General features: G+C 65.2%; 53 protein-coding genes, 3 tRNA genes and 1 pseudogene (1 of these 57 cut by a window edge). 23 read left to right on the top strand and 34 right to left on the bottom strand.

The window, feature by feature from the left end:
• A protein-coding gene (locus tag ACSLGO_RS03460) for an alpha/beta hydrolase family protein (protein WP_436399928.1) crosses the window boundary here: on the bottom strand, positions 1–227 show its start. It extends 520 nt beyond the left edge of the window; 227 of the gene's 747 nt are visible here — the first part of the coding sequence; the start codon lies at positions 225–227; the stop codon falls past the left edge of the window.
• A 142-nt stretch (positions 228–369) separates the two neighbouring features.
• Between ACSLGO_RS03460 and ACSLGO_RS03455 the strand changes: the two genes are divergently transcribed.
• Complete coding sequence (locus ACSLGO_RS03455; protein ID WP_436400014.1) at positions 370–1476, top strand: GTP pyrophosphokinase; 1107 nt, start codon at positions 370–372, stop codon at positions 1474–1476.
• A 110-nt stretch (positions 1477–1586) separates the two neighbouring features.
• On the opposite strand, the gene ACSLGO_RS03450 is transcribed toward ACSLGO_RS03455, so the two are convergent.
• Positions 1587–2615: a LacI family DNA-binding transcriptional regulator gene (locus ACSLGO_RS03450; protein WP_436399927.1), complete on the bottom strand. Its 1029-nt coding sequence runs from the start codon at positions 2613–2615 to the stop codon at positions 1587–1589.
• A 108-nt stretch (positions 2616–2723) separates the two neighbouring features.
• Between ACSLGO_RS03450 and ACSLGO_RS03445 the strand changes: the two genes are divergently transcribed.
• Positions 2724–3725: an SDR family NAD(P)-dependent oxidoreductase gene (locus ACSLGO_RS03445; protein WP_436399925.1), complete on the top strand. Its 1002-nt coding sequence runs from the start codon at positions 2724–2726 to the stop codon at positions 3723–3725.
• 131 nt (positions 3726–3856) lie between these two features.
• On the opposite strand, the gene ACSLGO_RS03440 is transcribed toward ACSLGO_RS03445, so the two are convergent.
• The 3 genes from ACSLGO_RS03440 to ACSLGO_RS03430 are packed head-to-tail and all read right to left on the bottom strand — an operon-like array spanning position 3857 to position 9493.
• Positions 3857–4324, bottom strand: coding sequence for an SRPBCC family protein (locus tag ACSLGO_RS03440; protein WP_152274110.1), 468 nt, complete (start codon positions 4322–4324; stop codon positions 3857–3859).
• A gap of 59 nt (positions 4325–4383) precedes the next feature.
• On the bottom strand, positions 4384–6861 hold the full coding sequence (locus ACSLGO_RS03435; protein ID WP_436399924.1) for a phosphoketolase family protein: 2478 nt from the start codon (positions 6859–6861) through the stop codon (positions 4384–4386).
• A gap of 43 nt (positions 6862–6904) precedes the next feature.
• A complete protein-coding gene (locus ACSLGO_RS03430) occupies positions 6905–9493 on the bottom strand; it encodes an ATP-dependent DNA ligase (RefSeq protein WP_436399922.1) in 2589 nt (862 codons plus the stop codon).
• Between the two features lie 132 nt (positions 9494–9625).
• Here ACSLGO_RS03430 and ACSLGO_RS03425 point away from each other — a divergent pair, with 132 nt between their 5' ends.
• From ACSLGO_RS03425 to ACSLGO_RS03415, 3 genes are all read left to right on the top strand, one after another.
• Entirely contained in the window at positions 9626–11113 is a 1488-nt protein-coding gene (locus tag ACSLGO_RS03425) for an SDR family oxidoreductase (protein ID WP_176697490.1), read from the top strand.
• A 128-nt stretch (positions 11114–11241) separates the two neighbouring features.
• Positions 11242–13482 carry an acyltransferase family protein gene (locus ACSLGO_RS03420; RefSeq protein ID WP_436399920.1) on the top strand — a complete coding sequence of 747 codons (2241 nt, stop codon included), beginning with the start codon at positions 11242–11244 and terminating at the stop codon, positions 13480–13482.
• A 43-nt stretch (positions 13483–13525) separates the two neighbouring features.
• A complete protein-coding gene (locus ACSLGO_RS03415; protein ID WP_436399918.1) occupies positions 13526–14761 on the top strand; it encodes an Ig-like domain-containing protein in 1236 nt (411 codons plus the stop codon).
• 15 nt (positions 14762–14776) lie between these two features.
• Here ACSLGO_RS03415 and ACSLGO_RS03410 read toward each other — a convergent pair whose 3' ends face one another.
• The 3 genes from ACSLGO_RS03410 to ACSLGO_RS03400 form a co-directional block, all read right to left on the bottom strand.
• A complete protein-coding gene (locus ACSLGO_RS03410; RefSeq protein WP_091600835.1) occupies positions 14777–14998 on the bottom strand; it encodes a PLD nuclease N-terminal domain-containing protein in 222 nt (73 codons plus the stop codon).
• A 35-nt stretch (positions 14999–15033) separates the two neighbouring features.
• Entirely contained in the window at positions 15034–15471 is a 438-nt protein-coding gene (locus ACSLGO_RS03405; RefSeq protein WP_091600836.1) for a hypothetical protein, read from the bottom strand.
• Positions 15472–15578: 107 nt separating this feature from the next.
• The gene (locus ACSLGO_RS03400) at positions 15579–16454 is read right to left on the bottom strand and encodes an alpha/beta fold hydrolase (protein ID WP_152274105.1); all 876 of its coding nucleotides are present in this window, start codon (positions 16452–16454) and stop codon (positions 15579–15581) included.
• 94 nt (positions 16455–16548) lie between these two features.
• Here ACSLGO_RS03400 and ACSLGO_RS03395 point away from each other — a divergent pair, with 94 nt between their 5' ends.
• On the top strand, positions 16549–17124 hold the full coding sequence (locus ACSLGO_RS03395; RefSeq protein ID WP_436399917.1) for a TetR/AcrR family transcriptional regulator: 576 nt from the start codon (positions 16549–16551) through the stop codon (positions 17122–17124).
• Here the strand turns inward: ACSLGO_RS03395 and ACSLGO_RS03390 are convergent.
• Both ACSLGO_RS03390 and ACSLGO_RS03385 read right to left on the bottom strand, forming a co-directional pair.
• The gene (locus ACSLGO_RS03390; protein WP_436399915.1) at positions 17121–17708 is read right to left on the bottom strand and encodes a sugar O-acetyltransferase; all 588 of its coding nucleotides are present in this window, start codon (positions 17706–17708) and stop codon (positions 17121–17123) included. The genes ACSLGO_RS03395 and ACSLGO_RS03390 overlap by 4 nt on opposite strands.
• 50 nt (positions 17709–17758) lie before the next feature.
• Positions 17759–18376: a LysE/ArgO family amino acid transporter gene (locus ACSLGO_RS03385; RefSeq protein ID WP_436399913.1), complete on the bottom strand. Its 618-nt coding sequence runs from the start codon at positions 18374–18376 to the stop codon at positions 17759–17761.
• 71 nt (positions 18377–18447) lie between these two features.
• Here ACSLGO_RS03385 and ACSLGO_RS03380 point away from each other — a divergent pair, with 71 nt between their 5' ends.
• Positions 18448–19329 carry a LysR family transcriptional regulator ArgP gene (locus ACSLGO_RS03380; RefSeq protein ID WP_436399912.1) on the top strand — a complete coding sequence of 294 codons (882 nt, stop codon included), beginning with the start codon at positions 18448–18450 and terminating at the stop codon, positions 19327–19329.
• Here ACSLGO_RS03380 and ACSLGO_RS03375 read toward each other — a convergent pair.
• Genes ACSLGO_RS03375 through ACSLGO_RS03365 form a run of 3 tightly spaced genes read right to left on the bottom strand, consistent with a single transcriptional unit; the run spans position 19323 to position 21771 of the window.
• A complete protein-coding gene (locus ACSLGO_RS03375) occupies positions 19323–19844 on the bottom strand; it encodes a flavin reductase family protein (protein WP_152274101.1) in 522 nt (173 codons plus the stop codon). The genes ACSLGO_RS03380 and ACSLGO_RS03375 overlap by 7 nt on opposite strands.
• A gap of 38 nt (positions 19845–19882) precedes the next feature.
• The gene (soxR, locus tag ACSLGO_RS03370) at positions 19883–20341 is read right to left on the bottom strand and encodes a redox-sensitive transcriptional activator SoxR (RefSeq protein WP_091600843.1); all 459 of its coding nucleotides are present in this window, start codon (positions 20339–20341) and stop codon (positions 19883–19885) included.
• A gap of 38 nt (positions 20342–20379) precedes the next feature.
• Positions 20380–21771 carry an FAD-binding oxidoreductase gene (locus ACSLGO_RS03365; RefSeq protein WP_436399910.1) on the bottom strand — a complete coding sequence of 464 codons (1392 nt, stop codon included), beginning with the start codon at positions 21769–21771 and terminating at the stop codon, positions 20380–20382.
• Between the two features lie 176 nt (positions 21772–21947).
• On the opposite strand from ACSLGO_RS03365, the gene ACSLGO_RS03360 reads away from it, so the two are divergent.
• Positions 21948–22868 carry a Ku protein gene (locus ACSLGO_RS03360; RefSeq protein WP_263127933.1) on the top strand — a complete coding sequence of 307 codons (921 nt, stop codon included), beginning with the start codon at positions 21948–21950 and terminating at the stop codon, positions 22866–22868.
• A gap of 3 nt (positions 22869–22871) precedes the next feature.
• Positions 22872–23126 (top strand): hypothetical protein, encoded by a 255-nt coding sequence (locus tag ACSLGO_RS03355; protein ID WP_263127932.1) that lies wholly within the window; start codon positions 22872–22874, stop codon positions 23124–23126.
• A gap of 12 nt (positions 23127–23138) precedes the next feature.
• Here ACSLGO_RS03355 and ACSLGO_RS03350 read toward each other — a convergent pair whose 3' ends face one another.
• From ACSLGO_RS03350 to ACSLGO_RS03330, 5 genes are all read right to left on the bottom strand, one after another.
• Complete coding sequence (locus tag ACSLGO_RS03350) at positions 23139–23378, bottom strand: DUF2630 family protein (RefSeq protein ID WP_091600847.1); 240 nt, start codon at positions 23376–23378, stop codon at positions 23139–23141.
• Between the two features lie 45 nt (positions 23379–23423).
• Positions 23424–24107: a glycosyltransferase gene (locus tag ACSLGO_RS03345; RefSeq protein WP_193313204.1), complete on the bottom strand. Its 684-nt coding sequence runs from the start codon at positions 24105–24107 to the stop codon at positions 23424–23426.
• Entirely contained in the window at positions 24104–25450 is a 1347-nt protein-coding gene (locus ACSLGO_RS03340) for a PIG-L family deacetylase (RefSeq protein WP_436399907.1), read from the bottom strand. The genes ACSLGO_RS03345 and ACSLGO_RS03340 overlap by 4 nt, the downstream gene beginning before the upstream one ends.
• Entirely contained in the window at positions 25447–26514 is a 1068-nt protein-coding gene (locus ACSLGO_RS03335) for an acyl-CoA dehydrogenase (RefSeq protein WP_433122615.1), read from the bottom strand. Before ACSLGO_RS03335 ends, ACSLGO_RS03340 begins: the two co-directional genes overlap by 4 nt.
• 209 nt (positions 26515–26723) lie before the next feature.
• The gene (locus ACSLGO_RS03330; protein ID WP_091600851.1) at positions 26724–27227 is read right to left on the bottom strand and encodes a DUF4383 domain-containing protein; all 504 of its coding nucleotides are present in this window, start codon (positions 27225–27227) and stop codon (positions 26724–26726) included.
• A 204-nt stretch (positions 27228–27431) separates the two neighbouring features.
• Here ACSLGO_RS03330 and ACSLGO_RS03325 point away from each other — a divergent pair, with 204 nt between their 5' ends.
• The gene (locus tag ACSLGO_RS03325; RefSeq protein ID WP_436399906.1) at positions 27432–28910 is read left to right on the top strand and encodes an FAD-dependent oxidoreductase; all 1479 of its coding nucleotides are present in this window, start codon (positions 27432–27434) and stop codon (positions 28908–28910) included.
• A gap of 176 nt (positions 28911–29086) precedes the next feature.
• Here ACSLGO_RS03325 and ACSLGO_RS03320 read toward each other — a convergent pair.
• A pseudogene (locus ACSLGO_RS03320) lies at positions 29087–29536 on the bottom strand (SRPBCC family protein); the annotation flags it as partial.
• A gap of 198 nt (positions 29537–29734) precedes the next feature.
• Here ACSLGO_RS03320 and ACSLGO_RS03315 point away from each other — a divergent pair.
• Positions 29735–30232, top strand: a complete 498-nt coding sequence (locus ACSLGO_RS03315; RefSeq protein ID WP_091600854.1) for a Dps family protein — start codon at positions 29735–29737, stop codon at positions 30230–30232.
• On the opposite strand, the gene ACSLGO_RS03310 is transcribed toward ACSLGO_RS03315, so the two are convergent.
• On the bottom strand, positions 30229–30966 hold the full coding sequence (locus ACSLGO_RS03310; RefSeq protein WP_226802358.1) for a FadR/GntR family transcriptional regulator: 738 nt from the start codon (positions 30964–30966) through the stop codon (positions 30229–30231). The genes ACSLGO_RS03315 and ACSLGO_RS03310 overlap by 4 nt on opposite strands.
• Positions 30967–31104: 138 nt before the next feature.
• Here ACSLGO_RS03310 and ACSLGO_RS03305 point away from each other — a divergent pair, with 138 nt between their 5' ends.
• Positions 31105–31623, top strand: a complete 519-nt coding sequence (locus ACSLGO_RS03305) for a gluconokinase (RefSeq protein WP_226802357.1) — start codon at positions 31105–31107, stop codon at positions 31621–31623.
• A gap of 101 nt (positions 31624–31724) precedes the next feature.
• Positions 31725–32495, top strand: a complete 771-nt coding sequence (locus tag ACSLGO_RS03300) for a metal-dependent hydrolase (RefSeq protein WP_436399903.1) — start codon at positions 31725–31727, stop codon at positions 32493–32495.
• Positions 32496–32511: 16 nt separating this feature from the next.
• Here ACSLGO_RS03300 and ACSLGO_RS03295 read toward each other — a convergent pair whose 3' ends face one another.
• Entirely contained in the window at positions 32512–33258 is a 747-nt protein-coding gene (locus tag ACSLGO_RS03295) for a LysR family transcriptional regulator substrate-binding protein (RefSeq protein ID WP_091600857.1), read from the bottom strand.
• A 53-nt stretch (positions 33259–33311) separates the two neighbouring features.
• Here ACSLGO_RS03295 and ACSLGO_RS03290 point away from each other — a divergent pair, with 53 nt between their 5' ends.
• Positions 33312–33698: a DUF5997 family protein gene (locus ACSLGO_RS03290; protein WP_436399902.1), complete on the top strand. Its 387-nt coding sequence runs from the start codon at positions 33312–33314 to the stop codon at positions 33696–33698.
• A gap of 130 nt (positions 33699–33828) precedes the next feature.
• On the opposite strand, the gene ACSLGO_RS03285 is transcribed toward ACSLGO_RS03290, so the two are convergent.
• Positions 33829–33911, bottom strand: a tRNA-Leu gene (locus ACSLGO_RS03285).
• A gap of 427 nt (positions 33912–34338) precedes the next feature.
• Here ACSLGO_RS03285 and ACSLGO_RS03280 point away from each other — a divergent pair.
• From ACSLGO_RS03280 to pknB, 7 genes are read left to right on the top strand one after another with little or no spacing between them, the layout of a single operon-like run.
• Complete coding sequence (locus tag ACSLGO_RS03280) at positions 34339–35067, top strand: FhaA domain-containing protein (RefSeq protein ID WP_091600859.1); 729 nt, start codon at positions 34339–34341, stop codon at positions 35065–35067.
• On the top strand, positions 35067–35552 hold the full coding sequence (locus tag ACSLGO_RS03275) for an FHA domain-containing protein FhaB/FipA (protein ID WP_091600860.1): 486 nt from the start codon (positions 35067–35069) through the stop codon (positions 35550–35552). Before ACSLGO_RS03280 ends, ACSLGO_RS03275 begins: the two co-directional genes overlap by 1 nt.
• A gap of 44 nt (positions 35553–35596) precedes the next feature.
• Complete coding sequence (locus ACSLGO_RS03270) at positions 35597–37072, top strand: PP2C family protein-serine/threonine phosphatase (RefSeq protein WP_436400012.1); 1476 nt, start codon at positions 35597–35599, stop codon at positions 37070–37072.
• Entirely contained in the window at positions 37072–38490 is a 1419-nt protein-coding gene (locus ACSLGO_RS03265; protein WP_091600861.1) for an FtsW/RodA/SpoVE family cell cycle protein, read from the top strand. The genes ACSLGO_RS03270 and ACSLGO_RS03265 overlap by 1 nt, the downstream gene beginning before the upstream one ends.
• Positions 38487–39929 carry a peptidoglycan D,D-transpeptidase FtsI family protein gene (locus ACSLGO_RS03260; protein ID WP_436399900.1) on the top strand — a complete coding sequence of 481 codons (1443 nt, stop codon included), beginning with the start codon at positions 38487–38489 and terminating at the stop codon, positions 39927–39929. The genes ACSLGO_RS03265 and ACSLGO_RS03260 overlap by 4 nt, the downstream gene beginning before the upstream one ends.
• Positions 39926–41686, top strand: a complete 1761-nt coding sequence (locus ACSLGO_RS03255) for a protein kinase domain-containing protein (RefSeq protein WP_091600863.1) — start codon at positions 39926–39928, stop codon at positions 41684–41686. The genes ACSLGO_RS03260 and ACSLGO_RS03255 overlap by 4 nt, the downstream gene beginning before the upstream one ends.
• A gap of 5 nt (positions 41687–41691) precedes the next feature.
• Positions 41692–43575, top strand: a complete 1884-nt coding sequence (gene pknB, locus ACSLGO_RS03250; RefSeq protein ID WP_436399899.1) for a Stk1 family PASTA domain-containing Ser/Thr kinase — start codon at positions 41692–41694, stop codon at positions 43573–43575.
• An 18-nt stretch (positions 43576–43593) separates the two neighbouring features.
• On the opposite strand, the gene ACSLGO_RS03245 is transcribed toward pknB, so the two are convergent.
• The 3 genes from ACSLGO_RS03245 to ACSLGO_RS03235 are packed head-to-tail and all read right to left on the bottom strand — an operon-like array spanning position 43594 to position 45175.
• Positions 43594–44238 carry an aminodeoxychorismate/anthranilate synthase component II gene (locus tag ACSLGO_RS03245; protein WP_436399897.1) on the bottom strand — a complete coding sequence of 215 codons (645 nt, stop codon included), beginning with the start codon at positions 44236–44238 and terminating at the stop codon, positions 43594–43596.
• Positions 44235–44414, bottom strand: a complete 180-nt coding sequence (locus ACSLGO_RS03240; RefSeq protein ID WP_091600866.1) for a hypothetical protein — start codon at positions 44412–44414, stop codon at positions 44235–44237. Before ACSLGO_RS03240 ends, ACSLGO_RS03245 begins: the two co-directional genes overlap by 4 nt.
• A 14-nt stretch (positions 44415–44428) precedes the next feature.
• Positions 44429–45175 carry a class E sortase gene (locus ACSLGO_RS03235; RefSeq protein WP_226802387.1) on the bottom strand — a complete coding sequence of 249 codons (747 nt, stop codon included), beginning with the start codon at positions 45173–45175 and terminating at the stop codon, positions 44429–44431.
• A gap of 262 nt (positions 45176–45437) precedes the next feature.
• Here ACSLGO_RS03235 and ACSLGO_RS03230 point away from each other — a divergent pair, with 262 nt between their 5' ends.
• Positions 45438–45695: a cell division protein CrgA gene (locus ACSLGO_RS03230; RefSeq protein ID WP_091600868.1), complete on the top strand. Its 258-nt coding sequence runs from the start codon at positions 45438–45440 to the stop codon at positions 45693–45695.
• 699 nt (positions 45696–46394) lie between these two features.
• Here the strand turns inward: ACSLGO_RS03230 and ACSLGO_RS03225 are convergent.
• Both ACSLGO_RS03225 and ACSLGO_RS03220 read right to left on the bottom strand, forming a co-directional pair.
• Entirely contained in the window at positions 46395–47006 is a 612-nt protein-coding gene (locus ACSLGO_RS03225) for a rhomboid family intramembrane serine protease (protein WP_436399896.1), read from the bottom strand.
• 303 nt (positions 47007–47309) lie between these two features.
• A complete protein-coding gene (locus ACSLGO_RS03220) occupies positions 47310–47852 on the bottom strand; it encodes a peptidylprolyl isomerase (RefSeq protein ID WP_436399895.1) in 543 nt (180 codons plus the stop codon).
• 152 nt (positions 47853–48004) lie between these two features.
• On the opposite strand from ACSLGO_RS03220, the gene ACSLGO_RS03215 reads away from it, so the two are divergent.
• Positions 48005–48955: a hypothetical protein gene (locus ACSLGO_RS03215; protein ID WP_436399893.1), complete on the top strand. Its 951-nt coding sequence runs from the start codon at positions 48005–48007 to the stop codon at positions 48953–48955.
• Positions 48956–49031: 76 nt separating this feature from the next.
• Here the strand turns inward: ACSLGO_RS03215 and ACSLGO_RS03210 are convergent, their stop codons facing one another.
• The 7 genes from ACSLGO_RS03210 to gyrB form a co-directional block, all read right to left on the bottom strand.
• The gene (locus ACSLGO_RS03210) at positions 49032–49964 is read right to left on the bottom strand and encodes a DMT family transporter (protein ID WP_091600871.1); all 933 of its coding nucleotides are present in this window, start codon (positions 49962–49964) and stop codon (positions 49032–49034) included.
• A 160-nt stretch (positions 49965–50124) separates the two neighbouring features.
• Positions 50125–50197, bottom strand: a tRNA-Ala gene (locus tag ACSLGO_RS03205).
• A gap of 66 nt (positions 50198–50263) precedes the next feature.
• Positions 50264–50383: a DLW-39 family protein gene (locus ACSLGO_RS03200; protein ID WP_218054900.1), complete on the bottom strand. Its 120-nt coding sequence runs from the start codon at positions 50381–50383 to the stop codon at positions 50264–50266.
• A 45-nt stretch (positions 50384–50428) separates the two neighbouring features.
• Positions 50429–50502 (bottom strand) — tRNA-Ile (locus tag ACSLGO_RS03195).
• A 110-nt stretch (positions 50503–50612) separates the two neighbouring features.
• Complete coding sequence (locus ACSLGO_RS03190) at positions 50613–51119, bottom strand: DUF3566 domain-containing protein (protein WP_091600872.1); 507 nt, start codon at positions 51117–51119, stop codon at positions 50613–50615.
• The gene (gyrA, locus tag ACSLGO_RS03185; protein ID WP_325786176.1) at positions 51116–53749 is read right to left on the bottom strand and encodes a DNA gyrase subunit A; all 2634 of its coding nucleotides are present in this window, start codon (positions 53747–53749) and stop codon (positions 51116–51118) included. Before gyrA ends, ACSLGO_RS03190 begins: the two co-directional genes overlap by 4 nt.
• A gap of 48 nt (positions 53750–53797) precedes the next feature.
• Positions 53798–55864, bottom strand: coding sequence for a DNA topoisomerase (ATP-hydrolyzing) subunit B (gene gyrB / locus ACSLGO_RS03180; protein ID WP_091600874.1), 2067 nt, complete (start codon positions 55862–55864; stop codon positions 53798–53800).
• Between the last annotated feature and the right edge of the window lie 43 nt (positions 55865–55907).

Here is a 55907-nt window from a genome sequence, read left to right as displayed (position 1 = left end):
GGCCAGCCGCCTCCGTTTCCGGCCCGGCGGTATTCGAGGTTCACGGCAGCCCATCCCCGTGCCGCTAGGTCCGCGGCGAGCGGGCGCCCGAGTTCGAGCGAGTATTTGGACCGCCAGTAGCCGCCGTGGATGATGACCACGGTGCCGCGTTCCGGCTGCTGACTGTGCGGGAGCGTCAGCTCCCCAAACTGTTCGGCGTGGCCGCCGTAGCTGAACCGCTGTGGCATGGGAGCTCCTCCGTTTGGGGCAGATGCGTGCCGCGGGCCGCGCCGGGCGGGCAGCCGCCCTAATCTGGAACTGAGCCTAGCGGCCGCCTGCGGGCGAGTTGTCAGCGGCGTGCCCTAGGCTGGCAGAAACTGCGAAAGGACTATCGTGAGCGCGTGGGACACCCTGGATGACCGGCTTCGCCCGGTGGTCCAGGCCAGCACGGACGAGTACGGCCGGGTACGACCGGCCCTGGAGGCCGTGACGGCGGAAATGGAAGCCAGCCTGCGGGCCGTCTTCGACGAAAGCACGGTCAAGCCGCTGTTCATCGCTTCACGCACTAAATCCGTTGAGTCCTTCCGGGACAAGGCATCCCGCACGCTGCCCCCGGAGAATCCGGACGAGGTACCTACCCTGCTGTTCCCGGATCCGCTGCGGAACCTGACGGACCTGGTGGGCGTCCGGGTCATCATGACCCTCCCGCACGAGGTTGATGAGGCAGCCAACCTCATCAAGCGGCAGCGGGCCGAGTTCGACTGCCGCGGAGACCGGGAAAAGGACATCGGCTCCATCGAATCCGGAACCTACGGCTACTCAAGCCGGCACCTGATCCTCCGGACCATCCAGAATGACACGGTGCGGGAGTATCACCGGCTGCTGGAGCCGTCCCAGAAACCGAACGGCAGCTACCTGTTCGAGGTGCAGATCCGCACGGTGCTGGCCCACGCCTGGTCCGAGATTGAACACGACATCCGGTTCAAGGCCGGCGATCCGCGTGCCTGGAGCCCCTACTTCGACCGGCAGTTCACCGCCACGGCCGCCATGCTTGAAACGGTGGAGAACGAGTTCGCCGAGCTGCACGAGCGCTATGAGACGGTCACCGGGTTCTGGGATGAGGAGGGTGAAGGGTCGGCGCCGCTGACACCCAACCGGATCCGGCACGTCTGGATGACGCTGCTGCCCCACGTGAACCGCAAAGCCGGGGATGACTGGGGCTGGGCGGCGGAACTGCTGGCCGCGCATGGGCTGAAGACCACCATGGACCTGGCCGGGCTGCTGCAGGCGGAGGCAATCACCGAGGTCCGGGCTGCGCTGGACCACCGCTACTCGCCGGGGCCGGACCGGCTGCTGGATGACCTGCTGCTCTGGCGTTTCGGGAAGAAGCACATCGACCTGACCGCCGAACCGGAGGACGCCCCGTCCAAGCCGCGGCGTGAGTCCCTGGGACGGCGCTACCGGCAGATGCAGCTCTACCGCGCCCGGGAGGCCTAACAATTCCGCTGCCGGTTTGCGGTTTTGCTGCCGTTTAGCCGTCCTGCTGCCGGTTCTAGACGGCGGCAGAATTGCTAACCGGACGATTTCCTGCGAAGCGGAGCCGATCGCTAGGCGGACGCGCGCTGAACGAGGGTCACCGGAGGCACCGGCTGGGCTGCTGTGCCTGCTGATTCTGGCCATGAGGCGTCCCGTTGGCTGTCCACGTCCGCGTCAGCGTCTGCACCCAGCAGCGGCGCGATTGCCAGCTGCGCGAACAGCGCACCCAGCATCCTGGCGTGCACGCTCACGGTGGTCAGCGGCGGCACGGCCAGTCCCGCCAGCGGTAGGTCCTCGGCACCGATGACGGCCAGGTCGTCCGGTGCGGAGAGACCGTGGGCTGCGAGTCCGGACAGCAGGGCGAAGGCGTAGTCGTCGTCGAACGCGCAGGCTGCCGTCACAGGCTCCGGTCCCTGCATCCAGCGCCCGACGGCGGCAGCGGCGTCGGCTGCGTCCAGGCCGATCCGCTCCACCGCCGGCGGAAGGAGACCGTGCCAGGCGCAGGCGTGTTCGATCGCCGCCAGCCGCACCTGCACCCGCCAGGCGTACCCTGGCGAGTCCGGTACGGCGACACCGAGGCGGGTATGTCCCGCTGCGGCAAGGTGCTCGACCTGCAGGGCGCCAATACCCAGGTCCGGCCCCAGCGGATCATCCACCTGCTGCTGCAGGAAGGCGAGCGGCACCTCAAGGGTGCGCAGGGCGGCAAGTTCGTCGTCTGGCAGCGGCGTGGTCAGGATCAGCGCGGCCGGAGCGAGTGAGCGGACCAGTTCGGCTGCCCCGCCCGAGGCGGGCAGGCGGTGGGCCATGAGTCGGAGCCCATAGCGTTCAACCTGGTCCGAAGCGGCATCAAGAACCATCGCCAGTGCACGGCCCAGGGGTTCGGGCGGCAGGAGCATCAGCACCAGGTCGCTCCGGCCCCGGCGCAGCGTCCGGGCAGCGGTCGACGGCGCGTAGCCCAGTTTCGCGGCAGCCGTGAGGACCCGCTGGCGGGTGACGGCGGAAATGCTCTGCCCGCTCCTGCCGTTCAGCACATAACTGACCGTTGCGCGGGAGACCCCGGCGGCGCGGGCGACGTCGTGCGAAGTGACCTTGCGGTGCACGGGGTTCCTTTCGTGACCAACTGACCCTTCGAAGATACACTTCACTTACACGTGTAAGTGACGGTGGCCGCGCATCCACGGCCGCTCCCTCGATTGAAAGGAACGTTCATGGCGGCCAACAAGCCCCTGACAGCCCGGAACACTATTCAGGAGTGGCTTGACCACCCCGTCGGCGGACCCATCCTGCGTGGGTTCCTGGCACAGACCGGGAGTGACGAAGCATCCCTCGGGCCGGCTCTTGGGCTCAAGCTCCAGCAGCTCGTTGATCTCAGCCAGGGACAGATGCCCCAGGCGGCAGTGGACGGAATGGTTCTGCAGGCCAACGGCGGCGTTATGCCGGAGCTGGAGGAGAGCGCCCTCCCCACCGTTGCGGCCCGCTTCACCGGGAAAACCGTCATCGTGACGGGTGCCGGATCCGGCATCGGCCGGGCTACGGCTTCCCGGATTGCCCGCGAGGGCGGCCGTGTGATCGCCGTGGACATTGCTGAGGCGAAGATTCAGGAACTCGCCGAAGAACTCGGCGAGGCCATTGTCCCCGTCGCTGCGGACCTGACCGATCTGGCCGCTGTGGACCGGATTATTACTGCGGCCGGTCCGCAGATCGACGGCCTGGCGAACGTTGCCGGCATCAATGACGACTTCAGCCCGCTGCACGAGGTCTCCGACGCCATGTGGCAGAAGATCTTCGCCGTGAACGTGGACGGTCTGGTCCGCCTGACCCGCGCCGTGCTGCCTGCCATGCTCGAGGCTCGACGCGGCACGATTGTGAACGTCACGTCCGAGGCCGGCCTGCGCGGTTCCGCTTCCGGCGTGGCCTACACGGCCTCCAAGCACGCGGTTGTTGGTATCACCAAGAGTGCTGCTTTCATGTATGCCAAGGAAGGCATACGTATCAATGCGGTTGCTCCGGGCGGCGTGGCCACCGGCATCCCGATGGGCGGCAAGACCTCCGAGTACGGCGAAGCCCGCCTGGCTCCGGCCCGCGTCCTGATTCCGGGCTTGGCCGCCGCCGAGGACCTGGCGGCCTCCATCACGTTCCTGCTCAGCGGTGACTCGGTGAACATCAACGGAGCCATTCTGCCGTCCGACGGCGGCTGGTCCGCAGGCTAAGCCCGGGTACACAACGACGGCGGCCGGCCCCCCTCGCGAAGAAGGAACCCGCCGCCGTCGTCGTCCCCCGAAAGGCCAGTTACGGCCCGTTTCAGCCTCCAGAAGAGCCGTAACTGGCCTCTCGGCGGGGTTTAGGACCCGGAAACCGCCGCAGCCAGCTTGTTCAGCGAGCCCTCAAGCTCGTCCTTGCTGATCATCGGGAAGGAGACCTTCTTCAGGGTGTCCTTGTCCGTGACCTTGCTCCAGTCGTAGGTGAGGGTCACTTCGGTGGAGTCCGGACCCAGGGAGTCCAGCTCCCACATCCATTCCCAGCCCTTCGGTTCCGTACCGGCGGGCGCGGTCTGCCAGGCCAGCAGCTGGTTGTGGCTGAAGCCGGTGACGTGGTTCTCCGTCTTGTAGTCACCCATCTTGGCGTTGGACATGTTCATGGTGAAGACGTCCCCCACCGCGGCGATGCGGTCTGTCTTCTCATCCGAAACCACCATGCCCGAGCCGTCCAGCTCATGGTGCCGCTCGGGGTTGGACAGCAGGTGGAAAATGTCCCCTGCCGAAGCGTCGATAACGCGGGAAACGGTGATGGTCGACTGCTCGTTGGACATTGTTCTCCTTCGTGTAGACGGATACTGCCATCCCGCCGGGCGGTAGCCCGGAGGGAAACCTAGTCTTGCGTTGAGCGCTGCGCCTCTTCGAGCGTCCAGCCGTTGATGAACGGTGGGTCCTGCCCCTCGTCGCGGGTGTACTGACGGCAGCGTTCCCGCTCATCCTGCAGCCACTGCCGGAGCCCGGCCTGGGTGGACCCCAGCGACGGTACGCGGTCCAGCACGTCGATGGCCAGCTGGAACCGGTCAATCTGGTTCAGCATTGCCATGTCGAACGGCGTGGTGGTGGTGCCTTCTTCCTTGTACCCGCGCACATGCAGGTTGCCGTGGTTCGTGCGCCGGTAGGTCAGGCGGTGGATCAGCCAGGGATAGCCGTGGTATGCGAAAATGATGGGCGATTCCCGGGTGAACAAGGTGTCGAAGTCCCGGTCGGAGAGGCCGTGCGGATGCTCGGTTGAATCCTGCAGCCGCATCAGGTCCACCACGTTCACCACCCGGATCCGCAGCTGCGGGAGCCGTTCCTTCAGCAGCGCGGCGGCGGCAATGGTTTCAAGGGTGGGGACGTCTCCTGCACAGCCCATCACGACGTCGGGATCCGGCTGCGGACCCGGCCCGCTGTCTTCGCTGCCGGCAAAGTCCCAGACTCCGATACCACGCTTGACGTGCAGCTTCGCCTCTTCCGGGTTCAGCCAGACCGGAGCCGGCTGCTTGCCGGAAACCACCACGTTCACCCGGTCCCGGGTGCCCAGGATGTGCTGGGTGACGGCCAGCAGGGTGTTCGCGTCAGGTGGCAGGTACACCCGGATCACGTCGGCCTTCTTGTTCACCACGTGGTCGATGAACCCCGGATCCTGGTGCGAGAACCCGTTGTGGTCCTGCTGCCAGACGTGGCTGGAGAGCAGGTAGTTCAGGGACGCAATTGGCTGCCGCCAGGACAGCTCCCGGCTGACCTTCAGCCATTTGGCGTGCTGGTTGAACATTGAATCGACAATGTGGACAAAGGCCTCGTAGCAGTTGAAGACCCCGTGCCGGCCGGTGAGCAGGTAGCCTTCCAGCCAGCCTTCGCAAAGGTGCTCGCTGAGCACTTCCACCACGCGGCCGCTGCGGGCCAGGTGCTCGTCCGCCTTGTCGATCCGCTGCTGCCAGACCTTGTCCGTGACGCCGTAGACCTCCTGCAGCCGGTTCGACGCCGTCTCGTCCGGCCCGAAGATCCGGAAGTTCTCCGGGTTTCGCCGGATGATCTCCGCCAGGTACCTGCCCAGGTTCACCATCGGACTCACCCGTTCGCTGCCCGGTTCGGCGATGTCGACGGCGAACTCCGCGTAGGAGGGCAGCCGCAGGTCCTGCAGCAGCCGGCCGCCGTTGGCGTACGGGGTGGCGCTCATCCGCAGGTTGCCCGCCGGGGCGAGGGCGGCGATTTCGCTTCGGAGCCGCCCGTCGCCGTCGAACAGGTCCTGGGGCCGGTAGGAGCGCAGCCAGTCTTCGAGCTGGGCACGGTGCCCGTCGTTCTCGTTCACCTCGGCCAACGGAACCTGGTGTGCCCGCCAGGTTCCCTCCACCGGTTTGCCGTCCACTTCGCGCGGACCGGTCCAGCCCTTGGGTGACCGGAAAACGATCATGGGCCAGCGCGGGGCGTGCGGATCGACGTCGCCGGATGAGGGTGCGTCCGCCGGAGCGGCAAGCTTTTCCCCGGTCCGGTACGGGGCCTGGATTGCGCGGATTTCGGCCAGGCACGCGCTCAGTGCCGCAGCGAAGTCCTCATGGGCGGCCATCACGGCGTCGGGGTCAGTCACGGTGACGAAGTGCGGACGGTAGCCGTAGCCCTCGAGCAGCTTTCCCAGCTGGGATTCGGGCATCCGGGAGAGCACGGTGGGGTTGGCGATCTTGTAGCCGTTCAGGTGCAGGATCGGCAGCACCGCTCCGTCCACCGCCGGGTCCAGGAAGCTGTTCGAGTGCCAGGACGCGGCCAGCGGGCCGGTTTCGGCCTCGCCGTCGCCAATCACGGTGGCGGCGACCAGGTCCGGATTGTCGAATACGGCACCGTAGGCGTGGGCCAGCGAGTATCCCAGCTCGCCGCCTTCGTGGATCGAGCCGGGGGTTTCCGGGGCCGCGTGGCTGGGCACGCCGCCGGGGTAGGAGAACTGCTTGAACAGGGTGCGCAGCCCGTCCTCGTCTTCCCCGACATGGCTGTAGATCTCCGAATACGTTCCCTCCAGCCATGCGTTCGCCACGTTGGCCGGGCCTCCGTGTCCCGGGCCGGTGATGAACAGGAATTCCTGGCCGGTCTCATTGATGAGCCGGTTCAGGTGCGCGTAGATGAAGTTCAGGCCCGGGGTGGTTCCCCAGTGACCCAGCAGCCGCGCCTTCACGTCCCTCGGTTCAAGGGGCCGGCGCAGCAGCGGGTTGTCCCGGAGGTAGATCTGCCCTGCGGAGAGGTAGTTGGCAGCACGCCACCAGGCGTCCACTGCCTCGAGCTGGTTTTCCGGCGGCTGCGCGGTGCCGGGCAGGCGTTCGTCAGGGGTTCGGGTGCTGGTCATCGCTGCGTTCCTCCCGTTGGGGATGGGTGACGGTCTGGAGTTCCTAGGACGGCGGCGCCGGTATTTCGGGTACGACGTCGGAGGGCCGCTTATCCGGCCGCAGCCCGCGCCACACAGGATGGCGGAGCTTGCCCGTTCCGGTGCGTTCGGCGTAGGTAACCTCTCCTACCAGGACAGGGCGGACCCAGCGGGCGTCGGACGCGTCGGCTCGGGGCACGTCGTCCAGGGGTGCGGTCTTGCGGGAGAGTTTCTTCAACCGGGAACCCACCAGGGCAAGGTCCTTCTCGCTCAGGCCGGACCCGACCCGGCCGATGTACTGCAGATCCGTCCCGTCCGGAACCGCCACGAGCAGGGACCCAACCTTGTTGGCCCGGTTTCCCTGCCCCGGACGCCAGCCCACAATCACTACTTCCTGGCTGAACTGGTTCTTGAGCTTGACCCAGCTGCGGGACCGGGTGCCCGCCGAGTAGCCGGCGGAGCGGCGCTTGGCCACCACACCCTCAAGGCCGAGTTCCTTACTGGCCTCAACGGCGTCGTCCATGCCCAGGTCCAGGGCGGGCGGAACCTGGATGTGCCCGCCGTCGTGCCCCGATTCAACCGCCTGTTCCAGTATTTCGCGGCGTTGTTCGTAACTCAGGTCCAGCAGCGAGTTCCCGTCCAGCCAGAGCAGGTCAAAGACCATGAACTGCACCGGTGTCTTGGCGGCCGCGGCTTCCGCATCGCGGGTCCGGGTCAGGTGCATGCGCGGCTGGAGCAGACCAAAGTCCGGGCGGCCGGCCTTGTTCAGCGCAACGATCTCCCCGTCCAGGACGGCGCGCTCTCCGTTCAGCGACCCGCCGAGCTCCTGCAGTTCGGGGTAGGCAACGGTCATGTCGTTGCCGTTGCGGCTGATCAGCCGGGTTCCTTCGGGGGTTACCTCCGCGATGGCCCGCACACCGTCCCATTTCATCTCAAAGGCCCAGTCGGCGTCGTCGTTGATGTCTGCCCGGGAACCCAGGGTTGCCAGCATCGGCTTCAGCGACGGCATGCCGGAGTCCTGGATGTCCTTCTTCACCGCTGCACTGTCCGGCAGCGGGAGAGGATCCGGGCGGGCCTTGGCCGCGGCCTTGGCTGCCTGCGCCGGACCTTTAGCGGTCTTTGCCGGTTTCGCCGCTGGAGCTGCGTTGGTGGTTTTGGGTGTTTTGGAACCCTGGTCCTTCATCAGGTGCAGCAGCCAGTTGCTCTTCCCCGGCTCGTTCGCGCCGGTGTGGATGAACGCGAAGCGGCGCACCGCCGAACCGTCGCGGGCAAGGCCGCCGTCGGGTTGGCCGTGAACCGTGACAATCACTTCCTTCTCCGGGCGCCACTTCTCCGTCTCATAGGTGCCGTGGTCCCAGATGGTGACCTCTCCGGCACCGTATTCGCCTTTCGGAATGGTCCCGGAGAACCCGCCGTAATCCAGCGGGTGGTCCTCGGTCTGGACGGCCAGGTGATTTTTGTCCGGCGTAGTGGGAGGGCCCTTGGGCACCGCCCAGGAAACCAGCACACCGTCCCGTTCCAGCCGGAAATCCCAGTGCAGCCTGCGGGCATGGTGTTCCTGGATGACGAAGCTGTTCCCATCCCCTTCCACGGCTTTCGGCGCTTCGGCGGGCACGGGTTCGGGAGTCTTCGCGGCGTCTCGCATGCTGCGGTACTTGTGCAGCTTGTCCGGTTCGGCGTCGGATTCCAGGACATCGGGATCGGCTTCGCCCGTGTGCATGCCGGCCAGCGGGTCCCCGATGTCCTCGATGCGGTCCAGGACTTCCTCGTAATCCAGCTGCGCCAGGTCCGGGTCCTCAAGCTCCTCCCAGGTCCGCGGTGCGGCGACCATGGGCCGGAAGCGGCCGCGCAGCGAGTAGGGGCAGATGGTGGTCTTGTTGGCGTTGTTCTGGCTCCAGTCCACCAGCACCTTGCCCTTGCGCAGGGTCTTTTTCATGTCGCTGACCACCAGGTCCGGATGGTCCGCTTCCAACGCGCGTGCCAGTTCATGCGCCACGGCGCTGACCTCATCCGAGGTTTGCCCGCCGTCCAGGGCAGCGTAGAGATGGATGCCCTTGGATCCGCTGGTGACCGGCCGGGCGTCCAGGCCCATGTCCGTGAGGATGCTGCGGGCCAGGCGGGCGACTTCGGCACAGTCCGCCAGGGAAGCGCCCTCTCCTGGGTCCAGGTCCAGGACCAGGCGGTCCGGGTTCTGCCGGACGCCGCGGGGGCCGAACTGCCATTGCGGAACGTGGATCTCCAGGGCTGCCAGCTGCGCCAGCCAGGTCAGCGTCGCCAGGTCATTGACCAGCGGATAGACGTTGGAGTGGTCCTTGTGCTCAATGGTGTAACGCTTCACCCAGCTCGGGGCGGAGTCGTCAATGTTCTTTTGGAAGAAGACCTGTCCGGGATGCTCCGGGGTTCCGACGCCGTGGACCCACCTTTTGCGCGTGGCCGGACGGTTGCGTGCATAGGGAACCAGGGTTGGGGCGATGGCCGCGTAGTAGGAAAGGACATCGGCCTTGGTGGTGCCGGTTTCCGGGTAGAGGACCTTGTCCAGGGATGTCAGGCGCAGGCGGTGCCCGTCCACACTGACCGTCTCCCGCTGCTTCGGGGCCGTTCCCGTTGTCGCCATGCCCTCTAGTCTTACCGGGATTTCAAGGCAATATCCAGTAGACATCAGCATGCTTACAAAATGTTGCGGCGTTTTGTGGAGGGATGGTGCAAGGGCCACCGAAGCGGGTCCCGGTGTGTGTATGTTGGGGCAATGGCGGACACTCAGCGGGTTTTGGTCACCGGAGCAACGGGCTACATTGGCGGGCGCCTCGTTCCGCTGCTGCTGGCGGACGGACGCACGGTACGGGTGCTGGTCAGGTCCCCGGAGAAACTCAATGACGTCCCCTGGCGCGACGACGTTGAAGTAGTGCAGGGCGACCTCTCCGACGCCGAGTCGGTGGAGAACGCCTTCCAGGACGTGGACACCGTGTACTTCCTGGTCCATTCGATGGCCTCCGGAAAGGGCTTCGCGGCCCAGGAGGAGAACATCGCGAACATTGTCGCGAACGCCGCGGAGAAAGCCGGCGTTCAGCGCATTGTGTACCTGGGCGGGCTGCACCCGAACGAGGGCGAGCTCTCCCCCCACATGGCCTCGCGCACGGCCGTCGGCGAGATCCTGCTCAAGGGAGCCGTTCCGGCCGTGGTTTTCCAGGCCGGCGTGGTGATCGGCTCGGGCTCCGCGTCCTTCGAGATGATCCGCCACCTCACCGAAACCCTGCCGGTCATGCCCGCTCCCAGCTGGGTGCGGCGGAAAATCGAGCCGATCGCGGTGCGGGACGTCCTGCACTACCTGGTGGAGGCCGCAAACCTGCCCGAGGGCCTGAACCGCACCTTCGACATCGGGTCCGGCGAGGTCCTGGAGTACGCGGACATCATGAACGGCTATGCCCAGGTTGCCGGGCTGCCCCGCCGGCGCATCTACGCGCTGCCCATCCCCGCCCCCAAGCTGGCCGGGCTCTGGGTGGCCCTGGTGACCCCGATCCCGCTGGCCATGTCCCGACCGCTGGTCGAGTCACTCCAGCACGACGCCGTGGCCAAGGAACGGGACATCAAGAACTACATCCCGGTTCCCGACGGCGGACTGACCAACTACCACGACGCCGTAACCCGGGCGCTGGGCAAGGAAGCCCGCAACGAGGTGGAGACAACCTGGGCCAGCGCCTCAAGCGCCGCGGACCAGGCCTCCGAGCCGCTGCCCTCTGACCCGGACTGGGCAGGGCAGACCGTTTACGTGGACCAGCGCCGCCGCGGATCGGACGTTGACCCGGCGCATGTCTGGCAGGTCATCGAGGGGATTGGCGGCAAGAACGGCTGGTACTCGCTGCCCATGGCGTGGGCGATCCGCGGCGTGCTGGACAAGACGGTGGGCGGCGCCGGCCTGACCCGGGGACGCCGGAACCCCGCCACCCTGCTGACCGGCGACGTCGTTGACTGGTGGCGCGTTGAGTTCCTGGAGCGCGGCACCCTGCTTCGGCTGCGCGCGGAGATGCGGGTTCCGGGGAAGGCCTGGCTCGAGCTGCGGGTGGACCCCGACGGAGACGGGAGCGTCTACAGCCAGCGGGCCATCTACTTCCCGCGCGGTCTGCTCGGCCGGCTGTATTGGTGGCTGATCTACCCGTTCCATGGGCTGATCTTCCCCTCCATGGCCAAGAACATCACCCGGCAGGCAGCACGGATGGCGGAGCAGGACGCCGCCTGACGCCACGGCGAATGCCGCCCTGTCAAGGGTCCTGACCGTTTTTGGGTCCGCCGTGGGCCAAGTAGCGGGTGGGAGCACCACCGGGCTAGATTCGTTTCAAACCCCACCGTTGAAGCGAAAGCGAATCTTTGCCAGCGCCTGCACCCCAGCCCGCCCCCAGTGTCCGGGTTCCCACCCGGCCACGGCACCGGCCGGGCGGGAGCTTCCGCTACGACATTGAGGGCCTCCGTGCCCTGGCAGTCCTCTCCGTGCTGGCGCACCACCTGCTGGCCTGGCCCGCGGGCGGCTACGCCGGAGTGGACGTCTTCTTCGTTATATCCGGTTTCCTGATTACCACCATCCTGCTCCGGGAGATCACCTCCCCGCAGAAACTGTCCCTGCCGGACTTCTACCGGCGCCGGGTACGCCGGCTTGTTCCGGCAGCCGCCGCAGTCCTGGCCGCAACCTCGGCGGCGGCGTTCCTCGTGTTTGGTCCCGGGCGCGCGGCGGCCATCCTGGAAGACGCCGTCTGGTCCTTCTTCTTCCTGGGCAACTGGCGCTTCGCTGCTTCCGGCACCGACTACCTCCACGCCGGAACCGCGGTCTCACCGCTGCAGCACTTCTGGTCCCTGGGCGTGGAAGAGCAGTTCTACCTGGCATGGCCATGGGTGCTGGTGGCGGGAATCGCCGTGACGGCGGCGCTGCGCCTCACGGACCGCGGCATGCGGGTGCTGCTCCTGCTCTTTATTGGAGTTCTCTGTGCGGCGAGCTTCGCGTTCGCTGTCTGGGAGACGGCGAACCGGCCCACCACCGCGTACTTCTCCACGCTCTCCCGTGCCTGGGAACTCGGGACGGGGGCAATGCTCGCCGTGGCCTCCCCCTGGCTGTCCCGTCTTCCGGCCCTGGTCCGGGCTGCGGCCGGGTGGGCCGGGCTGGCCGGCCTGGCGGCGTCCGTCCTCCTACTCTCCGCGGACAGTGCTTTTCCCGGGCCTGCCGCCGCACTGCCGGTACTCTCCACACTGCTCGTCCTGGCTGCCGGGACCGGCGCCCGCAGTCCGGGACACAACCGCATCATGTGGCCGCTGACCAACCCGGCCAGCCGCTACATTGGCCGGATCTCCTATTCCCTGTACCTCTGGCACTTCCCCGTGGTGGTGTTCGCTGCGGCGCTGGCCCCGGATACACCGCCGCTCCTGGCGCTGGCGCTGACCGCCGGGCTGGCGGTGCTTTCCTTCCATTGGATCGAAGATCCAGTCCGCCGCTCGCGCTGGCTGCAGCCCCGCTATGCGGCCAGGGAACGCGGCCGGCGCTACCGCCGTCCGGCACTTGAACCGCATCCAGCCCGCCTGGCGGCCGCAGCCGCTGCCGCAGGCCTGCTGTCCGCAACCCTGATCGCCGTCACACTGGAGACAACGCTCCAGCCGTCCGACTCACCGGCAGCCGCGAACCCGCCGTCGGCCGCCGTTCCGTCCCCTGGACCCGCGTCCCAGCCGGATCCGCTGGCTGCCCACACCGCAGCCCTCCGAAAGGCACTTGGGAGCACACAGTGGCCCTCCCTGTCGCCGGACCCCGCAACCTTTACGGAAGGCGGCCGCAGCGCCAAGCCCGCCGAATGGGTCGTGGACGGGTGCCTGGGCGGAAACGAAGCCCGCGAAGAGGATCCGGTGGCCAACACCGGTCACTGCATCTACGGCGACCCGGACGCACCACGGGATCTGGTCCTCTACGGGGATTCAGTTGCCATGGCCTACCTGCCCGCCCTCCGCGCCGTGCTGGAGCCGGAGCAATGGCGCATCCACGTTTACACCGCAGCGGGCTGCGCCCCGGCAGATGTGCCGCAAAACAGGATTGGCGGCGCCCCCTATCCGGAATGCACTGCCTTCCGGGACTGGGCCGTCGAGCGGATCGGGCAGCTGGCTCCGGATGTGCTGCTTATGGCTTCCTTCAGGTATGACCCGGCGCTGGCCAGCGGTGCCGTCTCGGAGGCCGCCGACGCCGAATGGCGGGAAGGTACCCAGCGCATTCACGCGATGCTGGCCGGCAGCGCGGACCGGACGGTGGTGCTCTCCGCTCCTCCGGAGGCGAAGGACCCGTCCCAGTGCGCCACGCGCTTCAGCACGCCGTCGGACTGCGAAACCCGGCTCCCCGGGAATCACGGCTTTCGGCTGGACCTTGAATCCGCTGCAGCGGCGCAGGGCAACCCGGACGTGGAGTGGGTCGACACCACCGCGTGGTTCTGTGTGCGGGAACGGTGCCCGGCCTTCGTGGGCAACACGCCGCTCTATGCGGATGCGTACCATCTCAGCGCTGCCGGGTCCCTGGCCCTGGCTCCGCTGCTGGCCGAAGTGCTCGAAAGCCCGGCTGACGAATCAGCCGGCCCGGCGGCCTAACGTAGGATGACTTTCAGCTAGAGAGACGTAGGGGACAGAGACAGTGCAGGAAAAGAGCAGCCGCAAGCGGTGGATTGCCCTGGCCGCAGCGGCGGGGATATTGGTGATCGGCGGCGCCGCGGGCGTCGCAGCCGCCACGGGAGCGTTCGACGCCGTAACGCCTTCCGGGCAGCAGTCACAGCCTTCCGCCTCGCCCACCCCGTCCGAACCGGCGGTCTCCGTGGCCTTTACTGCTGAACCGGCAGACAGCTCGGTGGAAGTCAATCCCGTCTCCGTGCCCGTCCTTAAAGTCCAGCACGGCACCATTGAATCCGTGAGCCTGGCGCCCAGTAACGGCGGAGAAGATGTTGCCGGGGATTTCGCCGCCGGCAAGACCGAGTGGACGGCCACCGAGCCGCTGCAGTTCGACACCGAGTACACCTTCGCCTTCACCCTCGCGGACGCCAACGGCGAGACCACGCGAGAATCCCAGACGTTCCACACCGTGACCCCTCCCAACGAGGCCAACGCCTTCATGGCGCCGCTGGACAAGTCGGTAGTCGGCGTCGGGCATCCCATTGAGATCAACTTCAGCGAGCCGGTACTGAACAAGCAGGCCGTCGAGGCCGCCATTACGGTCACGAGCACCAGCGCGCAGACCGGTGCGTTCTACTGGATCTCCGACACCAAGGCCCGCTACCGTCCGGAGACCTTCTGGGAGCCGAACAGCACCGTCACCGTGGACATGAATCTCTTCGGCGTTGACTTCGGCAATTCAATGATCGGCAACTTCAACGAGACGCGCACTTTCCAGGTTCACAATTCCCGCGTCGCCGTCGTGGACAATGCGACCAAGACCATGCAGGTTTTCATCGACGGCCAGCTCACCCACACGTTCCCCGTGACGCTGGGCGATTCGGCTTGGCCTTCCCCCAGTGGATACCAGGTAGTGATGTCCCAGCACGAGAAGCTGCCCTTCCGTGCCGAGAGCATTGGGCTCAAGCCCGGAGACCCGGACTACTACGAACCGTTTGACGCCTCTTGGGCCAGCCGGCTGACCAACAGCGGAGTGTTCGTCCATGAGGCGCTTCCCGGAGCCATGGGCGCGCTGGGCGTCATCAACGTATCCCATGGCTGCGTCGGCATGTCGCCGGAAGGCGCCAAGTACTTCTATGACACGTTCGAGCCCGGAGACCTGGTCCAGGTCCTCAACACCGGAGTGGGCCCCGCGGCGATGTGGGATGGCTACGGGGACTGGAACGTACCCTGGGCGGAGTACTCCACCCAGCCGAAGGGCTAGTTCCTCTCCGCGGGACTAGCCGCGGCGCCGGCCGAAGACGAAGTAGCTGATCGGGCCGATGAAGTTCACGGCGCAGGCGGCGCTCCAGGCGGCCTTTGATCCGCGGATCTCGCTGCCCGGGCGGCGCCAGATGTCCACCAGCGCCGCTCCGGCAAGCAGGAACTGGACGCTGGAAAGGACACCGAGGCCCTTCTTCTGGCCCGTGGTCAGATCATTCAGGGTCTTTTTCCTGCTCATGGGAGCTCCTTTGGATGCTCGGGCCGGAGAGGTCTTCACCGGCTCATTCGCAGCCGGAAGGTCTGGATCTGCTCGATGAACACCTGCACGGCGGCGGTCAGTATTCCCAGCATAATCAGGTTCGGTGCCGCCCAGCGAAGCTTCTGTGACCACGGTTCAACGGGGTACCCGCTCCAGTTGGGCGGGACGGAGGTGGCCTCCGGCGGGAAAATGTTGTCCGCGAACATAAAGAAGACACCCAAGGCCACCAGGCCGGCCGCCAGGACCCAGGCGGCAATCCGGTACTTCCGCTGGTGCCGCTCCAGCTCCGGGTATGGATTCTGCGCGGACCGGGCCTGCGCCGGCGGGGGCGCGTCCGTGATCTCCACGATTGCCGGCGGTTCCTCGGTACTCCGGGAGAGGTACAGCTCCCCGCCCCCGCGCTGGTAGGCCGGGTCGTACCGCGGATCAATCTCGTCTTGCCTGCTGGTCATGGCCGTTCCCCTCCGGACAAGCTGGGCGGCCCCCGTTGGCCGCACCCATGGTGCAGCAACTGTAGCGGACCCGGGCCCCGGCGGCCCGGGTCCGCTGCATGGCTTATTTACGCTTCCGCCGGGACCTCGCGTGTTTCCGGCTTGGTGTCCTTGGCCAGGAAGGAGAGCAGCGCGTCATTCACTTCCTGCGCATGGGTCCAGAGCAGTCCGTGCGGTGCCCCTTCAATCTCCACGTACTGGGCGGACGGCAGCGCCTTCGCGAAGCGCCGGCCGGTAGCGTCGATGGGCAGGATGTTGTCAGCCGTTCCATGCACGATCAGCGCAGGAACATCGATCTTGGGAATGTCGCCCCGGAAGTCGGTGAGCCAGGTTGGCTGGGCGGCCAGCGAAGCGATGGGGCTCGCGGAGGAGGCGAGGTTCCAGCCTGCGTTGACCACTTCCTGGCTGAGCCGGTCAGTGCCCAGGAAATCATCCGAGTTGTAGAAGTTCTTGAAGAAGTCGGTGAAGAACGCGTACCGGTCTGCCGTAGCGGCCTCCAGCAGTCCGTCGAAGACTTCCTGGGGCACGCCTTCGGGGTTGTCCTCCGCCTTGAGCAGGTATGGTTCCAGCGAGCCGAGGAATACCGCCTTGTCCACGCGGTCGGACCCGAAGGTGGACAGGTAGCGCGCCACTTCGCCGGTACCCATGGAGAACCCCACCAGCACTGCAGAGTGAAGGTCCAGCGTATTCATCACAGCGTTCAGGTCTGCGGCAAAGGTGTCATAGTCGTAGCCTTCTGCGGGCTTGTCGGACCGGCCGAACCCGCGCCGGTCATAGGTAATGACCCGGTATCCGGCCTGGAGCAGTGCGGCCGTCTGCTTTTCCCAGGACGAGCCGTCCAGCGGGTAGCCGTGGATGAGCACCACCGGCTGTCCCTTGCCGTGGTCTTCGTAGTAGAGCTCGATTGGACTGCTGTTCTCCGTGCTGACGCTGATACGCCCCATGGCGATGCTCCTCTCAATACGCTGTGAGAATGATCATTCTCAGGAGTTCCCAACTATAGGGAACGATCATTCTCAAAGCAAGTAGACTGAATCCATGAACCCTGGTGAGGAACGTGCACACGTGATCGAAGTGGCCGACCGGCTCTTCTACGAGCGCGGCATCCAAGCAGTCGGCATGGCCGAACTCCGGCGTGAAGTAGATCTGCCGCTGAAGAAGCTCTACTCACTGTTCCCTTCCAAGCAGGCCATAGTATTCGCCGTGCTGGACCGGCGCCACCGAATCTGGACGGCCGGGCTCCAGGAACGGATCGACGCCGCTGCGGAGCCCCGGGCCAAGCTGCTGGCCGTCTACGACTACCTCTCTGACTGGTTCGCCGAGGATTCATTCCGCGGCTGTGCCTTCATCAATGCCTTTGGCGAACTGGGCAGCCAGTCTCCGGACATCGCCGAGCGCACGCGGGCGCACAAAGACTCGTTCCAGCGCGTACTTGCCGAACTCGTGGCTGCGGCGGGCGGACCGCCCGACCTGGCTCCCCAGCTGGCGCTGCTCGCCGAGGGTGCCCAGACCACGGCGGCTATCTCCGGTTCAGCGGAACCCGCCAGCCAGGCACGCCGGGCCGCTGAGATCCTGGTCGACGCGCAGGTCCGCGCCGTTCCGGAACGGGCCTAGGATTCCGGCAGCTCCCGGATAACGCGGGCAGGATTGCCCACCGCCACTACGTTGGCGGGCAGGTCCCGCGTGACGACGGATCCCGCTCCCACCACGGTGTTCTCGCCTATGTTCACCCCGGGCAGCACGATCACGCCGCCTCCCAGCCAGACATTGTTACCGATGGTGATCGGCTGGGCTGCCTCCAGCTTGTCCCGCCGGGCCTCCGCGTCCAGCGGATGGGTGGGCGTCAGCAGCTGCACATTTGGTCCAATCTGGACGTCATCGCCGATGGTGATAGCCGCTACGTCCAGCGCAGTGAGATTGAAATTGATAAAGGTCCGGGCGCCCACGGTGAGGTACTTGCCGTAGTCCACGAACAGCGGAGCGCGGATAACGCTTTGTTCTCCAATGCCGCCCAGCAGCTCGGCAAGCAGGGGCGCGGCGGCGTCGGGATCCTGCGGACTCAGCCGGTTGTACTGGTCGGAGAGCGAGGCGGCCCGAAGGCTGTCCGCCTCCAGCTGCGGATCGTCGGCAATGTACAGGTCACCGGCCTGCATTCTGTCCCGCATGGACCGGCTGTCATTCTCAAAATATTTGGCCATGGCCCATGATCTCCTGAAGTCCTGTCCGCTTGCACTCACCCAGGCTGCCATCAGGAACCGGCAACCAGGCTGACCGCCAGCAGCACCATGAAGACGGCGATGCCGGCGTCGAGGAACTGCCACGCCCGGGGCCGGGCGAAGACCGGTCCCAGCAGCCGGGCACCAAAGCCGAGCGCGGTGAACCACATGGTGCTGGCCGCGACGGCGCCCGCAGCGAAGACCCACCGCCCGTCCGGCCCGTGGGTCGCGGCCAGTGACCCCAGCAGCACCACCGTATCCAGGTAGACGTGGGGGTTCAGCCAGGTCAGGCTCAGGCAGGTCAGCACAGCCGCCGCCAGCGTCCCGCCTGGCTGGCCGCCTGCCTGCAGGGCGGAGGGGTTCAGGGCGCGCCGCAGGGAAAGGAACGCGTAGGCCAGCAGGAATGCCGCACCCGCCCAGCGAATGATGTCCAGGGCCAGGGGTGCGGTCTGTGTGAGCCTTCCGATTCCTGCGGTTCCGGCGAGGATGAGGACGGCGTCGCTGAGGATACAGACGGCGATCACCGCGGGCAGGTGCTCACGTCTCAGCCCCTGCCTCAGGACGAAGGCGTTCTGCGCTCCAATAGCTACGATCAAGGCCAGCCCGCTGCCGAATCCCGCCAGCGCAGGGGCGAGGCTCGAGGTGTTCATAGGTCCACGCTAGGACTGCACGAAGAAGAAGCCTAGCTAATGTTTCTGTACTGTCTTTAGACTTCCTTAACATGGAGTTCAACGCCGACCAGCTGCGCGCCCTGGGTGCCGTCCTTGACCACGGAAGCTTCGACGCCGCCGCTGCGGCCCTCCACCTGACCACCTCTGCCGTCAGCCAGCGGATCAAGGCGCTGGAGACGCGGACCGGCTGCGTGCTGCTCAGACGCACGCGCCCCATCACCGCCACCGAGCCGGGTGCGGTACTGCTGCGGCTGGCACGGCAGATCAGCGCGCTGGAGCACGACGCCGTCGAGCGCCTTGGCTTGGACACCCAGCCGGGGCGCACGGCAGTGCAGCTGGTCATCAACGCGGATTCGCTCGCCACCTGGGTGCTTCCGGCACTTGCACAGGTGGAGGGAACCAGCTTTGAGTTCACTTTGGAGGACCAGGACTATTCGGCCGAAGGCCTGCGGAACGGAACGGCCATGGGTGCCGTGACCTCCAGTCCGGAACCGGTGCAGGGCTGCTCCGTCGCCGTACTGGGAACCATGCGCTACCGGCCGGCTGCCAGCCCGGGATTCCGCAGCCGGTGGTTCAGCCGCGGCTTTGGGGCCGCCCAGGCAGCGACCGCACCCATGGTGGCCTTCAACCGGCGGGATGCCCTCCAGGCCCGCTTCCTCGAGTCGGCCTTTGGTCCGGGTCTCCAGCCGCCCCGCCACTATGTCCCTGCATCCTGGGACTTCCTGCAGGCAGTGCGCCTTGGGTACGGCTGGGGAATGCTGCCGGACCTGCAGTCGGAGCAGCTGCTAACGGACGGCTCAGTCGTGCTCCTGGATCCTGATGCGCATCTGGACGTCCCGCTGTACTGGCAGCAGTGGCGCGTTGACCTGCCGGTTCTATCGCGGATAGCCGGCGCGCTGTCCGCGGCTGCCGGAAAGGGACTTCTTTACTGAGGCGGACGCAGCGTGGAGTGGTCACCCAGGTGGTGGTAGGTGCGGTCATGGTAGACCAGCGGAGCGGAGGCCGGGCCGGTATGGATCTCCAGGACCTCGGCGGCGATCAGGGTTGAACTGCCGGCCTGGGTGCGGGAGAGGATCCGGCACAGCAGGGCCCGCGGCACTCCTTCGAGCAGCGGTTCTCCGCCCGGAAGCGTGCTCCAGGGCAGGTCCCGGCCAAAGCGTTCGGTACCCCGGGCAGCGAAAAGGGCGGCAAGTTCGGCGTTTTCCGCACCCAGCAGGTGAACCACTATGGTGTCTGCTGAGGCGATCACCCCCGCCGAGCCCTCGGTGGAGGCGAGGGAAAACGCCAGGATCGGCGGCACGGCGGAGACCGAGCTTACGGAGGACGCCGTCAGGCCCACGGGCCCTTCCGCGCCGGCGGCCGTGATGATTGCCACGCCCGCGGGGTGCCCGCGGAACGCGTTCTTGAATTCATCCACCACCGGAGGGGTCACTGCCGTTGAAGTCATACTTCCACGGTAAAACCTCAACATTAGTTGAGGTCAAATCAGGAGTCCGGCTCCAGCAGCCGGGCCCCCGGGAAATCCCGCCCGGAGGCGTCGTCGGGATTGATGAAACTGCACTCCGCAAGGGAGAGGCAACCGCAGCCAATGCATCCGCCCAGGCGGTCCCGCAGGGCTTCCAGCTGGCCGATCCGGTTGTCCAGTTCAGCCCGCCATGCTGCGCTAAGCCTGCGCCAGTCCTCCTGGCCCGGGACGCCGTCCTCAGGCAGTTCAGCGAAGACTGCGGCTATGTGGGACAGCGGTATGCCCGCCCGCTGGGCGGCACGGATTACGGCGACGCGGCGCAGGACGGAGCGGTCAAAACGGCGCTGGTTGCCGCCGGTACGCCGGCTGCGAATCAGGCCCTGCCGCTCGTAGAAATGCAGGGCGGAAACCGCCACGCCGCTGCGCTGGGCAACCTGCCCTACGGTGAGCTCTTCCAGGGCCCGTGCGGGACCGTCCATGTGATTGCTGCCGCCTGTTCGTTCAGACCGGCCGGGATTCAGCCGCTTGCCGTGTCCATTAAACCAAGGGGCGGTACGGCATGCCCGAACCGGAACAGGTTTTGCGGATCCCAGTCTGCCTTCGCGTTGCGCAGCAGTTCATAGGCTGCGGGTTCCCAGGCCCGCGCACGGTCCAGTTCATCGCCGGCGGGACCATGGAAGTTAATCAAGCTGCCGGCCGTGTAGGGTTCGAACGCCAGCGCGAGCCGCACCAGCGCTGCCTCCGCCAGATCCGGCGCCGGGAGCCCAGGCACGCCGAGCACGAACAGGTGGAATCCTGCGTTTCGTCCGGAAACAGTGTCCGGGAAGGGCGGTTCCGCAGAGAGTGCGCCGCCCAGGACCCGCAGCTCCAGCATCACCAGCGGCGTCCCGGAACCCGGGCCAACCTGGCGCAGCAGCTCGGCGGCAGCGGCGTCGTCCAGTTCGGTGAGGAGCATGCCACGTTCCATGGCGGGAGCCGGATCAGCCGGATCACTGTGTACGGCATCGACGTCCAGGTAGTCCATGGGTCCGGCCGTATCGCTGACCGTGGGCAGCCGGCGGAAGGGTTCAAGCAGCTTATCCCCCTCCGCCTTCCCACCGAACAGGGCGAAGCGCAGGATCACCGGGGCGGTTCCACGCAACTCCGGAGGCAGGAAGGGCAGATCCGGCAGGTGCATGAAAGCCAGGGACGCGGATGCCTCATTCGGCAGTTCGGGAGCCCATCGGCGGAATGCATCAAGCGCCTCTCCCGCCTGGTCTTCCGGAAACACCAGCTGGCCGCCGTAGAAATCGCCCAGCGGTACCGCTGCCATGGTCATGCGGGTAATAATTCCAAAGTTCCCCTTCCCGCCCCGCACGGAGGTAAAAAGTTCCGGCTCGGTTTCGGGGTCCACGCTGCGAAGGGTTCCGTCCGGGGTCACGACGTCGAAGCCTCGGACGTGGTCCGAGGCGAAGCCAAGGGTGCGTCCCATCAGCGGCAGGCCGCCGCCAACCGTGTAGCCAACCACGCCCACGCCGCCACTGGACCCGTGGGGCGCGGTCAACCCGTTGGGCACCAGTTCACGCAGCACGGCATCCCAGCGCACTCCTGCCCCTACCGTGAAGGCTCCGGCTGCCAGGTCCAGGCTGATCTCCTGCAGGCGCGAGGTGTTGACCAGCAGGCCTTCATCCATGGGGGCGGACGCATTGTGGCCCGTAGCCTGCACCGCGAGCGGAATGCCGCGCCCGGAAGCCCAGGCCACTGCGGCCTGCACATCATGGTCATCCAGGGCACCCAGGACGGCATCGGGGTGATGAACCTGCGCTAGGTTGAACGCCGCTGTGTCCGCGGCGTACCCCTCCTCCCCCGGCAGTGAAACGGCGCCCCGCACTGCGCTTCGCAGGAAATCCAGGTCAGCTTCTTCAATCATGGGAATCTCCCCAAAAGAGTTCACGTCCGGCCCCGGCACCGGCGAATTGCTCATTAGGGTAGGACGGCGGCAGAACCCGGCCAAGGGGTCAGCCCAAAGATGCATGGGGCGGACCGCCGGCAGGCGTCCCGATACGGCTCTGGAGATTCACAGTCTGCTTGGTGTTCACTTGGTACATGAGAGCCATCTGGAAAGGTGCCATTGCGTTTGGGCTGGTCAACGTGCCGGTCAAGGTCTACTCCGCCACCGAGGACCACGACGTGAGCCTGCATCAGGTGCACGAAAAGGACGGCGGGCGGATCCGTTACCAGCGCCGCTGCGAAATCTGCGGTGAGGTGGTGGAGTACAAGAACATCGCCAAGGCGTACGACGACGGCGAGCAGACCGTGGTGCTCACGGATGAGGACCTGGCGTCCCTGCCGGTGGAAAAAAGCCGGGAGATCGAGGTCGTGGAATTCGTCCCCAGCGATCAGGTGGACCCCATCCTGTTTGACCGCACCTACTACCTTGAACCGGATTCGAAGTCCACCAAGTCCTATGTGCTGCTGCGGCGGACCCTGGAGGACACGGACCGCACGGCAATCGTGCAGTTCTCGCTCCGGCAGAAGAGCCGGCTGGGTGCCCTTCGGGTCCGCGGCGACGTACTCACGCTGCAGACCCTGCTGTGGGAGGACGAGGTCCGTGAAGCTGCGTTCCCCTCCCTAGAGGAGAAAGTGCGCATTTCCGCGAAGGAGCTGGAAATGTCATCAGCGCTGGTTGATTCCTTCAGCTCAGACTTCGACCCGTCCGGATTCACTGATGAGTACCAGGAACAGCTCCGCACCCTGATCGAAGCCAAACTGGAGAAGGGTGAAGCCCTCGACACCCAGGAAACCTTTGGTGAAGAGTCCGAGGACGAGGGCGGAAAGGTCCTGGACCTGATGGAAGCGCTGCGGCGCAGCGTGGAAAAGAACCGGGGTGCCAAGTCCGCCTCCGGCAAGGCCAGGAACGCCCGGAAACCGGCGGCAAAGGATCAGGAAGAACAGAAGGACAAGGAAGAACCAGCCAGGAAGCCGGCGGCGAAGTCCTCCGGCCGCAAATCCAGGAAAGGCGCATAAACCATGGGGATTACACGTTACTTCCGCGACCGCAGGGGCCGGCAGACCGTCTTCCTCCCGCCAAACCTGCCGATCCTGGCCTGGGCCGGGTTTGGAACGGCGTCCGCTATGGCACTCACCCCGCGGTACCGCCAGGCGCTCCACCGGCTCAGCCAGGGCGCCATGGTGTGGTGGGCGGCCGGAGAAACCTTCCGGGGCCGCAGCCCGTTCCGCCGGACCATCGGCGCTGCGACGCTGGTGCGCGCCCTGACCCGCTAGGTTTCCGGACGGCTACTGCCGGTAGCCTTCCACTTCCCCTACCGGCCGCACCTCGGCCGTGTCAGGGTTCTCGCCGGCGTCTATCCGGGCACGGCGCTGGCGCAGCAGGTCCCAGCACTGGTCAAGCTGTTCACTGATGTTCCGCAGCTGCTCGGCGTGGGTTTCGGCGCTTTCACCGGGGCCGGCGCTGCGAAGCGACTGCTCCTGTTCAACCAGGCGTTCGATTTTGGCGTGGATTTGCTCAGAGTCCATTCCCTTACGCTAGGGCTCCGCGGGCGCCGGCACCACAGTGCGGGGCTAGTTGAGCAGTCCCCGGAGGTACCCGGAGAAGCCTGCGGGTGCACGGCCGGTTAGGCGACCGGAGGTGACGGCACGGATCCAGTCGGTGGCGATCCACGGGATTGCCGCCGCCTTGACCCGTGATGCAAGGTCCACGTCTTCGCCGGTTGAGCCGGGCTTGAAGCCGCCCGCGCTCCGATATGCGGCAGCAGAGAAGCCCAGGTTCGCGCCGTGGACGTGGGGATGCCCCTCCCCCAGGGTGTGCCGGGCCTGCCACAGGGCAAGATGCTCAGCATCCAGGTCCCTGGCATCCGGCACTACGGTTCCCAGCACCATGCCGTAACCGGCTGAGGCCAGGTTCACCTGCATCTGCAGCCAGCAGGCGGGAACCACCGTATCCGCGTCGGTGCTGGCGATCCACCCGGCTCCCAGTTCAAGTGCCGCTGCCGCTCCTTCGGCCCGGGCGGCGCCTACGTTCCCGGCTGCAGTTTCAAGCAGGTGCAGCTCGAGTCCCTGTTCAAGCGCAGCTCCGGCAGCCGCGGCGGCCGAGCCGTCGGCACACGAATCCAGGACCACCACCACGCTGACCCGAACGTGCGGTTCAAGTGCCTGGCAGGCAGCGGCCACGGAAGCCAGGCAGCGCGGAAGCAGTTCCTCTTCGTCCCGGGCAGGAATCACGACGCCGATGTGCGCCGGCGTCAAAGCAGCCCCTCCCGGCGCGCCACCGATTCGGCCGGCGAAGGCACCAGGACGTCGATGCGGAAGTCTTCTTCCACGTGGGCTGAGAGTCTCTCCAGGCCGCTGGAGCGGAGAAAGGCGTCATGGACACTGTCTCCGGTGAGCGGCCACCCCTCATTCGGATGCCGCCAGTGGCAGAGCAGGAGGGCGCCGTCGCTGCCCAGCGAGCCTGCAGCACGCTGGACAGTTTCCGTCAGCTGCTCGGGTGTCAGGAAGTAGCCGATTTCGGAGATCACCACGAGGTCGAAGGCGCCGTCCGGCCAGTTCTCGGGGATGCTGCCTTCCAGCAGCTCGACGCCGGATTCAGGTCCCAGGCGCTGTTCCGCCAGCCGCAGTGCGCGGGCACTGATGTCCATGGCGGTGACGGTGTCCGACCGCCGGGCCAGCTCTTCGGTCAGCACCCCGATGGAACAGCCGGGTTCGAAAACCCTGGCGAACCGTTCCCGGGGCAGCATGGCCAGGGTCAGGGCCCGCTTGCGGGATTCATAGAAACTCACCTCGAAGTTCCATGGATCCGCCGAGCGTTCGTAGAGTTCCTCGAAAACACCGCGCGCGCTGCGCGGAACGGTCAGGAGAAAAGCTTCAAAGGGGCGCTCAAAGTGGGCCAGGACTTCCGGGCCGAGAAGTACCTCATCGCCGGGCTGGCTGGACAGCGGATTCACTTGGCTGCTGTGGGCCGCCATGGCCGCACGTTTCGCCCCCGCTGCGTCGTCGCCCAGTGGATAAACGTGGAGGGCGGGAGGAAGGTCTTCCGGAGTTCCCCAGTGCCACAGCCAGATGGGGTACTCCAGCAGGGGTATCCGCGCGGACCGCGCGAACTCGGCGGCCACCTCCCCGGCGGTGTCATGGTCGGTGTGCCCGTCACCGCGCCAAGGCGCGGCGATCCACAGGGTTCCGGCCCCGGCTTCCGCGGTTTCCCGCAGGGCCTGGAACAGCGCGTCACGGCTCCCGGCAAGGCCGCCGTCAGGGAGCCCCAACAGCCGGACGCGTGCGCCGGGGTCCAGGGCCGCGACGGCGGTGCGCAGTTCCTGTTCCCGGATTTCCGCCAGCTGCCCGGGCGTATGCGTCACTGAGTCCGGGTGTGATCCTTCCCCGGCTGTCGCCACAATGACATCTACGCTGGTTCCCTTCGCTGCGAGGGATGCGATCAGGCCCCCGGCCCCCAGGGTTTCGTCATCGGGGTGCGCAGCGAGGACCAGGAGCCGGTCCGGTGTTCCGGGAAGCGCAACCGAGAGATCCGGGGTGTGGTCCAGGGCTTCCAGCCATACTGCCTCGTCCTGGCTCGCGTCCCGGTGGGTGAAGCTCACCACGGCTCTTCCTCCCGCGCCAGCAGCAGCTTCCCCAGCGAGGCGTGGTCGCGTTCTGCATGGTGCTGGCGAACGTACACCTGCAGGTCAGCGATCCTGCGGGCGTGCTCTTCCTCAGCGGTGAGCGGACCCGGGCCCAGACCGTGGGCGGCAGCGGCCAGGACCCGTTCCACGGAGTCGGCCACGACGCCGCGGACGCGCTGGGCAAGCACTGCGCCCTGCTCACCCGCTGCCCGGCCGGCGTCTACGTCTGCGGCTGCACTGGCCAGCATTCGCCCGGCAGCCTGCAGGGAGAGGTCTGCCGCGCCGATAAGTGCCTGGGCAATCTGGTCCGGTGTCCGCTCGCGGCTCGCCTGGAACAGCCGTCGGGCTACGGCCACGGCACCTCCGTACCAAACCGCTGCAACGCCTATGCCGCCCCACGCGAAACCGTCACGTTCCAGGTACCAGTTATCCCTTCCAACCGGAACCGCGGGTACGGCGTCGAAGTCCACTGCCCTGCTGTCTACGGCCGCCAGTCCGCGGCTGATCCAGGGTGCCGGGGCTACCTGCACTCCGGAATCGCGAAGGTCCACGGCGAAGGCCCGCCGGTTGCCGTTCCCGGTGTGGGCGGTGACCACCGCGTAGTCGAGCTGATCCGCCAGCGAACACCAGGGCTTGCGGCCGGAAAGCTGCCAAGCGCCGTCGTGCTCTGCTGCCTGCAGGGCCAGGCCGGGACCCTCGGCAGCATAGACGCCCCAGGTCCCGGCATGAAAGTCAACACCCTGCACTCCGGCTTCGGACGGCAGTAGCGCCGCCTGGGCCAGGATCGCCTGGGCATCCAGATGGGGTTCCACTACGCGGGCGGCCGTGAGGTCGGCGGCTCCCAGCGTGGCCAGCAGCTCCCACAGTGCAAGGGTCATGCCGGAGCCGGGCAATTGGGCTGCGTCCGCGGCCGGTTTCAGGATCAGCAGGGACGTCACGGCGGAGCCGTCCGTGTCCGCGGCCAGTGCCATAAGTTCGGACAGGGTCTTCTCATGGGCCGGGGCTGCCTTCCCGGCTCCCAGCAGAACCGGGCGCCTCACGCGCGTCCTCCGGTACGGCCGGGCGTATGCTCCTCCGCAGTGAGCATGAGGTCATGATGGAACTGCACTTGCCTCGCCTCCATCCAAAATAAGGGTGCTTCCAAATTACATGGTGCACCCCCTGGACGCGGAATAGACGCTTAACAAGGTTTTGGGCACGACGCAAGGCGCAGCCGTCCAACCGGCCGCGCCTTTACCGTCCTGTGCCCCTAATTGGGAATGCTTCCCTCCCCGGGTGAGCCGGTGCTCGGGCTCCGGTCCACCCCGCGGGAACGATCGGATCCAAGCACGAAACCGAGGATGATCATCACCGCAGCCAGTGCCAGGTGCAGCCAGTTGTCAGCCCAGTTCAACGGGACAAAGTTCGCATCCGAGTTCAGCGGGATGATCAGGCCGTAGATAAACAAGAGCAGGTACAGCACGCCGGCACCAATCAGGTAGGTGCGGGCGGATGAGTTGCTCCGGGCCATCCACAAGCCGGCAAAGCCGAGCAGCATGTGGACAACGTTGTGCAGGATGGACACCTGGAAGAGGCCCAGCAGAACAGCCTCAGAGCCATAACCTGCGAAATAGAGTGCACTGTAGTTCGCGGTAATTCCGGGAATGAAGCCGAGAACCCCAATGACCAGGAAGATGACGCCGAATACCGTGGCGGCGATTTGGGCACTGGTCCTGTGGGCGGAAAGCCCTCGGCTGCTGCTTGCATAAGACATGGCCAACTCCTTATCTCCAAGGGAGAATCACGGACTCCGGCCAGACGGAGGCCTTAAAACCTACGCTTCAACTGTGGCACAGCCCCCACCCCATGGGAAGTATGCTTACGAACCCTGCGCACCCGCCCCCCCGGATCCGGATAAGCCCTTGACTCCGGGCCATAGGACAGATGGGGTGGAGGCCAAACCTGAGGAAGGAAGCACATGGAATCACTCTGGCTCGACACCTCGCCCGCCATTGAAAGCGACCCCTTTGTGCCCGGCGGAGCCTACGACACCATTGTGGTGGGCGCCGGCCTGACCGGCCTGGCCACCGCCGTCCTGCTGGCGCGCGGCGGGCAGCGCGTAGCTGTCCTTGAAGCACGCCGGACCGGAGCCGTGACCACCGGCAACACCACGGCCAAGATCAGCCTGCTGCAGGGTACAGTGCTCTCCCAGATCGCCCGGCACCATGATGTATCCGCTGTCCGTGCATATGTTGCCGCCAACCGCACTGCGCAGGAGTGGCTGCTTTCCTTCTGTGCTGCGGCCGGTGTGGACTGCGAGACCCGCGATGCCTGGACATACGCTGTGACGTCCGACGGCGCCGCCGCACTCACCCAGGAGCGGGACGCGTGCCGGGCTGCGGGCCTGCCGGTTGAGAGCACCACTGAGACGGAGCTGCCCTTCCGCGTTGAAGCGGCCTTGAAACTTCCGGGCCAGGCACAGTTCCACCCCCTCCAGGCATTGGCAGCCCTTGCCGGCGAGCTCCGGTCGCATTCCGGAACGCTTGTGGAAGGCATCCGGGTGAAGGAGGTACACCACGCAGATTCAGGCAGGGTGCGCGTGGTGACAGAACCGGGGGACCTGGAGGCGGGACAGGTTGTACTGGCAACCGGCATCCCGATCCTTGACCGCGGCGGATACTTCGCCGTCGTTAAACCCCAGCGGTCCTATGCCAGCGCTTTTCCCGTCAAGGGGGACGTCCCCGAGGGGATGTACCTCTCGGCTGATTCGCCGTCCCGTTCACTGCGGACGGCGACGGTAAACGGGACCAGGTACCTCCTGGCCGGCGGCAACGGACATCCGGTTGGGAGGTCCGCCCACACCAGGGACCGGGTCAAAGGGCTCCATGAATGGACCCGCCAGCACTTCGCTGTCGACGAGGCCCGCTATGACTGGTCCGCCCAGGACTATTCCCCGGCTTCCGCGCTCCCCTATGTGGGTGAACTTCCCCTGCTCGGCCGCAGCATCTACGCGGCCACGGGCTTCAACAAGTGGGGCATGACCAACGGTGTGGCTGCCGCCGCGTCCCTGGCAGCCAGGATTCTCGGTGAGGAGGACCCCAACGCAGGGCTATATAAGGCCAAAGTGAGCTTCCCGGATGCAGTGTCAACGGTGAAGGACAATGCTGAGGTTGGCCTGCAGATGATCAGCGGCTGGGCCGGAGGGCTCTCACGGACTGCGGGAGGGGAACCACCGGAGGGTCTGGGCGTCGTGGTGCGGGAGGGCGGCTCCCCGGTTGCGGTCTGCACGGTCAACGGGACCACCACCCGCCGTTCAGCCATCTGCCCCCACCTGCACGGTGTCCTGGCCTGGAACGATGCCGAGGCTTCCTGGGACTGCCCGCTGCACGGGTCCCGGTTCTCGGCAGACGGCAAGCTGCTCGAGGGACCTGCGGTTCGAGGGCTGGATCCGGCGTAGGCGCACACAAAAGCCCGGCGTCATTCCCAGGGGAAGGCGCCGGGCTTTTGTGCCGCTTCAGGCAGAACCGTGCGCTACACGCCTGCGGCTCGGGGCCCGCCTGACTCGGGATCATCGAGGGAAGGATCGGCCGTTGGGGCGGCCTTCAGTCCCGCGCCGGTGTCTGCTGTTGGGGCAGCGTCCACGTTGCCGCGCCAGGATCCCGTCTCGGAACCCTGTGACTCAATGAAATCCTTGAACCGCTTGAGGTCGCCCTTCACGCGGTGGTCATCTGCACCCACCACGGCGCCCACCTTCTCGGCGAACGTTTCAGGATCCCAGTCCAGCTGCACGCTGACCCGGGTTTCCGTGGCGCTGAGGCGGTGGAAGGTCACTACGCCGGCCTGGGACTTGCCGTCCGTGCTCTTCCAGGCCACCCGCTCGTCGGGGTGCTGTTCGGTGATCTTGGTGTCGAAGGTGCGCTCTACGCCGCCGATTTTGGTGACCCAGCGGGACTCGGTGTCAGAAAGCTGGGTAACGGACTCCACGCCCTTCATGAAATGGGGGAACGACTCAAACTGTGTCCACTGGTTGTAGGCCGTGGTCACGGGTACTGCAACGTCAATTGATTCTTCTACGGTGCTCATACTGTCCCTTCGGTCGCGGATTGAGCTGTTCCCAGCGGAACAAACCTCCGATAGTAAGGAGCCTTAGCTCCTTCCGTCCTCACGGTAACGAAGTGGACAACAGATCACAAGCTGAAGGTAAGCTTACTTATATCCGGGCTTCCGCCGGACGCTTCCGGCAGGACTCCAGGTCCTGGATTCGTCGATACAGGAGGAACAATGAAGGCATCACAGCAGCTGACCACCAACCTGCAGGCCGTACTGGTAGACCTGATTGAACTTCACCTGCAGGGAAAGCAGGCGCACTGGAACGTAGTGGGCAAGAACTTCCGTGACCTCCACCTCCAGCTGGACGAGATCATCGACGACGCACGGCTGTTCGCGGACGAGCTCGCGGAACGAATGCGTGCTTTGCAGGCGGTTCCGGATGGTCGCAGCACTGCGGTTGCCGAAGGCACGTCCCTTCCGCCGTTCCCGGCAGGCCTCGTGGACACCAAGGACACCGTCACGCTGGTAGTAGCCCTCCTCCGCGGCACGGTCCAGACCATGCGGGATGTCCACGACCAGGTGGACGAAGAAGATCCCACGACGGCGGACATCCTGCACGGGTTCATTGGCAAGCTCGAGCAGTACGCCTGGATGGTGGACGCTGAAAACCTCGCCCCCACCGCCACCGTGGTAACCCCCGAGGGTGCCGACAAGGCACCCACCACCTAAAGTGCGGGCTCCTGGTGCCGGCGCAGGATGGCATCCTCCACTTCCAGGAGGAGGTCTGCCGTACGCGCCCGCGCAGCCGCCGGGTCCGCCTGGGCCACGGCGGCTGCTATGGCCTCGTGTTCATCCAGTGCCTCCGGCCTGGGACCGCCTTCAGGCATGAGGTTCTGCCGGCTCCGGCCTGAGAGCACCTCCGAGACCACGCCGCCCAGCGAGGCGAACATTTCATTGCCGCTGGCATCCAGAAGCAGCGTGTGGAATTCAATATCCGCCGCCAGGAAGGCTTCCGGATCAGCGGCCTGCTCCCGCATCCTGCATGCGAGCTGGAGGAGGCGCTGCCGCTGATCCTGGGAAGCCCGGCGGGCAGCGCCGGCAGCCGCAAGGGGCTCGACGGCGATCCGCAGCTCGGTAAGCGATTCGAACTGCTCGTTCCTTCCGGGTCCGGAAAGCCGCCAGCGGATAATCCGCGGATCGTAGACATTCCAGCGGGACGGTTCCTGGACGACTATGCCGATTCGCCGCTTCGAGTACACCAGGTTGAGGGCCTCCAGGATCTGCATGCAGTCGCGGATCACCGTACGGGAGACTCCGAAACTCTCCTGCAAGCCAACGAGCGTCAGCCGGGTACCCGGTGCCAGGGCTCCGGTGGCGATGTCCCGGCCCAGCACGTCGGTGATCCGGTTATTCATGACTTCTGCGGCAGGGCGAACCTGCTCCACAACTTCTCTGTCCTGCAAGGCACGTCCTTCACGCTGCATCTGGGGCTGGACCCGTCAGGACAAGCGTAGTGCCGGACCCAGCGGGGAGCCACCCTATGGTGATACCTTTATGGTCCGGTGCAAGTGCCCAGACAACGTCGTCCAGAGGAGCAGTACGTGAACCATGTGCCCCGCCACGTAGTGATTATGGGCGCGGCCGGATCGGGAAAGACCACTGTTTCCACCACGCTTTCCGAGCACCTGGGCTGGATCGCTGCCGAAGCCGATGAGTTCCATGCCCCGGCCAGCATTGCGTCGATGACCGCGGGCATCCCCCTCTCCGACGAGGACCGCTGGCCGTGGCTCGAATCCATCCGGGAGTGGATGAGCACACAGGCGAAAAACGGCCGTTCAACGGTCATCGCCTGCTCAGCCCTGAAACGCAGCTACCGGGATGTCCTGTCTCGGGCGGACGGCCGGGTGCAGTTTGTGCATTTGGACGGGGCTCCCGAAGTGCTCAGTGACAGGATGGCCACCCGCCGGGGACATTGGATGCCGGTGTCCCTCCTGCCCTCCCAGCTGTCCGCGCTGGAGCCCCTGGACCCGGACGAAGACGGGTTGACGGTGGATTTCCTCAATCCTCCCGGCAGCATTTCCACCCAGATCCTTGAGGGCCTGATCATTCCGGATTCCTAGTCTGCACGGTCCGGTTCGGGCGATGTCAGAGGCGGCTGGGAGTATTGAGGTACGCCGGTCAACCGGCTGATGTGGACTGCCCGGAAGGAAAGCAAGACACCATGATGGGTGGCCATCACGCCGCAAGCGGCGCAGCGGCATGGGTAGCCGTCGCCTCAACCGCCCCCTACGCCCTTGGCCTATATCCGGTCAGCCCGCTCGGCGTTGTCAGCGGAGCCCTGCTGACCGCTGGGGCCGCGCTGCTCCCGGACCTGGACCACCACAGCGGCACCATAGCCAATTCATTGCCTCCCTTGACCCGGATCCTCGCGCGGATCACTGAACAAATCAGCGGCGGTCACCGGCGTGGGACCCATTCATTGCTGGGACTCGCCGTGTTCGTCGCCCTCGCCGGCGCCATGGGCGAGCTCACTGCCGAAGTGGGAGGTCTCGGCACCGTGGAGGTTGGGGCAGGACTCCTGTCCATCCTGCTGATGGGGTTTGCCCTCAAGGCACTGAAGATTGCCGGCGGGGCCGGACGGAGCTGGCTCCTGGCCATCCTGCTCTCCGTTTTTATTGCCCTCTATGCTCCGGAGAACAACGGTTGGCTCCCCCTCGCCGTCGGGCTTGGCGTGGCCGTGCACATTGTGGGGGACCTGCTGACGCACCAGGGGGTCATGATCCTGTGGCCGCTGCGGATCAAGCGGCCGCGGAAGATCGCATCAATGCCCCTTGTGTCCAAGTTGTGGAAAACCAGCGGCTGCCTCTCGGTGCCAATCATTGGCCGTGCCGGTTCCTGGCGGGAGTGGGCCATCATGGTGCCCGTTTCCGTCTATGCGATCTACGGCGTCATTGAAGCAGCCTTCAACTCGCTGCGCGGCTGGCTCGCCTAGCCGGCAGTGCCGGAATTCAGGCCCTGCCCTTGCCCGGCTTGCGGCGCGGCGTCCGGCCGGCTCCAGGTTTCCCCTGACGCGCCGGCCGTCCTGCTCCCTTACCCCCGTCCTTGGAACCGGCGGCGGGTGCCGGGGCTTTCCTTGCCTTCTTCTTCGCGGGCTCCTGCCGGGAGGAAGGCTGGCGCGAGCTGTTGGCTGTCCGGCCGCGGACAATCCCGATGAATTCGTCCACGTCCTGGTCCTCGGTCTCCTGGAGCCAGGCAACGGCTATCCGTGACCCTTCCATACCCTGGACGGGACGCGTGATGACATCCCTGCGGGAGTGGAGGCGGGCCACGGACATCGGCAGGATCAGCAATCCCGCGCCGGAGGCCGCAACTTCAAGTGCCATGGCCGGGGAGCCGAGCTCCACGGCGTCCAGGAAGCTCTCACCGGAGAGGTCCGCCAGATGGACTTCATCAAACGCCGCGAGCGGATGGTCCTTCGGTGCGGCGACCACCGGCTGCTCGCGGTAGAGCGGTATCGCGTGCAGGTCAGCGGGCCGTTCGAAGCCTTCCTCAGGGATGCGGAGGAACACCAGGTCCGCTTCCCGGCTCCGCAGCACCGCGAGTATCCGGTCCTCTTCGACCTGCGCCGCGTCCAGTGCCCGTCCCCGGCGTTCATTCCAGCGTGAGATCCACTTACCCGGGGTAACACCCGGGACGTAGGCGATTTTCAACGGGGAATGGGCCGTACTCGACGGCTGCGGGGGCGCTTGGGACACCTGTTCACCCTAGCCCAACACTTCTCCCGCGGCCCTGCGGATACCCTTTAACCATGACCCCCCAAAAATCTTCCCAGTCCATGAAGCCTGAGACGGCTGCCAAGAAGCTGGGCATCTACCTTCCGGCTGCTCCCCAGGAGTTCCAGGACAACCCGGTGACCCGGGCACAGCTGGACGAGATGCAGTCCACGCCGCCGGAATGGCTGGCGGAACTGCGCCGCAACGGCCCGCACCCGCGGCCCGTGGTCGCCCAGAAACTGAACATTTCCATTGGCGGACTTGCGCGCGGCGGCATCACGGACCCGCTGACAACCGAGCAGATCAACGAGCTGCTCGCCTCGCCGCCGGAATGGCTTGTTGCTGAAAGGGCCAGCTTCGCGGCCGTCCGCGCCGAAAACCAGCGGCTCAAGAAGGAATCGGCCAGGAAGCCGCGCGGCTAGTGCCGTAGCCCGGCCTAGCCAACGCCCTCCTGCCGTCCCGCGGCAGGAGGGCGTTGCCGGTTTAACAGGGCACGGTGTCCCGGCATAAAAAAATCACCCCGATCAATTGACCGGGGTGATTCCCTGTTTGTGCGCGAGGGGGGATTTGAACCCCCACGCCCTTTCGGACACTGGCACCTGAAGCCAGCGCGTCTGCCGTTCCGCCACTCGCGCAAAGTGATTTCCCGTGTCTTCGGATGATCTCTAACTCACAGGTGTTTGTGAGGTTCACATCCCGATTCCTCGGGAACAGCAGAATCAAGCATACCGGCAATTTCCCGAAACACCTAAACGGCTCTTCCGCGGCTCCCCGGACCAGCCCCGGCCCGGGCTGGAAAGCCCGGGCTGCCGCGGCCCGGCGCTGCAGGATGTCCCCTCTCCAGGGCAGGCAAAGCGACGCCGGCGAAGGGAAATCCCGGCCTGGATTGGTCCGGGGACACCGCTAGGGTGTTAAGACAATTGCCAGCGGTCCCCAGTAGTATCGGAATGGACATACCCTGCCCAGTGCGTTCAACGCCCGTCATCCGTACGGGAGAGGGCGCTGTGCAGTAGCAGCAATCGCAGGTCCACGGTAGTTCCACGAACAGGGAAGGAGTCGGAGATGGGCATACTCGACAACGTCGAGCGCGGCATTGAACGAATGGTCCGCGGCGCTTTTTCCAGCGGGTCCTCCGGCCGCGTGGAGCCCCTTGAACTTGCCATAGCCCTGCGCCGTGAACTGGATGAGAAGTCCATGACCCTGGGCGAGGGACGGACACTGGCACCGAATGTCTTTACCGCGCGCCTCTCCGACGAAGATTTCGCCCGCGCCCAGGAATGGGGCGCCCCGCTGGCCGAGGAACTGTGCGACGTCGTCATCAAGCACGCGCGCAGCCAGTCCTACACCCTCCAGGGCGCGGTCCGGGTCTCCTTCACCCGCGATTCCTCGCTCAAGCCCGGTTCGCTGGCGATCGACTCGGCAACCGAAAAGACCCGGGCTTCCGCTGCACGCACTCCTCAGCCGCCCGCTCCGCGCCAGAGCCCCACCCGCATGCAGCCCGTGCTGGACATCGATGGGCAGCGGTACTCACTCAATGCCACCTCCGTGGTCCTTGGCAGATCCTCGGAAGCGGACATCCTTGTTGATGACACCGGCGTTTCCCGCCGTCACTTGGAAATCCGGACCGACGGCGGCACTGTCCGCGCCGTCGACCTCGGTTCAACCAACGGCAGCTACGTCAACGGCCAGAAAGTCCAGGGGGAAACCATCCTTACCGACGGCTCGACCATTGCCATGGGCAGGACCCGTATTGTCTTCCGCCTGCTCCCGGTCCGATCCGGAGGGCGCTGATGGACGGCTCATTGACCCTCACCCTGCTCCGTTACGGGTTCCTGATCCTGCTGTGGATCATGGTCCTGGGAGTTGTCGGTGCCATCCGGCGGGACCTGGTGCTCGGCGCCCGAAACCGGACCGGCGCACCCACAGCCCGCCAGATACGCAAGAATCCCGCGCTGGAGCGCGAGGCGGCACCGCCGGCCAAAGTGCAGGCCCGGCAGATGGTGGTGACTGAGGGCCCCCTGCGCGGAACCACCCTGGAACTGGCCTCCAGCCCCATCCTGCTGGGCCGTGCCCAGGAAGCCACACTGGTTCTTGAGGATGACTATGCTTCCGGCCGCCATGCCCGGCTTTTCCCCCAGGGCAGCCGCTGGTTTATTGAAGACCTTGGTTCCACCAACGGGACGTTCCTCGGAGGGTCCCAGCTCACCCGTGCCCAGCCCGTTGACCCCGGAGTGCCGATCCGCATCGGCAAAACAGTCATTGAATTGAGGCCCTAGCAGTGGCCCTGGTCCTTCGGTACGCTGCCCGCTCCGACGTAGGAATGGTTCGTTTCAAGAATGACGATTCTGCCTACGTTGGGCGCTACCTCGCCGTCGTCGCCGACGGCATGGGGGGCCACGCGGGCGGCAACGTAGCATCTGCATCCACGGTGCTGGACCTCGTCCACCTGGACCGCCCCGATCTCGAGGACCAGGCCGTCACCGTCCTGGCAGACGAAATCCAGGCCGCGAATTCATTGCTCTCGGAACTGGTGACCACCTCCCCGGAGCTCTCCGGAATGGGCACCACGGTAACCGCAATGCTGCTCCAGGGAGACCGGGTGGCCCTTGCACACATCGGGGATTCGCGGGCCTACCGCCTCAAGGACGGTGTCTTCGAGCAAATCAGCATCGACCACACCTTCGTGCAGCGGCTCATCGATGAAGGGCGCCTGCGGCCAGAAGAAGCCGAGTCACACCCGCACAAGAACGTGCTGATGCGCGTCCTGGGCGACGTCGATGCGAGCCCGGAACTCGATCTGGCAACCTTCGAGGTCGAGCCGGGCGAAAAGTGGCTGCTGTGCTCCGACGGGCTGAACGCGGTTCTGCGGGACAGCGACATTGAGGCCGTCCTCCGTGACTCCAAAGACCTTTCCACCGCAGTGGACACCCTGGTTGAGCTGACACTTGCCGGGGGTTCTCCGGACAACGTGACCGTGGCCGTCATCGAAGTGGTCGACGAGGCCGATGCTCCGGCACCGGCCCGCGAACCCGCCCCCGTCACGGCCGGCACGGCCGAAGTCCCCGCTGCGGCCGCCGAACGTCCCGCCGACACCAAGGACGGGGCGCAGGCCTCCGGCGGCGAGGAACCGGATGACGAGGAACGCGAGGCGGACAGCCCCGTCCGGGCCGAGGTTATCCGGCGCGATCTTGCTTCCCGTCCCCACCTGTTGGTGGGTGCCGCCTCGCTGGCCACCGAGACCGGGCAGATTCCCATTGTCACCAAGCGTTCGGCTGAACGCCGCGCTGCGCGCCTGCTCATGCACAAGGCAGACGACGACGCCGCTGCCCCCGAGACGCAGGCCCCCGAGCCGCCTCGGAAGCGCAGGCGCTGGATCCTCATCACCGTCCTGGCCGTCATTGCAGCCCTGCTCGCCTCGGTGCTGTGGGTGGGATACGCCTGGACGCAGACCCGCTACTACGTAGGGACAGCGGACAACCGCGTGGCCATCTACAACGGTGTCTCCCAGACACTCGGTCCGGTCAAGCTCTCCCATGTCACCGAGACAACCGACATTCCCGTCGACAGCCTGCCCGAGTACTGGCGCAGCAGGGTCAATGACACCGTTCCGGCCAAGGACCTGGTGCACGCGGAGCAGATTGTCGGCCAGCTTCGCGGCACCGCCAAGGCAATCCTGTGCCCTCAGCCCTCCGAGCCTGCGCCCTCGCCTTCCCCGTCCGTGCTGGCTGACGCCCTTGGCGCCAACAACGAGCCGGACGGGCTTCCTGCCATCAATTCATGTGGAGGGCAGCAGTGATGTCAGATATCACCGCCCCGGCCAAACCGCGCCGGAACATCGAGGCAGTGCTGCTGGTACTCGCGCTGGGCGTGGGCGTCGGGGCCAACATGCTGGTGGGCATTGACGAAGACCGCGCCTTCGATTCGGATTTCTGGGTCCAGGGCGGGACCCTCGTAGCCCTGGTCCTGGCCTTCCACGTCGTGCTGCGCTTCCGTGCCAAGTATGCCGATCCGGTAATACTTCCGATAGTCACTGCCCTGAACGGCGTTGGTCTCGCCATGATTCACCGCTTGGATATTGCCAACGGTGATGATGCAGCCGACCGTCAGCTGCTGTGGAGCACGGTGGCCGTGGCAGCAGCCATAGCCGTCATGTTCTTTATCAAGGACCACCGGATCCTGCGCCGCTATACCTACATTTCGCTGATCGTCAGCGCGTTGCTGCTCCTGCTGCCGCTGATGCCGGGCCTTGGACAGGAAATCAACGGTGCCCGGATCTGGATCAACGTTGGCTTCGGCACCTTCCAGCCCGGTGAAATCGCCAAGATCACGCTGGCCATATTCTTCGCAGGGTATCTATCGGCAAACCGGGACCTGATCCTTCTCGCCGGCCGCAAAGTGGGACCCCTGCAGCTCCCGCGCTTCAAGGACATGGGACCCATGATGGCAGCCTGGGCCGTGAGCATCGGCGTCCTGGTCTTCCAGCGGGACCTGGGCTCTTCCATCCTGTTCTTCGGACTCTTCATGGCCATGATCTACGTGGCCACCAGCCGGGTGAGCTGGGTACTGATCGGCCTGGCACTGATCGGCGCCGGCGGCTTCGTAGCCGTACAGCTCTTCAGCCACGTAGCACTGCGCATCGACAGCTGGATCAACGCGTTCGATCCGGAAGTCATAGCCCGTGTCCCCGGCGGCAGTTTCCAGGTGGTGAACGGCCTCTTTGGCCTTGCCAGCGGTGGCATGACGGGCACAGGGCTGGGCCAGGGCCGGCCGGACCTCGTGACCTACGCGAATTCGGACATGATCATCGCTGCCCTCGGCGAAGAGCTGGGCCTGATCGGAATCTTTGCGATCGTCCTCATGTATGTGCTGCTGGTTTCCCGCGGCTTCCGCGCCGCCCTTGGCACCAGGGACGGCTTTGGCAAGCTCCTGGCGTGCGGATTGTCCTTCACTATTGCCCTGCAGTGCTTTGTTGTCATTGGCGGTGTTACCCGCCTCATTCCGCTAACCGGCCTCACGACGCCGTTCATGTCCGCGGGAGGTTCGTCGCTGCTGGCCAACTGGATCATCGTGGCCCTCCTGCTGCTGATCTCGAACGCGGCGAGGCGCCCTGCCGCTACCGGGCTCCCCCTGGATATGGAACCGGCCCTGGCAGCACCGGGTGCAGACCGGGGCAAAACGTACGGCAAGGCAAGGAATGAGGTGACAGGCGCATGAACCAGGCAATCCGCAACTCCTGGATAGTCGCGCTGGCCATGTTCCTGGCCATCCTGTGCTCGCTGACCTACGTGCAGTTCTTTGCTGCGAACGAGCTCAATGCCAACCCGATCAACAATCGACAGCTCTACAAGGAGTTTGGCCAGAACCGCGGTTCAATTCTGGTTGACGGTGCTCCCATCGCGGAGTCCGTCCCGTCCAATGACCAGTTCAATTACCAGCGGGTCTACAACAACCCGGAGCTGTACTCGGCGCTGACCGGCTACTTCTCCCTGGTCCACGGCAGCTCGCAGCTGGAGCAGGCCCTGAGCGATGAGCTGTCCGGAAACAGCGACCAGCAGTTCTATGACCGGCTGGTCCAGCTCTTCTCCGGCGCCCAGGCGCAGGGCGCGTCGGTGGAACTGACAATCGATCCGCAGCTCCAGCAGATGGCCTACGACCTCATTCCGGAGGGCCAGCGCGGTTCGATAGTCATGATGGATCCCAAGACCGGCGACATCCTGGCCATGGTCTCAAAGCCTTCCTACGACACGAATCTCCTGGCCGGCCACGATACCCAGACCGTGGAAGCCAACATGGACCAGCTCCTCTCGGTTCCCGGGCTCTCCCCTTACCTGAACCCGGCCACCCAGTCACTGCTGGCCCCGGGTTCCACATTCAAGCTTGTTGACGCGGCTGCTGCCCTTGAAACCGGAAAATTCACCGCCGATTCGGTGATTCCTAACCCGCCGGCCCTGCCGCTGCCCGGAAGCACCGTTTCGCTGCCGAACTACACCAACGGTGCCTGCGCCAGCCGCAGTGAAGCGGACATCCAGTTCGCACTTGAACAGTCCTGCAATACTGTCTTCGCGCAGATTGCATGGGAAGTCGGGCAGGACGCACTGGCGGAACAGGCAGAGAAATTCGGTTTCGGCGAAACGTTCAGCATTCCCACACCAGTGACCGCCAGCAGCTTCCCCGAGACGGAGGACCAGGCGGAACTTGCCCTGTCCTCCATCGGCCAGGGCAGCGTCACAGCCACTCCCCTGCAGGTGGCCATGATTTCCGCGGCCATTGCCAACAACGGCGTGCAGATGACACCGAACCTGATCAAGACGGTCCGTGCACCTGACCTTTCAGTGCTCGACGAACCCGAGCCCAAGGTCCTCAACGAATCGATCAGTCCCGGCACGGCTGCACAGCTGACCGACTGGATGGTCAGCGTAGTAGACAACGGCACCGCCTCCGCAGCCAGGATCCCCGGGGTCAAGGTTGCGGGCAAGACCGGAACGGCAGAAGTCGAAGGCCGCGGCGACAACGCCTGGTTCACCGGTTTCGCCCCGGCAGAAGACCCGGAGGTGGTCATTTCAATCGTGATGGAAAACGTTGACCTGGCCACTGGATCCCAATTGACCACCCCAAGCGCGCAAAAACTCCTAGAGGCGGTGTTGAATAAGTGAGGCCTACATCGGGTATCACCTTAGGCGGCAGGTTCCAGCTGACCGATCGTATAGCGATCGGCGGCATGGGCGAAGTCTGGAAGGCGCGGGACCTTGTCCTGGGCCGGATAGTCGCCATCAAGATCCTCAAAGAGGAGTACACCGGCGATCCGGGCTTCCTGAACCGCTTCCGTGCCGAAGCGCGCCACACCGCCCTGCTCAACCATGAGGGCATCGCGAACGTCTTCGACTACGGCGAAGAAGAGGGATCCGCGTACCTGGTGATGGAACTGGTGCCCGGCCAGCCGCTGTCCACGATCATCGAGCGTGAAAAAGTCCTGTCTCCGGACCGGACCCTCTCCATCATCGGCCAGACCGCCACGGCCCTGGCCGTGGCACACCGGCAGGGCCTCGTGCACCGCGACGTCAAGCCGGGAAACCTGCTCATCATGCCTGACGGCCGGGTCAAAATCACTGACTTCGGCATTGCCCGCCTGGCCGATCAGGTGCCGCTCACTGCCACGGGACAGGTCATGGGCACGGCCCAGTACCTCGCACCCGAGCAGGCCACCGGCCAGCAGGCCACGGGATCCAGTGACATCTATGCCCTGGGCGTTATCGGGTACGAGCTGCTGGCCGGAACACGCCCGTTCTCCGGTGAATCCCAGATCGCCATCGCCCTGGCCCAGGTCAATGACACCCCGCCGCCGCTGCCTGAATCCATTCCCGCACCGGTGCGGGCGCTCATCATGTCCATGCTGGCCAAGGATCCGGCGGACCGCCCCGCTGATGCCGAGGCCCTGGCGCGCGCTGTAGCCGCTATCCGCCGCGGAGACATCGCTGCCGCCGAGCAGGCCGTACCCGGAATGCTGCTCTTCGGCCCGGGAGGAACCGCGGCAACCAGCGCTGTCACTGCGCCGGTCCCGATGCCGGGCAACACCTCTGCCACGCGCGTGGTGGACACTGCTCCCTCGACCTCTGCGCTTCCCGTGGCTTCGGCCGCAGGGCAGACCGGTTCGCTCGCTGCTTCCCGGGAATGGAACGAGGATGACGGCGACGGTGATGATGACGGCTATGACGAGTACGACGAACAGCAGCCCAAGCGCAAGAAGTGGCTCATCCCGCTGATCATCGTCCTCACCCTCGTGCTGGCAGGCATCATCGCCCTGGTGGTACTGAACCTCAACTCTGATCCGGCAGGCGACTCTGATCCGACGAGGTCGCCGTCCACGTCGGCGTCCAGCACGCCCACGCGAAGCAGTGCCTCCCCGACGTCGAGTTCCCCGTCCCCGACGCAGCCCTCTGCCAGCCCGACTCCGAGTGCAACGGTGGAAGAGATCACCATCAACGCCTCCCAGTACCAGGGCCGGAACGTCAACGAGGTTTCCCAGGAGCTCAGTGCCCTGGGACTGGCCGTGAGCAGGAACCCCGTGCCCTCCGACCAGCCTGAAGGTACGGTCCTGGATGTCAATCCGGTGGGCACCCTCTCCCGCGGAGACGCCGTCGCTATCACCTATTCCTCCGGCCCCGAACAGGTGACAGTTCCCGGCGGGCTGCTGAACCAGCCCGAGTCTTCGGTCAGCCAGCAGGTAGTCAATGCCGGCCTTGTCCCTGATGTGGTGCGCCAGCCGTCGAACGATGTACCGTCAGGCCAGGTGATCAGTGTCAATCCCCAGCAGGGAGCCACCGTAGCCAAGGGATCCACCGTCACCATCGTTGTTTCCACCGGTCCGGCATCCACCCCCGGCCCCAGCGGATCAAGCACTGACGGGTCCTAAAAACCATGAGTGCTGACAATGGACACCCAACGCTGAACACGGAGCGGATTCTTGACGGCCGCTACGAGGTCGGCGAGCTGATCGGCCGCGGCGGCATGGCAGATGTATACCTCGGCCGCGATTCACGCCTGGGCCGGGCCGTTGCTATAAAGGTGCTGCGTCCGGACCTGGCTCGTGATCCGCTGTTCCAGTCACGGTTCCGCCGGGAAGCCCAGGCCGTCGCCGGCTTGAACCACGCGTCGATCGTCTCCGTCTACGACACCGGTGACCAGGCGCCGGCCAATGGCTCTCCGGATCATCCCCGCCTGCCCTTCATCGTCATGGAGTACGTCTCCGGACGGACCCTGCGTGACCTGATCAAGGCGGGGGAGGTCAGCACTGACGATGCTGTGGATTACACGCTCGGCGTGCTTGCTGCCCTTGAATACAGCCACCGCTCGGGCATCGTCCACCGGGACATCAAGCCGGCTAACGTCATGGTGACCCGCGACGGGCACGTCAAGGTAATGGATTTTGGCATCGCCAGGGCGGTGGCGGATTCAGCGGCGACCATGACCCAGACCCAGGCCGTCATAGGAACCGCGCAGTATCTCTCTCCCGAGCAGGCCCGCGGCGAGACCGTCGATGCCCGCAGCGACCTTTACTCCGCTGCATGCCTGTTGTTCGAGATGCTAGCCGGAAGGCCCCCTTTTATAGGGGACAGTCCGGTGTCGGTTGCCTACCAGCACGTTCGCGAAGCTCCGCCCAAGGCCGCCAGCTTCAACCCGGAGGTCTCTGGCGCGCTCGAGTCCGTGCTGGAGCGCGCCCTGGCCAAAGACCGGAATGACAGGTACCAGAGTGCACACGATTTTCGGGACGCACTTCTCGCTGCCCGGAACGGAACGCCGGACACATTCCAGACCGCTGCCACGCAGGCAGTGCCCCATTCCCCGGTTTCCTCCGCTCCTATTCCGGACGAAGAACCGCGCACCCGCGCCATGGCACGGGTCCTAGAAGGCGGACCGCTGACAAGCATGTCTGCCGACGACCTTGATGAAACCCCAGAACCGCCATACGAAGACACCCGGAACCGGAAGCACGAACGGCGCGGAAGGCGGACCGCCTGGATCGTTACCTTGTTCGTGGCAATCGGGCTGCTCCTGGCTGCGGGCGGGATCTACGCATACAACCTCATGAACCAGCCCCCTCCTCCGCCCGCCACCGCGAGCATCCCGGATGTGGAGAACATGACGCAGACGGCAGCGATCAATGCGCTGCTCGAAAAGGGCTTCCGGGCCCCGGCCACTGAGTCCCAGTACAGCGACACGGTCGAATCCGGTCTCGCCATCGGCACAGAACCGGAGGCAGGCAGCACCGTAGCCTTGGACAGCGAGATCACCCTGTACATCTCACAGGGACCCTCTGCCATCCAGATTCCCGATACCCTCCCCGGGATGAGTGAAGCCCAGGCACGGGACACGCTGCGGCTGCTCGGTCTGCAGGGCGGAAACACCACCACCGTCAACAGTGCCACCGTTCCCGAAGGAAGGGTCATCGAGACGGCGCCCGGCGTCGGCACATCGGTCCAGATGGGCAGCACCGTGGACCTGGTCCTGTCCAGCGGCAAAGTCTCGGTTCCCAACGTCGTGGACATGGAGGTCGAAGAGGCCAGGGCCTTCCTCGCCGATCCTGCCTACGGCCTCGAGACAGAGGTGGAGGAAGTGGAGAACAGCGTGGTGGAGCCGGGAACAGTCACCGGTCAAAGCGCTCAGCCTGGAAGCGATGTGCCGCAGGGGAGCACGATTAAGCTGACCGTTGCCAAGGCACCTTCACCGTCGCCCTCGCCCTCGGCTTCCTCCGATTCCTCGGAGTCCCCGACAGGGCCGGGAAACCGCAGGGGCGGCGGCTAACAGCCAGGAACGAGGCCGCTAGGCCCTGGAACTGATAAGGGGGCTCAGGGTTGCTGCGTGAGCGGCTGCTCCAGCCAGGCCAAGCCCTTCCAGCCAGTTCCCCAGCATCTGGTACCCGCCTTCAGTAAGCACGGATTCAGGATGGAACTGGACGCCAGACAGCGGAGCAGTTCGGTGCCGAAGGCCCATGATGATCCCGCTCTGGGTCCGGGCCGTGACTTCCAATTCCTCCGGCACCGTCTCTGCTACCGCCGCGAGCGAGTGGTAGCGCGTCGCCGTCAGCGGGCTCGGCAGGCCGGCGAAAACGTCAGCTGATGAATGCTGGACCTCGGAAGTCTTTCCATGCATGAGTTCCGGTGCATGCGTAACGGTGCCGCCGAACGCCTCTGCCAGGGCCTGATGTCCCAGGCAGATGCCCAGCATGGGTTTGTTGTTGTCGCGGCACCAGCGAATCAGGTCGATGCAGACACCGGCCTCTGCCGGTGCGCCTGGACCGGGGGAGACCAGGACGCCGTCCCGCGTGGCCGCGAGTTCCCTGGCTTCGTCCAGGCTCACGTCGTCATTGCGGATGACTGTTGTCTGGGCGCCAAGCTCCTGGAGGTAGCCCACCAGGGTGTACACAAAGCTGTCGTAGTTGTCGACTACGAGGATGCTGGTGCTCATTGTGTTTCAGAACCGCCAATCGTTGAATCCGTGAGGGGCGCCAGGAAGCTGAATTCCGAGAACCATGGAAAAACCCAAACCATCAGGACGAGGACCACCGAGGCCGCCAGCGCCAGTGCCGTGAGGATTCGGACCCAGAGCGGCCCGGGGAGATGCCTGAATATCCAAGCGTACATTTTATCCCTGTCCTTCAGCGCCCGGCAACGAGCGCTGCGATTGCTTCGGGCGGCCCGGCCGAGGCAGGCTGCCATGATTCGAGTACCGCGTAGGAAATGAACCGCTCCTCTGACCCGAACCGGGGATTGCACGTGGTCAGGGTCAGGATCCGTTCTTCCGGAACAACACCCGGTTGCGTAGGTACGGGGGCCAACACGTCCACCTTGTCCGGGAGAACTATTTGGCTGTTGCGGTACACGTAGGTGTAGAAGCCCTGTGCTGTCTGGACGTAGATCCGATCGCCGGGCACCAGGGTATCCACCGCATCCAGTACCTGTCCGTGTGTCTGCCGGTGGCCTGCGAGAGCGAAGTTCCCCACCTCACCGGGCATGGCTGTCTCCGGGTAGTGCCCCAGTCCCAGGCTGTCCAGGACCTCGGGTCCGACACCCTCAGTCACTGGCCTGGCATGCTCCGGCCCAAACCGCGGAATGTAGATGGCCGCGAAGGTGGTTCCGTCGGACTCGGGAGCCGGAAGCACCGCCGGGTCTCCGTAGTCTCCTGGACCGGAGTCGGCAGGAACCTCCGGGACGGGACCGAACTGCGCGAAAAGTTCCTCCATGGCGGCTTCCTGTTTGCGGTCGGCCTCGATGTTGGTCCACCAGAGTTCCCACACTACGAATAGCACCAGGATCAGCCCGAGGGTAATAAGCAGTTCCCCGGCCACCTGGACTGCGAAGGCACCTTTACCCGGCTTTCGAGCGCGCGGACGCCGCTTGTCCACCGGAGACTGAGGCAACGGGAGCTGCGCGTCCCCACCCTGCCTGACCGTACTGTCCACATGGTCCTCTCGTGATCCTGCTGTGAATCCGGGCACGTCCCCGGCTCCCATTCGCTACGATTGGAAGGAAGGGCTTCCCGTAATGGCACCCGCCCAACGCAGTTACCCGTCAGGATATAGCTGCAGGCCGGGCCGGGCGACTATTTGGGAACCCAAGACCATATCCATGCCGGCATCGATTGAGCCGGTTCCGCTAGGAGGATCCGTGCCCGAGTCAAAGTCCCGCAAGAAGGCGGCAGCAGTGCCAGCAGAAGCACCTGCCAAGGGAAAGGCAGCGCCCAAGCCGAACCCAGTCTGGTACAAGCCCGTGATGTTCGGGCTGATGCTCATTGGCCTGATCTGGATCATCGTGTTCTACATCTCCGAGGGCGTCTACCCCGTACCGGCCCTGGGCGCCGGCAATATCCTCGTCGGCTTCGGCGTAGCGATTGTGGGCTTCCTGATGACTACGCGCTGGCGGTAGGCGCATAAAGCAACATTCGAGAACTCCCCGGACAGCGTCCGGGGAGTTCTTTTTTGCCTGCTGGATCTCCGGAACAGCCGCAGGGTTTTAAACAGGGATACCCACAGGCACAGTAGTTCTCCACACAGAGTTATCCACAGTCGTGGATAACTCTGTGTGTGGTCATTTCCCCACACACATCCGAGATGCTGCTCTGGCAGTGAACCCATCCACAGGCAGGGGTGGAAAAGCTGGGGACAACCGTCTCTCTGTTCCTTCGAACTTATGCCCAGCTTGTGTGAATAGTTATCCACATCTGTGGGTATCTCTGTGGCTACCCCTCGGTAGTTCGCTGCAAATAAAGGGAACCGAGTTATCCACAGCTGTGGAATTACATGTGTGTAACTAGAGCACGGCACTGGATAACTTTCCACAGAAGTTTCCCACCGGCTGTGCACAACGCGCCATCTGCCCTGTGGATAACGCCGCCATTTGATGAGGACGGAAACCGAGTCTGCCCTCTGGAGGACATCCCTGCCCTGAGTTACACAGTTGTAAGTTATTAACAATGTGGGTATCTCTGTGGATAAGAGAGTTCCATGCTGTGGAAAGCGTCCCCCACCAGCCGTCGCACACGCCGTACTGGACCGGATCAGGACCGTGAACACCAAAAAGGCCCCGCAGCCGGCGCTGCAGGGCCTTTCAGGAGAAGTATCCGTACTAGAAGCTCGGGGTCCAGACAAAACCAAGTACCACCAGGACAAGGGCAATGGCGGCCAGCCCGCCGAACTGGACGAGGGAACGGCGCGGACCCTTAGGAGCGTAGGCGAGCACGGCACCGCAGGCGGCGCCGGTCAGCAGGCCGCCGAGGTGGGCCTGCCAGGAAATACTGGGATAGAGGAAGCCCAGAACGAGGTTGATGCCGATGAGGACCAGGAGTGCTTTGACGTCCCCGCCGCGCTGTCTCTGGATCACGAAGAGGGCTCCAAACAGCCCGAAGATGGCTCCCGAGGCGCCGACGACCGCTTGGAAGGCCGGGGCAAGGATCAGGACACCGATCGATCCGCCCAGCGCAGAGACCAGATACAGAAGGATGAAGCGCGTCCTGCCCAGCAGAGGTTCAAGCGACCTGCCCAGCAGCCAGAGAGCATAGAGGTTGAAGGCGATGTGGAAAATAAAACCGGGGGAGTGGAGGAACGCGGCCGTCAGCATCCGCCAGGGTTCAATCTGGGCGTAAACCGGCGCGAACCACAGCAGCTCCGTAAACCCGGGGACCAGCCACTGGAGGGCATAGGCCGCAGCGCACAGCACCATCAGAGTGATGGTTACCACGGGTTTCCCGGTCCGGACGGCACCACCATACTGTGTGCGGTACCCGGGTGTCTGCCGGCGGCTTTCCCGGTAACAGTCGACGCATTGGATGCCTACCGGAGCCGTGTGCTGGCACTCGGGGCACGCAGCCCTGCCGCAGCGCTGGCACCGGATGTAGCTGACCCTGTCGGGGTGCCGCGGGCAGACGGGCACTTCATGTGCCGGGGTTCCGGCGGGTACTCCGTAGGACATGGTGTTGTGCTCCAGAAGTTCTAGAGAGGTATGCCCCGGCCGGCTTGGCCGGCCGGGGCACCGGCGAAACGGCTAGAGCTGCTCGACGGTGATGCTGTTGATGACAACGTCTTCGTTCGGCTTGTCCCGCATATCGGTAGGAACAGCGTTCAGTGCGTCAACGACGGCCTTGGACTCGTCGTCGGCCACTTCACCGAAGATGGTGTGCTTGCCCTGGAGCCAGGTGGTGGGCACGGAAGTGATGAAGAACTGGGAGCCGTTGGTGCCGCGGCCCATCTGGATTCCGGCGTTGGCCATGGCCAGCTTGTACGGCTCGGTGAAGTCCAGGTCGGGGCTGATCTCGTCGTCGAACTGGTAACCCGGTCCGCCCGTGCCGCGGCCCAGGGGATCGCCGCCCTGGATCATGAAGTCCTTGATGATGCGGTGGAAGATGGTTCCGTCATAGAGCGGGCGGCTGGTCTTCTCGCCGGTGCCCGGGTCGGTCCATTCGATTTCACCGGTTGCCAGGCCAATGAAGTTGCGGACAGTCTTCGGCGCGTGGTTGCCGAAGAGGTTGATCCGGATATCGCCCTTGGTCGTGTGGACGGTTGCTTTTGCGGTAGGAATAGCAGTCATACGCCTCATTCTTCCACGGCGGCCTTACAGGCGGCTGGAAATCGCCCTGTTCAGCGCACAGTGAAAATCCCCTGCCCTGGGGCGCTCTGATAGCACAGAACCGGCATTGCACGTAGGCTAAGGCTGAACCGTCACTATCCTGGGAGGTAGTTTTGAACAAGAAGGACCGCATTGCCCGTGACTTCGAAGCGAATGTCACCGCAGGCGTGGAAACGGCGCGTGACTGGGCAACCCCCAAAGTAGAGGCCGCCGTCGGATGGGCAGTTCCCCGCATCGAAAAGGGAATTGAGACCGCATCTCCGAAGATCCAGGACGGACTCAAGCGTGCAGCAGATGAGATCGCGCAGGGCGTAGCAGTCGTGACGCCGCGGCTCCAGGACGGTCTGCAGAAAGTCGGCCCCAGGATCAGCCAGGTTGTTGACGACGCAGCACCGAAAATCCAGACCACGCTGGACAAGGCATCCCCTGCCCTGACCCACGCCAAGGACAAGGTTGTGGACAACTACATTCCCACCCTGTCTTCGCGCATTGGCGAGGCAGCAGACTCAGTGTCCCGCCAGCTGGGAACCGCCACGGTTCCGGTCCAGACCGCCGTTGCCAAGGCAACCGGTAACAAGAAGGCGCTGAAGAAGGCCCAGAAGGCTGCTGCCAAGGCCGCCAAGGAAGCCCGGAAGGGTAAGAACGGCGGCAAGGGCTGGCTCATCTTCGGCATCATTGCCTCCGCAGTGGTAGCCGGCGTTGCTGCCTGGCGGGCCTCGCGTCCGGTCGAGGATCCCTGGAAGACTCCGGCTCCGGCCCAGCCTTCCGTCCCGGTCCCCGCTCCGGCTCCCGCGGCAAAGCCTGCCGAAGAAGCCAAGCCCGCGGCAGAGACCAAGCCCGCGGCCAAGGCAGCCGAAACGCCGGTGGAACAGGCCAAGGACACGGCAGCCACCGCTGCACAGAAGGCTAAGGAAGCGGCACAGAATGTGAAGGAAGCCGCTGCTTCGAGCGCTGAGAAGGCAACCGACAAGGCCGGCGAAGCCGTTAAGAAGACCCAGGAGGCAGCCGCAACGAAGTCCGGCGGCGCCCACGCAGAAACCAAGGCTGACAAGCCGCAGAAGTAACCCTGTCCCGGCGGATTGCCGGGACAGTCACGGAGGGGCCGGAAGCCAGTTGGCGTCCGGCCCCTCCGGCGTTAAGTCAGCGTTCCACGTCTCCGCCCAGCGCCGGCGGGGCCGGCGGAAGCGGGTCCTCCTTTGACGACGGCGGCAGCGCCTCTTTCTTCTTCGCCTGTCCCAGCAGGACGACGGCGAGGCCCGCCAGGATGACCGCCAGCCCCGCGTAGGTGCCGCCTGGCAGTTCCTCCCCCAGGAAGATCGCGGCAAGGATCGCTGCCCCCGGTATTTCCAGCAGGATGATCATGGAGACCACCAGCGGGCTGATGACGGCCAGCAGGTGGTTGAACACGGTGTGCCCCAGCAGCTGGGCCATGACGGTGACACCGAGGATTCCCGCCCAGGCAGCCGGGGAAAAGCCAATCACGGGCTGCTGGAAGGCCAGGCACAGCACGGCCAGGATCAGGGCACAGAAGCCGTAGCAGAGGGTGGTGTAGGTGCCGGTGGACATGGTCCGCCGGGCTTTGCCTCCGGCAATCGTGTACAGGCCTGCCAGCGCGCCGCCTGCCACGGCCAGGCCGTCACCCAGCAGCGCTTCGGGGGAGAGACCCAGGTCGAATCCGGTAATCACCAGGACGCCGGCAAACGCGATGACCAGCCCCGCCAGTGTCTTCGGTGCAACGCGGCGCCCGCGGAAGACGTCGAACAAAGCGATCCAGCCAGCCTGCAGGCAAACCAGTGCGGTGGCAACCGCCACCGAGGTCAGCTGCAGGGCCGTGATGAAACAGGCAAAGTGCAGGGCCAGGGCCAGAGAAGCCAATGCCGTCCACCGCAGTTCTGTGCGGCTGAGGTTCCGGAACTGGTCCCGGCCGCGGATCCCGGCGGGAACTCCCATGATGACGGCGCCCAGTGCATTGCGCCACAACGCGATCGCGAGGGCCGGTGCGGCAGTGGCTGCCATGATGGGTCCGGACGCGGAGACGCCCAGCACGCCGATAACGGCGAGGAAAAAGGTCATTCCCCGAGGTTATCCGTCCGTCCGTTCCGGCGGTGTTCCTGCGCCGTACGGTCGGCTTTGTGTCGGCCCGGATCGGTGTCCCGCAGAGGTGGGGCTAGCCAAAGCCGCGGGTGTGGTTAAAGCAGAAAGTCCCGGCCATCAGGCCGGGACTTTCTTTCGGTGGAGGCACGGGGACTCGAACCCCGAACCCCCTGCTTGCAAAGCAGGTGCGCTACCAATTGCGCCATGCCCCCGAATTTGGAACTTCACCAGTATATCCCACCTGGAACAGTGGTCAAACCGGCCGATCCTTAGTGGAGCTACTCGACTTTATCGGTCGAGGCCTTCCAGATGGATTTCTCCGCGGCAGTTTCCTGCCATTTCCGGAAAGCGAAGACTCCCGCTGCAGTCGCCGCTGCAATCGCAATCAGCTTCTTCACAGGTGTCTCCTTGCCGTTGTGGTTGACTGTTTTCACAGTCTTCCGTGGGCGTACCAGGACTTGAACCTGGGACCTCTTCGTTATCAGCGAAGCGCTCTAACCGCCTGAGCTATACGCCCCGATACCTCACCGGGCCGAGATAAGACTCTACCGTACCCTCGACCACTTCAACAAATCCGCTGGATTCTTCCGGTGCGGAGCAGCTGTCCGCACCGGAAGATAAGCGGAATTAGTCGTCAGTAAGGGTGACGCCGATGCCGCCCACCAGAGTGGAGGCGATGTTGTACAGCACGGCCGAAAGCATCGACAGTGCCGTCAGGAGCAGGACATTGACGACGGCGATGATCGTCGCGAAGGAGACCACCTGTCCCAGTGACGCAAACTCGCGCAGGTCGAACCCGCCGGATTCGGAGCCTGCGATCTCACCCAGGAGGCGGTTCACCTGGTCGAAAATGCCGGTGAGGTCCAGGACCGTCCACAGGACGATCGCGGCCACTACCGTGACCACTCCGAGGGCGACAGAGAGCAGAAAGGACATCTTCAGGACCGACCACGGGTCGATCTTGCTTACCAGCAGGCGGGCCTTGCGGGCCTTTGCCTTGGGTGCCGGCTTGACCAGCGGCTGCCGGTTGCCGCCTGGCGCGCTCTGACCCGTCCCAGGCCGCTGCGCGGGCCGGGCCGGGGTCTTCACCCTCGGACCGCCGCCGGACCTGGCGTTAGAGTTGGTCGAGCTCACTCGGTACCTCCATCTTCAGCAGACTGCGCGTCGGGCCCAGCCGTTTTGTCTGTAGACAACGGTACTTCATCCGCAGGTACCTCCACAGACTCACCGTCGGCGGCTGCCTCGTCCTCGTCCGCTTCCACGGCGAGGTCACGCTCGGAGTTACGGGCCACCGCAATGATGCGATCGTTTTTATCCGGCTTGGCGAAAATGACGCCCATGGTGTCGCGGCCCTTGGCAGGAACCCCTGAGACCGCGGAGCGGACTACCTTGCCGCCCTGCATGACCACCAGGACTTCGTCCTCTTCCTGGACAACCATGGCGCCTACCAGATGGCCGCGGTCCTCGTTGTACTTGCCAACCTTGATGCCAAGTCCGCCTCGGCCCTGGACCCGGTACTCATCCACGCTGGTGCGCTTGGCGTAGCCGCCCTCGGTCACGATGAAGACAAAGGAATCTTCGGTGACAACGTCGGCTGCAAGCAGTTCATCATCCTCACGGAACTTCATGCCGGTGACGCCCGAGGTGGCGCGTCCCATCGGGCGCAAGGCCTCGTCGGTGGCGGTGAAGCGCAGGGACTGGCCCATCCGGGATACGAGCATCAGGTCATCGGTTTCGGAGACCAGCTGGGCCGAAACCACTTCGTCGCCCTCACGCAGGTTGATCGCGATGACACCTGCTGAACGATTGGTGTCGTAGTCGGAGAGCTGGGTCTTCTTCACCAGGCCGCGCTTCGTGGCAAGCACCAGGTACGGGGCGGCCTCGTAGTCGGGCAGGTCAAGGACCTGGGCAATGTGCTCTCCGGGCTGGAAGGCCAGCAGGTTCGCCACATGCTGGCCCTTCGCGTCGCGCCCGCCTTCTGCCAGCTCATAGGCCTTGGCGCGGTAGACCCGGCCCAGGTTGGTGAAGAAGAGCAGCCAGTGGTGCGTGGTGGTGACGAAGAAGTGCTCCACGACGTCGTCGCCGCGCAGCTGTGCGCCGCGGATACCCTTACCGCCGCGGTGCTGTGCCCGGTAGTTGTCGCTGCGGGTGCGCTTGACGTATCCGCCGCGGGTGATGGTGACGACCATTTCCTCTTCGGGAATCAGGTCTTCCATGCTCATGTCGCCGTCGTAGCCCATCAGGACCTTGGTGCGGCGCTCGTCGCCGTGCTTCTCCACGATTTCGGCCAGCTCTTCGCTGACGATGCCTCGCTGGCGTTCCTCGGAAGCGAGGATGGCGTTGTATTCGGCGATTTCGATTTCCAGCTTGGCGTGCTGGTCCTGGATCTTCTGCCGTTCCAGCGCGGCCAGGCGGCGCAGCTGCATGTCCAGGATGGCCTGGGACTGCAGTTCATCAATGTCCAGCAGCTGCATCAGGCCGGTGCGCGCCTCATCCACGGTGCTGGAGCGGCGGATCAGGGCAATGACCTCGTCCAGGGCATCCAGTGCCTTGAGCAGGCCGCGCAGGATGTGCGCAACTTCCTCGGCCTTGCGCAGCCGGTAGCGGGTGCGCCGGACAATGACCTCGAGCTGGTGGGTGACCCAGTGGCGGATGAACGCGTCCAGGCTCAGCGTCCGGGGCACGCCGTCTACGATTGCCAGCATGTTGGCGCCGAAGTTGTCCTGCAGCTGCGTGTGCTTGTACAGGTTGTTCAGCACAACCTTCGCGACGGCGTCGCGCTTGAGCACGATCACCAGGCGCTGGCCGGTGCGTCCGGAGGTTTCATCGCGCATGTCGGCGATGCCGGTGATCTTGCCGTCCTTGACCAGTTCGGCGATCTTGATGGCCAGGTTGTCCGGGTTGGCCATGTAGGGCAGCTCGGTGACGACCAGGCAGGTACGTCCCTGGATTTCCTCCACATTGACCACGGCGCGCATGGTGATGGAGCCGCGGCCGGTGCGGTAGGCGTCTTCGATGCCCTTGTGGCCCAGGATGGTGGCGCCGGTGGGGAAGTCGGGTCCCTTGACGCGCTTGATCAGTTCTTCGAGCAGCTCCTCGTTGGAAGCCTCCGGGTGCTGCAGGTACCACTGCACACCGTCCGCTACCTCGCGCAGGTTGTGCGGCGGGATGTTGGTGGCCATGCCGACGGCGATGCCCGAGGAACCGTTAACGAGCAGGTTCGGGAAGCGGGCCGGCAGGATGGTGGGTTCCTGGTTGCGGCCGTCGTAGTTGTCCATGAAGTCGACGGTTTCCTCGTCGATGTCACGGACCATTTCCATGGCCAGCGGAGCCATCTTGGTTTCGGTGTAACGCGGTGCGGCAGCGCCGTCGTTGCCCGGGGAACCGAAGTTGCCCTGGCCAAGGGCCAGCGGTGCACGCATGACCCAGTCCTGGATCAGGCGGACCAGCGCATCGTAAATCGCCGAGTCGCCGTGCGGGTGGTACTGGCCCATGACTTCGCCGACCACGCGGGCGCACTTGTTGAAGGAGCGGTCGGGCCGGTAGCCGCCGTCGTACATCGCGTAGATGACGCGGCGGTGCACCGGCTTCAGGCCGTCCCGCACGTCCGGCAGGGCTCGCCCGACGATAACCGCCATCGCGTAGTCCAGGTAGGAGCGCTGCATTTCAGTCTGCAGGTCGATCTGCTCCACGCGGTCGGAGATCACGTTCCCGCTGATGGGTTCGAGTTCGCCGCCCGGGACCTCCGGGGTCTCATCACTCATTGGTTGTGTTCCGTTCTAAGTTCTTGAAAAGTCCGGGTAGCTGCGGCACTAGATGTCCAGGAACCGGACATCCTTGGCGTTCTGCTGGATGAAGTTGCGGCGGGACTCGACGTCCTCACCCATGAGCACCGAGAAGATCTGGTCCGCGGATGCGGCGTCGTCCATGGTGACCTGCAGCAGCGTGCGGTGGTCGGGGTCCATGGTGGTGTCCCAGAGTTCGGTGTAATCCATTTCGCCCAGTCCCTTGTAGCGCTGGATGCCGTTGTCCTTGGGCAGGCGCTGGTTGTTCGCCAGGCCGCGGGCAACGACTTCGTCGCGCTCCCGGTCGCTGTAGACATAGTCGTGCGGGTGGTTGGACCACTTGATGCGGTACAGCGGTGGCTGCGCCAGGTAGACGTAGCCCTGCTCGATCAGCGGGCGCATGTAGCGGAAGAGCAGCGTCAGCAGGAGGGTAGTGATGTGCTGGCCGTCGACGTCGGCATCGGCCATCAGCACGATCTTGTGGTACCGGGCCTTCTCCACGTCGAAGTCCTCGCCGATCCCGGCGCCGAAGGCTGTGATCATGGACTGGACTTCCGCGTTGGACAGGGCACGGTCCAGGCGGGCACGCTCCACGTTCAGGATCTTGCCGCGCAGCGGCAGGATGGCCTGTGTTTCCGGGTTCCGGCCGCGGACGGCCGAGCCGCCGGCGGAGTCACCCTCCACGATGTAGATCTCGGACCGCGAGGGGTCCTTGGAGGAGCAGTCCTTCAGCTTGCCGGGCATTCCGCCGGACTCCAGCAGTCCCTTGCGGCGCGTGGATTCGCGGGCCTTGCGGGCAGCGAGCCGCGCCTGGGAAGCCTGGATGGACTTGCGGATGACGTCGCGGGCCGGGCCGGGATTGCGTTCCAGCCAGTCACCGAGCTGGTCCGTCACCACGCGCTGGACGAAGCCCTTGACCTCGGAGTTGCCGAGTTTGGTCTTGGTCTGCCCCTCGAACTGCGGTTCGGCGATCTTCACGGAGATGACGGCGGTGAGGCCTTCACGGATGTCATCGCCCGTGAGGTTGTCGTCCTTCTCCTTGATGATGTTCTTCTCGCGGGCGTACCGGTTGATCAGCGAGGTCATGGCTGCACGGAAGCCTTCTTCGTGCGTACCGCCTTCGTGCGTGTTGATCGTGTTCGCGTAGGTGTGGACACTCTCGGAGTAGGCGGTGGTCCACTGCAGGGCCATTTCCACGGCCATCTTCTTGTCATTGTCTTCGGTTTCGAAGGCAATGATGTCGTCGTGGATGACCTCCACCTTTTTGGAGCTGTTCAGGTGGTGGACGTAGTCCAGCAGGCCGTTGGCGTACATGTAGTCGACCATGCGGTGCTTGGGAGCGTCCTCGGCCTCGGTGGCGTCGTCGGCGATTTCCTCTGCCGTCTCGTCCGGTGCGCGTTCGTCGGTCAGGACGATGCGCAGGCCCTTGTTCAGGAATGCCATCTGCTGGAAGCGCGCACGGAGGGTCTCGAAATCGAACTCCGTGGTCTCGAAGATTTCCGGGTCCGGGTAGAACGTCTGGGTGGTGCCCGTTTCTTCCGTTTCCTCGCCCTTGCGGAGGCTGCCCACCGGGTGTCCGCCGTTTTCGAAGGACTGGTGCCAGACGAAGCCCTGGCGCTTGACCTGGGTTTCGACGCGGGCAGAAAGGGCGTTGACTACGGAGATGCCGACGCCGTGCAGGCCGCCGGAGACGGCGTATCCGCCGCCGCCGAACTTTCCGCCGGCGTGCAGGATGGTCATGACAACCTGGACCGTCGGCATGTTCTCGGTCGGGTGCATGTCCACGGGGATGCCGCGGCCGTTGTCGGATACGCGGACGCCTCCGTCGGCCTGCAGTGTCACGTCGATGCGGTCGCAGTATCCGGCGAGTGCTTCGTCAACCGAGTTGTCCACCACTTCATACACCAGGTGGTGCAGACCGCGGGGACCGGTGGAACCGATGTACATACCCGGGCGCTTGCGCACAGCTTCCAGGCCTTCGAGGACAGTGATCTCGTTGGCACCGTATTCGTGCGGTGCCAGGGCCTCGCTGTCTTCCTGGGGGACGGGCTCCGTGTTGTCTAGCTCGTTGCCAAGCTCATTGTCGTTAGCCACAGGTGCTGTCGACTCCTCTTGTGTCGGTCAGAATTTGGCACCC

Origin of the sequence: Arthrobacter sp. IK3 (assembly GCF_051337705.1) — a bacterium.
Taxonomy (GTDB): Bacteria; Actinomycetota; Actinomycetes; order Actinomycetales; family Micrococcaceae; genus Arthrobacter_B; species Arthrobacter_B koreensis.
Note: the sequence above shows the minus strand (reverse complement) of the source record. Positions and strands in the feature narration are given on the sequence as shown.

Excerpts from the sequence above, each read along its gene's own strand:
- ACSLGO_RS03445 (WP_436399925.1), top strand. The coding sequence starts at position 2,724 with ATGGCGGCCAACAAGCCCCTGACAGCCCGGAACACTATTCAGGAGTGG.
- ACSLGO_RS03440 (WP_152274110.1), bottom strand. The coding sequence starts at position 4,324 with ATGTCCAACGAGCAGTCGACCATCACCGTTTCCCGCGTTATCGACGCT.
- ACSLGO_RS03435 (WP_436399924.1), bottom strand. The coding sequence starts at position 6,861 with ATGACCAGCACCCGAACCCCTGACGAACGCCTGCCCGGCACCGCGCAG.
- ACSLGO_RS03430 (WP_436399922.1), bottom strand. The coding sequence starts at position 9,493 with ATGGCGACAACGGGAACGGCCCCGAAGCAGCGGGAGACGGTCAGTGTG.
- ACSLGO_RS03425 (WP_176697490.1), top strand. The coding sequence starts at position 9,626 with ATGGCGGACACTCAGCGGGTTTTGGTCACCGGAGCAACGGGCTACATT.
- ACSLGO_RS03410 (WP_091600835.1), bottom strand. The coding sequence starts at position 14,998 with ATGAGCAGGAAAAAGACCCTGAATGATCTGACCACGGGCCAGAAGAAG.
- ACSLGO_RS03405 (WP_091600836.1), bottom strand. The coding sequence starts at position 15,471 with ATGACCAGCAGGCAAGACGAGATTGATCCGCGGTACGACCCGGCCTAC.
- ACSLGO_RS03400 (WP_152274105.1), bottom strand. The coding sequence starts at position 16,454 with ATGGGGCGTATCAGCGTCAGCACGGAGAACAGCAGTCCAATCGAGCTC.
- ACSLGO_RS03395 (WP_436399917.1), top strand. The coding sequence starts at position 16,549 with ATGAACCCTGGTGAGGAACGTGCACACGTGATCGAAGTGGCCGACCGG.
- ACSLGO_RS03390 (WP_436399915.1), bottom strand. The coding sequence starts at position 17,708 with ATGGCCAAATATTTTGAGAATGACAGCCGGTCCATGCGGGACAGAATG.
- ACSLGO_RS03385 (WP_436399913.1), bottom strand. The coding sequence starts at position 18,376 with ATGAACACCTCGAGCCTCGCCCCTGCGCTGGCGGGATTCGGCAGCGGG.
- ACSLGO_RS03380 (WP_436399912.1), top strand. The coding sequence starts at position 18,448 with ATGGAGTTCAACGCCGACCAGCTGCGCGCCCTGGGTGCCGTCCTTGAC.
- ACSLGO_RS03375 (WP_152274101.1), bottom strand. The coding sequence starts at position 19,844 with ATGACTTCAACGGCAGTGACCCCTCCGGTGGTGGATGAATTCAAGAAC.
- soxR (WP_091600843.1), bottom strand. The coding sequence starts at position 20,341 with ATGGACGGTCCCGCACGGGCCCTGGAAGAGCTCACCGTAGGGCAGGTT.
- ACSLGO_RS03365 (WP_436399910.1), bottom strand. The coding sequence starts at position 21,771 with ATGATTGAAGAAGCTGACCTGGATTTCCTGCGAAGCGCAGTGCGGGGC.
- ACSLGO_RS03360 (WP_263127933.1), top strand. The coding sequence starts at position 21,948 with ATGAGAGCCATCTGGAAAGGTGCCATTGCGTTTGGGCTGGTCAACGTG.
- ACSLGO_RS03355 (WP_263127932.1), top strand. The coding sequence starts at position 22,872 with ATGGGGATTACACGTTACTTCCGCGACCGCAGGGGCCGGCAGACCGTC.
- ACSLGO_RS03350 (WP_091600847.1), bottom strand. The coding sequence starts at position 23,378 with ATGGACTCTGAGCAAATCCACGCCAAAATCGAACGCCTGGTTGAACAG.
- ACSLGO_RS03330 (WP_091600851.1), bottom strand. The coding sequence starts at position 27,227 with ATGTCTTATGCAAGCAGCAGCCGAGGGCTTTCCGCCCACAGGACCAGT.
- ACSLGO_RS03325 (WP_436399906.1), top strand. The coding sequence starts at position 27,432 with ATGGAATCACTCTGGCTCGACACCTCGCCCGCCATTGAAAGCGACCCC.
- ACSLGO_RS03315 (WP_091600854.1), top strand. The coding sequence starts at position 29,735 with ATGAAGGCATCACAGCAGCTGACCACCAACCTGCAGGCCGTACTGGTA.
- ACSLGO_RS03300 (WP_436399903.1), top strand. The coding sequence starts at position 31,725 with ATGATGGGTGGCCATCACGCCGCAAGCGGCGCAGCGGCATGGGTAGCC.
- ACSLGO_RS03290 (WP_436399902.1), top strand. The coding sequence starts at position 33,312 with ATGACCCCCCAAAAATCTTCCCAGTCCATGAAGCCTGAGACGGCTGCC.
- ACSLGO_RS03280 (WP_091600859.1), top strand. The coding sequence starts at position 34,339 with ATGGGCATACTCGACAACGTCGAGCGCGGCATTGAACGAATGGTCCGC.
- ACSLGO_RS03275 (WP_091600860.1), top strand. The coding sequence starts at position 35,067 with ATGGACGGCTCATTGACCCTCACCCTGCTCCGTTACGGGTTCCTGATC.
- ACSLGO_RS03270 (WP_436400012.1), top strand. The coding sequence starts at position 35,597 with ATGGTTCGTTTCAAGAATGACGATTCTGCCTACGTTGGGCGCTACCTC.
- ACSLGO_RS03265 (WP_091600861.1), top strand. The coding sequence starts at position 37,072 with ATGTCAGATATCACCGCCCCGGCCAAACCGCGCCGGAACATCGAGGCA.
- ACSLGO_RS03260 (WP_436399900.1), top strand. The coding sequence starts at position 38,487 with ATGAACCAGGCAATCCGCAACTCCTGGATAGTCGCGCTGGCCATGTTC.
- pknB (WP_436399899.1), top strand. The coding sequence starts at position 41,692 with ATGAGTGCTGACAATGGACACCCAACGCTGAACACGGAGCGGATTCTT.
- ACSLGO_RS03245 (WP_436399897.1), bottom strand. The coding sequence starts at position 44,238 with ATGAGCACCAGCATCCTCGTAGTCGACAACTACGACAGCTTTGTGTAC.
- ACSLGO_RS03240 (WP_091600866.1), bottom strand. The coding sequence starts at position 44,414 with ATGTACGCTTGGATATTCAGGCATCTCCCCGGGCCGCTCTGGGTCCGA.
- ACSLGO_RS03220 (WP_436399895.1), bottom strand. The coding sequence starts at position 47,852 with ATGACTGCTATTCCTACCGCAAAAGCAACCGTCCACACGACCAAGGGC.
- ACSLGO_RS03210 (WP_091600871.1), bottom strand. The coding sequence starts at position 49,964 with ATGACCTTTTTCCTCGCCGTTATCGGCGTGCTGGGCGTCTCCGCGTCC.
- gyrA (WP_325786176.1), bottom strand. The coding sequence starts at position 53,749 with ATGAGTGATGAGACCCCGGAGGTCCCGGGCGGCGAACTCGAACCCATC.